Origin of the sequence: Streptomyces sp. NPDC001292, assembly GCF_042896465.1 — a bacterium.
GTDB lineage: Bacteria > Actinomycetota > Actinomycetes > Streptomycetales > Streptomycetaceae > Streptomyces.
Genome location: NZ_JBIAXG010000025.1, coordinates 1 through 57153, shown reverse-complemented (window position 1 = coordinate 57153; position 57153 = coordinate 1). Strand labels below are relative to the sequence as shown.

Below are 57153 nucleotides of genomic sequence, written 5' to 3'. Positions count from 1 at the left end.
CTCGCGCGGGAGGCGGATGGCCTCCGCCTGGTCTGGAGTGAGCGTTCCGCCATCGAAAACGAACCGGATCTCTCCGGGGAAAGGCGTGCTGTGCTGGCTGTCCGGGTGGTGCGGGGAGAGGGAGTGGACGGCGAGCACGCCCGACAGGGGCAGGCTCGTCAGGCCCAGTTCCTCGGTGATCTCGCGCCGGCAGGCGACGTGCGGGTGTTCGCCGGGTTCGACGACTCCTCCGGGCAGCAGCCACCGGTCGTCCTCGCGGTAGGTGGGGTGAACGAGCAGGACGCGGCCGACTTGGTCAGTGACGAGCGCGGCGGCGCCGACCCACACCGTGTGCCGGGGGACGGCGTGCTGCCCTGCGGACAGGGCGGCACGCGGTGCGACGTCATCCGAACGTGAGACGGGAGTGGTCACTTGGCGGTGCCTTCCTTATCGGTGGGGCGGGCATGGCTTCGGCACGGGTCGGGAGCGGTGATCAGGAGGTACCGCCGTTCATCCGGCGCTGCAGCTCCCTCGGACGGTGAGCAGTGCAGCGGGGCCGGGAACGATCGGCCAGTCCACGGTGATGCGGGTGTGCTTCTTGGCGAATACGTGCATTTCGTGGTCTCTGGTCGGCGGGGCGCAACTGGCGGCCGGTCGGGCGGTGATGCGGGGGCAGAGGGCGCCGCGGTGGTTGTGCTGCCAGTGCCGGACCTGCTCGGCCATCTCCTGTGCAGCAAGGTGTCCTCGGGTGCCGTGGCCATGGACAACGAACTCGTACAGGCCCTTGCCATCGTCTCCGTCGCCGATGCGCTCGGTGGCCAGTCGCGCGAGGGAGTTGCCGCGGACGATCGCGGCGCCGGGCCAGTGCTTGGGCGGCGGGTTCAGGCCCCCGTTGTCGCCGTCGGAGTCGGCCGAGAGGCGGCAAAAGCCCGGCAGGGCGCCGGCGAGGTAGAGGGTGAGGGCGTCGAAGGGTTCCTGGCCGCCTACGGTGACGTGGGTGTGCGTCACGGTCGGCTCGCAGGTGAGGGCTGGGGCGAGTTCGTCGACGGGCAACGGGGTGCCGTCTTCCCAGGACAGGTGGACGCCGGTGCCTGGGACGGTGCGGCGATTCCTGTGCCAGGCGCCGTCGCCCTGCATGGCGACAAAGCCGCAGACGATGAGCGGCTCGTCGCTGTGCAAGGCCCCGTCGCGCTTGGTGAAGCTGATGGCCCAGCGGTACCCGTGCAGACGCACCGGTGCGACGAGACGGCCGCCCTCGGCCAGGGCGTCGATCCAGGGCAGATCCCAGGTGTCGACGGTGACCACGATGGCGTCGAATCCGCCGTCCGGCACCACCTCGGCAGGCAGGTGCTCGGCGTCCGCGGTGACCACGCGGATGCGGCCGTATCCGGTCTGGGTCAGGAAGCGGGTGGCCCGGTCGGTGACGGCTGGGTCGATGTCGAGGGTGGTGACGTGGCCGGTCGGGCCGGCGAGTTCGGCGATGAGAGCAGCGTTGTAGCCGCCGGAGCCGATCTCCAAAGCGTGGTGGCCGGGCTGGATGCGGGCGGCTTCGAGCATGTCGGCCTGCAGCCAGGGCGCGGAGATGGAGCTGATGACGGTGCCGTCGTCGCTGTGGCGGGTGGCGATGATCTCGTTGGCGTACGCAGCATGGAGGGGCCTTTCGGGGGCGAAGGCGTGCCGGGGCACGGTGCGCAGGGCGCGGTCGACCGCGGGGGTGCGGATGTGCCCGGCGGCGGCGAGTTCGTCGGCCAGTTGGTGGCGCAGAGCGGTGGCTTCGTCGAGGTCCGTGGTGGGGCGTGTGGTCACGGCGCGCCTTTCGGTCGTGCGGGTCATACCTGGTCCGAGACGGTGGGCGTTGCAGGGTTCGGGATGGTCGCGGTCGGGGCGTACTGGGCGGCCTGGGCGTCGAACATGGCGGCGTACCGACCGCGGGCGGCGATGAGTTCGTCGTGGGTGCCGTGTTCGGCGAGGTGTCCGTTGTTGAGGACGTAGATGTGGTCGGCGTGGCGGACGCCGGACATGCGGTGGGTGACCAGGACGACGGCTCGGTTCGGTGCGGCGAGGCGGCGGATGCGGTCGAAGGCTTCGATTTCGGCTTCGGGGTCGAGGGCGGAGGTCGGTTCGTCGACGATGAGGACGCCGTCTGCCTGTGATGTTGAACTGCGCCAGTGCGTGCGGGCCAGACCGACTTTCTGCCATTCGCCGCCGGACAGTTCGATGGCGCCGCGGAACATGCGGGCCAGCAGACTGCGCAGGCCGTCGGGGAGTTTGGCGATGACGGGGCCGGCAACGGCGTAGTCGACCGAGGGCTTGAGGTCCTGGTCTGTAGCGGGGTGGTCGGGGCGGCCGAGGCGGATGTTCATCGCGGCGGTCACGGGCCAGCGCTGGAAGTCCTGGGTGAGCAGGGAGACGCGCTCGAAGACCTGGGAGCGGTCGAGACCGGTGAGGTCCGCGTCGCCCCAGCGCAGGGTGCCGGCCTCGGGAAGCAGCATGCCCGAGAGGATCTTCATCAGGGTGCTCTTGCCGGAGCCGTTCTCACCCACCACGGCGGTGACCGATCCCATAGGCAGGGTCAGTGACACGTTGTCCAGGGCGGCGGTGTCCCGGTCGGGGTAGCGGTAGGTGACCTGGTCCAGAACGATTTCCCTGACGCGTTCCGGTACGGGCGCACCGTCGGTGGGCAGCGTCCGCTGGGCGGCCTGGGTGAGGAAGCGGCCGTGGTCGCGGACGTAGAGGCTCTCCTCGTGGAGCTGGTTGATGTTCATGACCAGCGCGCCCAGGCTCGCCGAGCCGGTGCGTACCGCGATGACGGCGGTCCCGGCGACGGCGAGGCTCATGTGCCCGGCCATGATCAGCCAGAACATGGCCCCGTAGGTCGCCGCCATCGCCAGACCGGACAGCGCGGAGGCGACCCACTCGGTGAGGGCTTTGTTGGAGGCGAGGCGTTCCTGTTCGGCCTCGGCGCTCTCGGCCATCTGCTCGTAGCGGCTCAGGAGGAAGTCGCCGACGGCGTGGAGGCGCACTTCCTGGGCGGCGGTGCGTTCGGTGAGCAGGTTGCCGATCAGGCGGCTGGCCCGCACGTGCTCGATCCAGCTCATCACCGACACGTATCGTTCCTGGGCCACGCGCATGGCGCCCCAGCCGCGAGGGGCGGCGATGAGGATCAGCATGGGCAGCAGCACGGGGTGGAGTACGGCGAGGACGCCGGCGGTGGTGATCAGCGAGATGAGGCCGTTCAGCGCGGCTACGCAGGCGCTGATCATGCGGCGGGCCGAACCCGGGCCATGCTGGGCGATGTCCACGAGCCGCCGGAAATCGGGATCGTCGATGGCCTCCAGTTCGACGCTGGCTGCGGCGGCCAGGTACTGCGTGGTCGCGATCCGCTCGACCTTCGGCTCCAGCCGCCCTGCGCGGGAGGTGGACCAGGCGGACAGGGCGGAGTTGATGACGCCGATAGCGGCAGCGGCCAACAGGCCGGGTAACAGGGCGTGCAGCCGCTCGGCAGCGCTGCCGTTGCCGGCGAGCAGAGCGTGCATGACGGCGTTGACGGCGAGCAGGCCGGCGGCTGCGGCGATGCCTTGGCCGATCTCGCTGACCCCGACCGAGAGCAGAGCACGCCGGTCGGCCTGCCACGCCATGCGCAGCGTTGCGCCGACGAGTGTGGGCATGGAGCGCAGCGCGGACATCATGGTCAGGTCCAAGGTCGCGTGCTCGTGCTGGGACCAGCCCATGTCGTAGCGCAGGGGGCCTCCGAACAGCTCGTGTTCGGCGTCGGAGACCTGCGGATCGGCCATCGTGACCGGGCCGAAGAATCTCTTCACCGAGCGCCTCCCGCAGGCCAGTTGATGGCCCGGTAGGACGGGCCGTGGGTGAGCATGTGGAAGATGGTGGCGGTGTAGGGGTGACAGTCCGGCGACGGTCGTTCCATCGGCACCCAGAAGAGCCCTTCGTGCTTGTGTGGCTCGGCGTTGTACGGCTCACCCGTCCACGACTGCGCCACGAACACGGCGGTGATCCGGTCCAGGCCACCGTCGGTGTCGTGGTGGTGGATCAGCCCGCAGAACTCCTGCTGCTCAGCAGTGATAAGGACCCCCACCTCCTCCATGGCCTCGCGTCGCGCAGCATGGTCGAGTGGTTCACCGACTTCCAGGTGACCGCCCACGACAGTGAGCTGTCCCGGTGCGAGGGCGGCGTCCAGTGCGCGGCGTACGCACAGGGCGGCGCCGTTCGTACGGAGCAGGACCTGTGCCACGTCGGCGATCAGCTGGTGAGGCGAGTCGCTCACGGGCGGCCCTCCTGTACCAGGCGTTCTACGGTGTGCCGACCATTCCGGGCCGACCTGCAGGTCGACGATGACGGAGTCCGGCACCTCGCGCTGCTCGGCCTCATCGCAGAGGCCCCGACCCAAGGACCACCCCTGTCAAATGCCGCTCTCCGATCCGTCCGATTTAACGCCCCCATCTGCTCGGCACTTGGCGCCCTAAGCGTATGGAACACATCGGAGCGAGGGCATTGCGCCGCTCCTCCGCGACGCTGTGCCTCTGCGTCTGTGCGACCGCGTTGGCCGCCGAGGACTTGCTGCATCGTATGGGATCGAGTGATCCTCGCGCGCATGGCGACGCACCTGGAGCCCCACCCAAGCACATGATCCGAGCTGTCGCTGCTCCCGAGCGTGTCGTTGCACGCGATCTGGATCGGCTAATTGACAAGGGACTCGGGGTGTCCGTGACGGACGGCGCGGCCTCGTTCTCCGATCGCGCCAGCTGGCCCCTGCGTTTCGTCCGTTAGCAATCGTCCGTGAGTTCCGCTGCGGGGGCGCAACATAGACCACGATCGCCGGTTGGCCAAACCGGCGATCGTGACGACCATTGAGGTGTTCTCAGCGGCTGTGCTTGGCGGTGGAGCCGTTCGGACACCATGGCCCTTCATGTCGGCGCCCAGTAGTCCCCGTAACTGACAGCGTTTACCAATCAGCTGTGGCGGAGTGGGTGCAAGTCGAGCACTGCCGCTTGGGGCCCGACATATCTGGAACATCCGAGGAAACATCAATGGCTCGTCCACCTGCGCTCAAGCTCGCCGAGGTCCTAGCGGAAATCAGGATGAGCCCATCGGCTTTCTACCGCCTGCGCGCTCGCGGTCAGGCACCCCGAATGATCAAGCTGCCCAATGGTGAACTGCGCTGCCGCCGCGCCGATCTGGATGCGTGGTGGGATGCGTGTGAAAGGGATACGCCTGGATGGCGATGAGTTATAACGTCCGCTTTTGGGAGATACGTGAGCGCCCCGACCGGCGCAAGCCTTTCCAGATTCGGTGGACGGTTAACGGGCGAGAGAAGTCTGAGTCCTTCATCGCGTTCGCGCTTGCTGACAGCCGGCGTGCGAAGCTGATGACAGCTGCGCGCGAGGGTGAGCCGTTTGATCGAGCACACAGGTCTGCCGGCATCCGAGTTGCGGGCCATCAAGCAGCGCACTACGTGGTACGACCTGGTGCACGAAGACATCGAGCAAAGATGGGAGCGCACGCCAGGGAACACCCGCCGCACCCTGGCTGATGCCTTCGCTACGGTCACGCCCGCCCTGGTACGCCCCGGCGCAGCGTATTCCGATCCGCAGGTACTGCGGCGTGCCCTGTACTCGTGGGATTCAACAAGAAAGCCTGGGAGTGCGAGCCCACCGAGGAGTGGCTCCACGCGCTGGACTGGATGAAGCGCAACTCGCTGCCGGTCAGCGCCCTCGCGGAAGCCGACGTTCTGAGGCGGGCCCTCGATGCGATGTGCCGCAAGCTGGACGGCAAGGCGGCTGCGGCTAAAACAGCCCGACGCAAGAGGGCTGCGTTCAACGAAGCTCTCAACACTGCGGTGGAAAAGGGGTACTTCGCAGAGAACCCCCTCAAGGGGCTCCGGTGGCAAGCGCCAGCAGTCAATGAGGAGGTGGATCCGGCCGCCGTTCCCAATCCGGCCCAGGTGCTTCGGCTGCTCGAGGCCGTTGCTCGCCAGCGGGGGCGGGGTCCTCATCTTGAAGCATTCTTCGGTTGCATGTACTTCGCGGCTATGCGGCCAGCTGAGGTCATCCACCTTCGGATCGATCAATGCCACTTGCCAAAGACGGGATGGGGGATGCTGAACCTCTCGGGCGGAGTCGTCACGTCTGGCAAGGAGTGGACCGACGACGGTGACGTGCACGAGGTGCACTCGCTCAAGCGTCGCGCGGCAAGCGCGACGCGGCCTGTTCCCATCCCGCCGCAGTTCGTACGCATGCTGCGTGCCCATGTGAATCGGTTCGACGTGGCACCTGACGGTCGACTTTTCCGGAACCAGGCCGGCAACTACGTGGACGCTGCCGCCTACGGCATCACATGGGCGCGGGCCCGGGAATACGCCCTGACCCGTACTGAGCGCACTTCTCGCCTGGCCAAGCGGCCTTACGATCTCCGTCACGCCGGGATCTCGTTCTGGCTCTACTCCGGAGTGGACCCGGCCGAGTGCGCCCGCCGCGCCGGCCAGAGCATCGAGGTTCTCTTTCGCCACTACGCCAAGTTCCTTGACGGCCTTCGAGAGCAGGCGAACCGTCTCATCGAGCAGTCCATGAACGAGTGGCAGCGCGTCAGTCAAGGTGACGTACCCGAGGGCTGAACCGGGGGTTTGGTCCGTGACTGGTCCGGAAGCACTGGTCAGGAGGGGTGCAGTCGTGGGAGGAATTGGGAGTTAGCGCGCAAGCCGGGGCCGGTCGACAGCGGTTTGCGCGAAGGGCGCCTGACGGGTGAAAACCCAGGTCAGGCGCCTTTTCGCAGGTGCCTAGAAGAAGCCCAGCTTCTTCGGCGAGTACGACACCAGAAGATTCTTCGTCTGCTGGTAGTGGTCCAGCATCATCTTGTGGGTCTCGCGCCCGATTCCCGACTGCTTGTAGCCGCCGAAGGCGGAGTGCGCGGGGTAGGCGTGGTAGCAGTTGGTCCAGACGCGGCCCGCCTGGATGGCGCGGCCCGCACGGTAGGCGGTGCCGGTGTCCCGGGTCCACACGCCCGCGCCCAGGCCGTACAGCGTGTCGTTGGCGATCTTGATGGCGTCGTCGAAGTCGTCGAAGGACGTCACCGAGACCACCGGGCCGAAGATCTCCTCCTGGAAGATCCGCATCCGGTTGTCGCCCTCGAAGATGGTCGGCTGGACGTAGTAGCCGCCCTTCAACTCGCCGTCGTGCTCGATGCGTTCGCCGCCGGTCAGGACGCGCGCGCCCTCCTGACGGCCGATGTCCAGGTAGGAGAGGATCTTCTCCAGCTGGTCGTTGGATGCCTGGGCGCCGATCATGGTGTCGGTGTCGAGGGGGTGTCCCGTCGTGATGAGCTTGGTACGGGCGACCGCCGCCTCGACGAACTCCGTGTAGTGACCGCGCTGGATCAGCGCCCGGGACGGGCAGGTGCACACCTCGCCCTGGTTGAGCGCGAACATCGTGAAGCCCTCGAGCGCCTTGTCGCGGAAGTCGTCGTCCGCCGCCGAGACGTCGTCGAAGAAGATGTTCGGTGACTTCCCGCCGAGCTCCAGCGTGACCGGCTTGATGTTCTCGGCGGCGTACTGCATGATCAGCCGCCCCGTCGTCGTCTCGCCCGTGAACGCCACCTTCGCCACCCGCGGGCTGGAGGCGAGCGGCTTGCCCGCCTCCACACCGAAGCCGTTGACGATGTTCAGCACCCCGGGCGGGAGCAGGTCGGAGACCAGGCTCATCCAGTAGTGGATGGAGGCCGGGGTCTGTTCGGCGGGCTTGAGCACCACCGCGTTGCCCGCGGCGAGCGCGGGTGCCAGCTTCCAGGCCGCCATGAGGATCGGGAAGTTCCAGGGGATGATCTGCGCGACCACCCCGAGCGGCTCGTGGAAGTGGTATGCCACCGTGTCGTGGTCGATCTCGCCGAGCGAGCCCTCCTGCGCCCTGATCGCGCCCGCGAAGTAGCGGAAGTGGTCGATGGCCAGCGGGATGTCGGCCGCCAGCGTCTCGCGGACCGGCTTGCCGTTCTCCCAGCTCTCGGCGACCGCCAGGGACTCGAGGTTGGCCTCCATGCGGTCGGCGATCTTCAGCAGGATGTCGGAGCGTTCGGTCACGGACGTGCGGCCCCAGCCCGGGGCGGCCGCGTGCGCCGCGTCCAGCGCCCGCTCGACGTCCTCCGCCGTCCCGCGCGCCACCTCCGTGAACGGCTGCCCGTTCACCGGCGAGGGGTCCTCGAAGTACTGTCCGCGGGCCGGCGGCACGTACTCGCCGCCGATGAAGTGGTCGTAGCGCGCCTGGTAGGAGACGATCGCGCCCTCGGTGCCGGGCGCCGCGTAACGGGTCATCCTGGTCTGCCTCCCTCAGCAGCGCTGCCCGCCGTTGGGCAGCTCTCGGCGCGAGGCTAGACACGCCGACGTTGCAAGGACGTTGCGGCGCGGACCACCGATGGGCGGTGCCGGGCTCGGAACCGTCAGCGGTGTGCCGGACGGGACCAGCCGGGCGGGGCCGCCAGCTCCGCCTCGAGCGCGGCGAGCCGGGCCCGGGCAGTCGCGGTCGGCCGCACGGCGACGAGGGCCCGCCACACGTCCAGGTCGTCCTCGCCCCACGGCGCGTGCGCCCAGTCGGCCAGCAGGTCGGGGTCGCGACGGGTGATCAGCGCGCTCCGCATTCCGTCGGCGAGCCGCTGCCGCAGCCGCACCACCGCGGGAGCCTGCGAGCCGGGCAGCAGCGGACCGGAGTACGCCGCGGCGGCCGCCGCGACCGCTCCTGTCTCCAGCCGGTGCTGGACGGCCGCCACGTCCGAGCCGACCGGAACGGTCAGCCGGTAGGGGCGCGAGGCGAGCAGACCCGGACCGAGCATCCTGCGCAGCCGGGCCAGTTCGGCCCGCAGCGTCACCGGCGTCACCGACCCGTCCTCGTACAGCGCGCACAGCAGCTCGTCCCCGGTCAGACCCTCCGGGTGACCGGCCAGCAGCACTGTGATCTCGCTGTGCCGACGGCTCAGCCGGAGACCGCGACCGCTGACCACCAGGCGGGCCTCGTCCCGGCCGAGCGCGGTCAGCTCGGCCGTGTCGGGGTCAGGCCGCCGCGGGGCGAGCAGCGCCAGCTCGGACTCGGCGGCCCGCGCCACCGCCCGCACGAAACCGAGGCTGTGCGGATGGGCGAGCCCGTCCCCACCGGTGATGTCCACCGCGCCGAGCACTTGTCCCGTGCGCGGATCGTGCACCGGGGCCGCGGCGCACGTCCATGGCTGGACGCGCCGGATGAAGTGCTCGGCCGCGAACGCCTGCACCGGGCGGTCCAGGGCGACCGCCGTGCCCGGCGCGTTCGTCCCGACGGCGGACTCCGACCAGCGCGCGCCCGGCACGAAGTTCATCCGGTCCGCCTTGCGCCGCGTCCCCGGATGCCCCTCCACCCACAGCAGCCTGCCGTGCGCGTCGCACACCGCGAGCAGATGCTCCCCGTCGGCGGCGAACGTGCCCAGCAGCTCCCGGAACAGTGGCATCAACGGCGCCAGCGGATGCTCCGCCCGGTAGGTGCCGAGATCACTGTCGGCGAGTTCCACGCTCGCGGTGAAGTCCGGCCCGACACCGGCCCGTGCGGAACGCCGCCACGAGTCGGCCACCACCGGACGCACCGGGCGCGGCACCGTGCCCACCGCGGTGAACGTCTCGTGCGCCCGGCGCAGGGCCCGAACACGCTCGGCAGGGTCGGCTCCCGGCTCCAGGGCCACCCACGGATCGGTCAATGCGGCCTCCCCGGACGGCGATGCGGCTGCGGACATCGTCACTCCCGGTGGGCGCCCGGACAACCTCTGCGCCCGGGCTCGCCGTCAGGCGAAGTTCACCAGTCTGATGTAACGCACCCAGTCCCAGTTGAGCCCGGGATCGGTATGGTCCGTGCCCGGTACTTCATAGTGCCCGATGATGTGGGCGCGGTCCTTGGGGATGCGGTACTTGTCGCAGATCGCCGCGGTGAGCCTGGCCGACTGCTCGTACATCGCGTTGGTGAAGTAGGCGGGCTTGTCCACCCAGCCCTCGTGCTCGATGCCGATGCTGCGGGTGTTGTAGACCCAGTTCCCGGCGTGCCAGGCGACGTCCGACTCGCGGACGCACTGGGCGACGTGTCCGTCGGCGGACCGGACGACATAGTGTGCGGACACCTCCTTCTTCGGGTTCTGGAAGATCGCCAGGGTGCTGGCGTACGTCTCCTGGGTGACGTGGATGACCACCCGGTCCACCGAGTAGCTCGTGGGCCGGCTGGACGCCGTGTAGTTGGAGCTGCTCGCCGACTGCCACTCGGCCTCCGGGTAGTCGACTGCCTGGGGTCGCGCGCCGGCCCGCGTGGCGGGAAGTAAGGCATAGGGGACGGCGGCCAGGGCGGCACCCTTGAGCAGGTGTCGTCGGCTGGGAAGAGTTCGTGCCCGGTCCATGGGCGGTGGCCTTTCTGTGGGGGAGTGGTTGTGCGAGTGTGCGTGGGAAGGTGGGCGGGAGGCCGGTGGGTGGGGAGGCCGTGTGGTCCGCGGTGAGTCTCGCTCACCGACGGCCGCTTCTTGTGGAGCTTGGCCACCCACGCGGAGTCGGTGTCACACGGATCGGCCAACGGGGACTCGTCGGTCCGGGTGGCCGACTGGCCGGCGTCCGGCTTGCCGAACCGCGGTCGCGTGCTGGTCACTTCACCAGGAAACGAGCCGGGGTATCCGAGATGCGTCCACCGGCCGGCGCGCCGAGCCGGTGGACAGGACGTGCGTGTCCGGGACAGCTGGTGTTTCCCCCGTCATGTGAACCCTTTCGTCCACCAGAGATCCGGCGTCGACCCGACTCGACGGCGGCAACTCGCGTGAATCACGGTAGGGCGCTCGCGGGTTGGGCAGAAGAGGCCGGCGAGGTTCGGTGGACTCCCGGGGAATTGTGGAAAACTCCGCCACTCGATCGGGTGAAGTGGGCCTGAGGTCAGGCGCGTTCGGCCACAGCCGCAGGGTCGTCGAGGACGGCCCGCACCACCGCGTGCGCGGCACCCAGCAGCGGCCCCTCGGGGCCCAGCCGGGACACCGACACCGGACAGGCGGGCCCAGCGGTCCGGCTCGCCAACTCGGCCTCCAGGGAGGGCAGGAGCCAGGGTGCGAGTGCGGCCAGGGCGCCGCCCAGCACGACGCTCCGGGGGTCGAGCAGATTGACGGCCCCGGTCAGCGCGACGCCCAGCGCCCTGCCAGCGTCGCGCAGGGCCCGCCGCACGTCCTCGTCGCCCGCGGCGGCGCGGGTGGCCAACAGCCCGACCCGGCCTTCGCCCGGCTCCAGACCGGCCGCCCGCGCCACGGCTTCCTCCCCCGCGTACTGCTCCAGGCAGCCACGCCCGCCACACGGGCACGCGGGCCCTTCCGGCTCGACCGGCACATGCCCCAGCTCGCCCGCGAAACCGCGTGTTCCGCGCAGCAGCCGCCCGTCGACCACCACGGCGGCACCGATGCCGATCTCCGCCGACACGTGCAGGAAGTCACGTGGCGTGTCCTCGCCGAGCCAGAGTTCCGCGAGCCCGCCGAAGTTGGCCTCGTTGTCCACCGTCAGGGGCAGGCCGGGTTGCAGCAGGGCGCCGAGGTCGGTGTCGTTCCAGTCGAGGTTGGGAGCTCGTACGACCGTTCGGCCGTCCCGTGCGATCAGGCCGGGCACCGCGACCGCGAGCCCCGCGGGCCACAGGTCCTGCCGCTCGGCCTCGGCGACGACCTGGCGTATCAGCGCGGTGAGTTCGCTCGTCACCGGTTCGGGGGAGCGGCCCCGGTTCGTTCCGTGGCGTACCGCCCGTGCCCGCACCTGGCCGCGCAGGTCGACCACGCAGGCCGCCAGATGGTCGACCCCGACCTCCGCGCCGACCCCCGCGGGGCCGTGCCCGCTGACGGCCAGGGCCGAACCGGGGCGGCCCACCCGGCCGGGCCGCTCGGGTCCCAGCTCCTCCAGCAGTCCGGTCCGGACGAGTTCGTCGACCAGGGTCGACACCGAGGCACGGGTCAGTCCGATGCGTGAGGCGACCGCCGCCCGCGACAGCGGCCCCTCGGCGCGGACGGTGTGCATGACCCGGGCGAGGTTGCGGCGGCGCATGCCCTGCTGGGTGTCGGGCAGCGCGCGCCCCGGACCGGCCGGGTAGGCCTCGTGCAGCGGTGCGGTCATGCCTCCGTCGTCCTCGGTCGGTGTCCGCCGGCGATCTGCGCCGAACGGTGCGGTGCGAACGAACGGCCGTCCGCAGGTGTCCGTCAGGGGGTCCGCGTCCCGCGCTCCAGCAACGGTGCCGCATCGGAGAGTACCCCGGAGATCCTGTTCAAGGTCGTCTCGTCGCGCTCCACCGCCTCCAGCACCGGGCCGTCGGCCGTCCGCCAGCGGCGGGCGACCGCGGCCGGGTCCTCGCCGGTGAGCAGCCCCGCGGCCTGGGCGGCGGCGCCCAGCGCGACCAGCTCTCGGGCCTCGGGGATCTGCACCGGCCGCCCGGACAGGCGCCGTACGGTCTGCTGCCAGGCCGTGCCCCGGGCACCGCCGCCGATCAGCAGCAGCGGGGTGGTGCGGTCGGCGTCCTGGTCGAGCACCAGGTCCAGCGCGCCGAGCAGGGCGTGCACGGCGCCGTCGTAGGCGGCCTGCAGCAGTTGTCCGGCCGTGGTGTCGTGGCGCAGCCCGTGCAGCAGTCCGGAGGCGTTCGGCAGGTTCGGGGTCCGTTCGCCGTCCAGGTAGGGGAGCAGGGTGACGGACGTGCCGGGCTCCACGGCCTCGCGGTCCAGGCCCAGGAGGGCGGCGACGCGGTCGACGGCGAGCGTGCAGTTGAGGGTGCAGGCCAGCGGCAGCCAGGCACCGCGCGCGTCGGCGAAACCCGCCACCGTTCCCGACGGGTCGGCGGACCGGTGGCGGGACACCGCGTACACCGTGCCGGAGGTGCCTAGGCTCAGCACCGGTGTTCCGGGCCGCAGCCCGAGGCCCAGCGCGGCGGCGGCGTTGTCACCGGTGCCGGGCGCCACCAGCGTGCCCTTGGAGAACGGCAGGTCGCGGCTGTCGCGCACGGTCCCCGCGACCTCGCCCGGGCGCACCACCCGGGGGAGCAGCGCCGGATCGAGTCCCACATGGGCGAGGATCTCCTCGTCGTACGCCTCGGTCGTGGACGCCCACCAGCCCGTACCCGAGGCGTCTCCCCGGTCGGTCGTGCCCTCGCCGGTCAGATGCTGGGTGAGGTAGTCGTGCGGGAGGCGCACCGCCGCCGTCGACCGCGCGGCCTCCGGTTCGTGCTCGGCCAGCCAGGCCCACTTCGTGACCGTGAAGGAGGCTCCGGGCACGCTGCCCGTACGCTCCGCCCATGCCTTCGGACCGCCCAGTTCCTCGACGAGACGGTGGGCCTGCGGGGCCGAGCGCACGTCGTTCCACAGCAGGGCCGGCCGCACCGGGACGCCTTGGGCGTCCAGGGTCACGAGTCCGTGCTGCTGGCCGGCGATCGACACGGCGGCGGCCTCGTGGGCCGCCTCCCCGCACTGGTGGAGCGCCGCGCACAGGGAGTCCCACCACTCACGTGGGTCGCTCTCGCGGCCGTCACCGGACGAGACGGTGTGCGGCGCCTGCCCGCTCGCCACGACCTGCCCGGTGGCCGCGTCGACGACGAGCACCTTGGTGGACTGCGTGGACGAGTCCACACCGACGACGAGCGGACCCTCGGCTGCTGACATCGGCTCTCCCTCTTTCCGCGGCTCGCGGGATCTGACCCGCAGTTCTCATGGTGCACACGGCCCGGCGACGCGGGCACCGTCCCGGTCGGGACCCTTGTTCCCTTCCCAGGGATGCGTCGGCATACTAATTTGTAAATCGCCATGACGAAATAGTCGCAAGCGAGCAAGGAGCCGCGGCATGAGCTACCAGCCCACCCCCGAGGACAGGTTCACCTTCGGCTTGTGGACCGTCGGCTGGCAGGGACGGGACCCGTTCGGCGACGCCACGCGCCGCGCCCTCGACCCGGTCGAGACGGTGCAGCGCCTGGCCGAACTCGGCGCACACGGCGTGACCTTCCACGACGACGACCTGATCCCCTTCGGGGCCTCCGACACCGAGCGCGAGTCGCACATCAAGCGCTTCCGGCAGGCGCTCGACGCGACCGGCATGACCGTGCCGATGGCCACCACGAACCTCTTCACCCACCCCGTCTTCAAGGACGGCGCGTTCACGGCCAACGACCGCGACGTGCGCCGCTACGCGCTGCGCAAGACGATCCGCAACATCGACCTGGCCGTCGAACTGGGCGCGAGGACGTACGTGGCCTGGGGCGGCCGGGAGGGCGCCGAGTCCGGGGCCGCCAAGGACGTGCGGGCCGCGCTGGACCGTATGAAGGAGGCCTTCGACCTCCTCGGCGAGTACGTCACCTCCCAGGGCTACGACATCCGCTTCGCCATCGAACCCAAGCCGAACGAGCCGCGCGGCGACATCCTGCTGCCCACCGTCGGCCACGCGCTCGCGTTCATCGAGCGCCTGGAGCGCCCGGAGCTGTACGGCGTCAACCCCGAGGTCGGCCACGAGCAGATGGCCGGGCTCAACTTCCCGCACGGCATCGCCCAGGCGCTGTGGGCGGGCAAGCTCTTCCACATCGACCTCAACGGCCAGTCCGGCATCAAGTACGACCAGGACCTGCGCTTCGGCGCCGGTGACCTGCGCGCCGCGTTCTGGCTGGTCGACCTGCTGGAAGGCGCCGGCTACGAGGGCCCGCGCCACTTCGACTTCAAGCCGCCGCGGACCGAGGACCTGGACGGCGTGTGGGCGTCGGCCGCCGGCTGCATGCGCAACTACCTCATCCTCAAGGAGCGTTCGGCCGCCTTCCGGGCCGACCCGGAGGTCCAGGAGGCCCTGCGCGCCGCCCGACTCGACCAGCTGGCGCAGCCCACGGCGGCGGACGGCCTGGACGCGCTGCTCGCGGACCGCTCGGCATTCGAGGACTTCGACGTCGAGGCGGCCGCCGCTCGGGGGATGGCCTTCGAGCGGCTCGACCAGCTCGCGATGGACCATCTGCTGGGGGCACGCGGCTGACACGGAGATGTCCGACCCCGGGCACACACGCGTGTGTGCCCGGGAAGGTCCGCACGCGCGCGTGCGTGCGGCGTCGGAGCTCCGGGCGGTACGCCGTCCGTCCACCCGTGACCGGTGCCCGCGCGGAACCGAGGAACCATGCGGTCCATGGCGTGGGTTCGTACCGACTTCCGCGCGGGGCCCGTGAGTTGTCCGGACGGCGGCGACGATGGGCGCCATGGCCACCCCCTCCGTACCGCCTCGGCCGCCCGCACCGCCGAGGCGCAGGAGTCCGCTCTTCCTCCTCACCGTGCTGGCCGCCGCCGGTGCGGTCGGCTTGGTGCTGGTGCTCGCCTCCTCGGGGAGCGACTCACGGGACGGGCGTCCGCCCGCCGGCAGCAGCCCGCGCACGAGCCCGCCACCCGCCACGAGCCCCTCACCCACTCCGTCCCTGAGCTTTCCCATCGAGCTGCCGACCCGGCTTCCCAGCTCCCTGCCATCCGGCTTCCCGAGCGGTCTGCCGAGCGAAATCCCCAGTGATCTCCAGTCGCTGCTTCCCTGACCGGACGGTGGCGGCCCGCCGCCACGGCCGGCCGGACCTGGCTGCCGTACGGGGAGCGGAACGGACAGGGCCGCCGGTACGCAGATCACCCGTCTCGGCTACTCCTCCCAGCCCTCGGCACGGGCCGTCACCGCCAGCGCAGTCGCCGGGTCCTGGTCGGGTGACCCGGCGGGCACCCAGTGGCCCTGCTGCTTCCGGTAGGGCCACCAACGGCCGTCCCCTCCGAGGCGGATCTGGCGGTCCTCGGCGTCGACGGTCCAGCGGTTGCCCTCGGCCCTCAGCGACGGCCTTTCGTCCTCATCCCAGGCCGACTCCAGAGCGGCACGCGCGCGTGCGTGGGTCTCGCCGTCCGGAGCCCACTCCTCCTCGAGCACGGACAGGCCCGCAGCGCCTCCCAGCCGAAAGGCGAGCACGGCGTGTGCCAGCTCGTTTCTGCTGCGGCCCGAGCCCTCGGCCAGCCGGTCCAGCACGGCGCTGTCGGTTGCGCCCGCAGCCAGGCGTACGGCGTCCTGGGCGACGGTCGGCTCCAGGGCCGGCGAATGCAGCGCGGTCCCGTCCGTCAGCGTCTCGCCGAGCCACTGGTGCGCCGCCACCGCCGTCCGCCCGGCCAGGATCTCCAGCGCGGCGGGGTCGACCCCCGGCGCCGGCTGGGCCCCGGTGTCCAGGGCGGGCGGCAGGCCCGGTTCCGCGGGCAGCTCCGGCAGGGGCGGCAGCGCAGGCAGCGCGTACCCCAGCGCGTACGCCTCCGCGGCGTCCATGCCGTCCGGCGCCGACGGCCCGTCGTCGTCCGCGGTGTCACGGACCTGGAGCTCGGCGGACAGGACGCGCTCAGCGCGGCCGCGCATCAGCAGCAGTACGAAAGGGTCCTGGTCCAGCAGCCGCGCCACCACGTGGCACAGCGCCGCGGTGTGCCCGCAGTGGTCCCAGGCGCCGCAGTCGCACTCGGGCTCCAGATCTCCGATCCCGGGCAGCAGTTCGATCCCAGCGGCCGCGGCGTCCTCGGCGAGACACGGCGGCAGGTCGTGGTCCAGCAGCGCCGCCAGGTACCCGGACCGTTCGACGACGACATCCAGGAACCGGGCCCAGTCGTCGTCGGGCAGTTCCTCCAGCAGAACGTCCGCGCGGTGCGCCGTACGATCGCGGTCGTGCACCACCGCGGTGACGCGACCCGGGCGCACCGAGACCGCGCCCACCGCGCCCGCGCGGGCGAGCCGACGGCCGGTCTTCACCTGCTCGCCGTCCAGGGCCGTGTCCTCGAGCGCCTTCAGCCAGGCCTGGCCCCACCACGTGCGGGCGAAACCCCGCCCCCGCGCGGGCGGCAGCGCGGCGAACGTGCGCTCCTGGTCGGCACGGTGCCCCGTCATCGTGATCCTCCTCGCAGCTCCACCAGGTCGGCAAGCTCCGCGTCCGTCAGTTCGGTGAGCGCGGTCTCGCCCGTCCCCAGCACCGCGTCGGCCAGGTCCCGCTTGCGGTGCAGCAGGTCGGCGATGCGGTCCTCGATCGTTCCCTCGGCGATGAGCCGGTGCACCTGCACGGGCCGGTTCTGCCCGATGCGGTACGCCCGGTCCGTGGCCTGCGCCTCGACGGCGGGGTTCCACCAGCGGTCGTAGTGCACGACGTGCTCCGCGTGCGTGAGGTTCAGTCCGGTGCCCGCCGCCTTCAACGACAGCAGGAACACGGGTACTTCGCCGGCCTGGAAACGTCGGACCATGGCCTCCCGCTCGGCGATGGGTGTGCCGCCGTGCAGGAACTGCGACCGCACACCGCGTGCGGCCAGGTGCCGCTCGATGAGGCGCGCCATCCGCACGTACTGGGTGAACACCAGGACGCTCGCCCCCTCGGAGAGGATGGTGCCGAGCAGTTCGTCCAGCAGCTCCAGTTTCCCGGACCGGCCGGCGATCCTCGGCCGGTCCTCCTTGAGGAACTGGGCCGGATGGTTGCAGATCTGCTTCAGACCGGTCAGCAGCTTCACGATCAGCCCGCGGCGCGCCATGTCGTCGGCGTCGGAGATCGCCGCGAGCGTCTCGCGCACCAGCGCCTCGTACAGGCACGTCTGTTCCACGGTGAGCGACACCGCGCGGTCGGTCTCGGTCTTCGGCGGCAGCTCGGGCACGATCCCCGGGTCGGACTTGCGGCGCCGCAGCAGGAACGGGCCGACGAGCCGGGCGAGCCGCTCGGCGGCGGCCGGGTCCCGGCCGCCCTCGATGGCCGCCGCGTAGCGGGTACGGAAGGTGCCGAGCCGGCCCAGCAGTCCGGGCGTCGCCCAGTCGAGGATCGCCCACAGTTCGGACAGGTTGTTTTCCACTGGCGTGCCGGTGAGCGCCACGCGCGCGCGTGCGCCGATGGAGCGCAGCCGCCGAGCCGTCGCCGAGTAGGGGTTCTTCACGTGCTGGGCCTCGTCCGCCACGACCATGCCCCACGCCACCCCGGCCAGACGCGGCGCGTCCAGGCGCATGGTGCCGTACGTGGTGAGGACGAACTCGCCGTCGCCCAGGGCCTCCAGATCACGTCCGGAGCCGTGGAAGCGCCGCACGGGCGTGCCGGGCGCGAACCTCTCGATCTCCCGCTGCCAGTTGCCCATCAGCGATGCCGGGCACACCACGAGGGTCGGTCCGGCGGACTCCGGGTCGCTCTGGCGGTGCAGATGCAGCGCGATCAGCGTGACCGTCTTGCCGAGCCCCATGTCGTCGGCCAGACAGCAGCCCAGTCCCAGGGACGTCATCCGGACCAGCCAGTCGAGCCCGCGCAGTTGGTAGTCGCGCAGGCGGGCGGCGAGCGGGGCCGGCTGCCCGACCGGTTCCCGGGCCTCCGGGCCCGCCAGCCGGTCCCGCAGGGTCGTCAGCCATCCCGTGGTCTGGACCTCGACCTGGCGACCGTCGACCTCCACCGAGCCGGTCAGGGCGGCGCCCAGCGCTTCCACCGGGCTGATCTTCCGGTCCTGCCGGTCCCGAGCGCGGCGCAGCTCTGCGGGGTCGACGAGGACCCACTGGTCGCGCAGCCGTACGAGGGGCCGGTTGGCCTCCGCCAGGCGGTCCAGCTCCTCTCGTGTGAGCCGTTGGCCATCCAGTGCGAACCACCAGTCGAAGGCGAGCAGGGCGTCGGCGGACAGGGCTGTTCGGGGATCCGGCAGTGTGCCGCCGGTGCTGCCGGAGCCGCCGTCCTCGTCCGCCGGTCCGACCGTGACACCGGAGACCAGTCCGCGGGATGGCTGGGCGGGCCAGTGCACGTCAACCCCGGCCGCGGCCAGGGTCCGGGCGCCCTCGCCGAGGAGTTCGGCGACCTCCTCGGCGGCGAGTTCGACGGCGTCCGGCACGGAGGCCGACAGCAACGGCGTCAGCGCCGGCCACGAACGGGCCGCGCGGCGCAGGGTGAGCAGGACGTCCGTCCGCACCCCGGGGCCGAACGACCCGCCCGTGCCGCCCGATCCGGCCCACACCTCGGCTGCGTCGGCGACCTGCTCGGGATCGCTGACGCCGTGCACCTGAAGCACCGCGCGGAACCGTGGCTCGGCGCCGTGCCGCCCGGCTGACTCGAGCCCGGGCACCTCGACGCGCAGCGAGATCCTCGCGCCCGCGTCGTGGCCCGCGGCGACGTCGGCGGTCCACGCCCGAAGCTCCGGAACGTGCCGTGGTTCCCTGGCGGCGTAGGCAGGACCGCCCGTGAGGAGGGGCGCGGCGGGAGAGCGGGGCAGTGTGTCGGCCATCGCGTCCAGGAAGCCCCGCAGTAGCCGCTCGGGGTCGGGCAGGCGCAGCCGCTCGGTGCCGTCGAGGGGGACGGCGTGGGCCTCCGGCGGCATCGAGGCGGCCAGCGCTCGGACGTGCTCGGCGTCCAAGCCGCGCAGCGGGGCCGCGCGCCAGGCGTCGTGGTCCCCGGCGGACAGGCAGGGCAGCAGCAGACCTCGTGCCACGAGGTGCAGGCCCAGGACGGATGCCGCGCCCCAGAACACGGTGGCGCGGTGTCCGTGCCCGGTGACACGCGCGTGCGTGAGGACCGGCAGGGCCGCACGCACGGGAAGCAGGACGGCCGGCACGGTCACCGCCTCAACGTCACCGCCTTCGGGAAGTACGACCGTCATCTCCCTGACGGGTGCTGGGACCGCGGCCGGGGGAGTACGGCCGTCGGGGAGCCAGAAGGCGACCCGGCCGGCGCGGGCGGGGTCAGCGGGCACGAACACTGCACAGCAGTGGGCCAGTTCGGAGATCTCGGTCGGTGATGCCGCGGGAGTTCTCTGCACAGCCAAGCCGATTCCTCAAATTTGACTAGTTGGAGTTGGGTCGCCGAGGGTACAGCACATCGGCGGCCCACCGGGAACGATCCGTGCGGTGGCGTGGGCCACCGCACGGACGCGGGGTTCAAGGGCGTAGTGGACCGGGGTGTCGCGCGAGGCCGAGGAGAGTCAGCCCGGCGCGACCAGTAGGGGTGCGCCTCAGGGACGTCTCGGGGTCGCGGTCCGGAACCGCCGGGAGCGCGGGCCCGTTCTCACGACAGAGAGCGGCAGTGGCCGCGAAGGAGGCGACAGATGTCGAAGAACGCGAAGATCGCCGCAGGAGGAGTGGCGGTCGGACTCATCCTGCTGATCTGGCTGCCCTGGTGGGCCGCCGTCCTGATAGTGCTCGGAGTCCCGGCCGCCGCGTACCTCGCCCTGGACCCCTCGCAGCGACGCCGGCTGCGCCGCGTCACCCGCAAGGAGCTCGGCCGCTGAAGCGCTACCGCCCTCGCGTGTTCCCGCCCAGGGCGCAGGAGTCGACCACATCGCCGCTCGCGGGCCTGCCGACGGTCCGGTCCGCGGGCGGCCGGACTCCGTGCTCCACCCAGGCCACCAGCGTGTCGAACGCCGACCGGTAGCAGGGCAGGATCGGCCGCAGCCGGTCGGGATGGGCGTCGTACAGCCCGTCGACGTGCGTGCCGCCCTGGATGGTGTAGTAGCGGTGCAGCCGGCCCCGTCCGCTCGCGTCGACCATGCGCGTGTACACGTCCGAGTCCGCCGCACGGGGCAGCAGCGCGTCCAGATCGCCGTGCAGCGTGATCATGGGTTTGCCGATCCGCCCGGTCAGGGCCACGCGGGCCACGGCGCGGTGCACGGAGGCGGGACGGGCGGCGTAGTCGTACACCGCGTCCGAGGCGCACGGCGCCAGGATCTGCTCCGGCGTGGTCCCGGCGGACGGCCCGGGGCAGGCAGGGTCGTAGGCCGGGTCGAACGCGGCTCGGTAGGTCTTCTGCGTCACGCCCCAGTACGCCTGCTCGTGGTACGGCCACAGGAACTCCGAGCCCCGTGCGAAGCCCACCGCGTACAGGTCCGCGTCACCGGCCGAGCCCAGGGTCCGGGCGACCGCCGTCGGCAGTGAGGTGAGCAGGTTCGGGCCGTCGGCCGTCCACAGCGCCCCCTCCCAGTCCACGCCGCCGTCGTACAGCTCCGGATGGTGCTCGAGCTGCCAGCGCGTGAGGTAGCCGCCGTTGGAGATGCCGGTCATGTAAGTACGGCGTGGCGCGTGGCCGTAGCGCTGGGCGACCGCGCGCCTGGCCGCCCGCGTGAGCTGGGTGGTGCGTGCGTTCCACTCGGCGACCGCGTCGCCGGGCCGGCTGCCGTCGCGGTAGAAGTCGACTCCGCTGTTCCCCTTGTCGGTCGCGGCGTAGGCGAAGCCCTGGGCCAGGACCCGGTCCGAGATCGCCTTGTCCGTCGCGTACTGCTTGCGGGTGCCGGGGGCCCCGGTGACCACGAGGCCGCCGTTCCAGCGGTCCGGCAGTCTGATCACGAACTGGGCGTCGTGGTTCCAGCCGTGCGTGGTGTTGAAGCGGGAGGAGTCCGGGAAGTAGCCGTCGATCTGTGTACCGGGCACCCCGGACGGTGTGCGCGTCGCCCGGGCCGTGAGCCCCGCCTGGTCGTTCGGATCGGTGTGCGGGGTACCGGCCAGCCCGGTGGTGGTCAGATCGGGCAGACAGGCGGTCTGCTGGAAGGCCGCGCCCGGTACCCGCACGCGCTCCTGGTGCGCACAGTGCCCGCCGGTGCCAGTGCCAGTGCCGGTGCCGGTGTTGGTGTCGGAGGCGGCCGCGCCGGGAGCGGGCGACGTAACGGCCGCCGCCATCAGAGCGGCGGCGACGAGCGGAATTCCTCGGGACAGACGCATGACGGCCTCCAGCGGCACGACGGACGGCGGGTACAGCACGGGCGGATGAAGCGCCCAGGGCTGCCCCATCGTGCGGACCGGTCACCCCGTCATCCATGGGTCGGCACCACATTGAGCGGGGGCTCGTCATGGGGAGGCAAGACATGCTCCGGGAGCAAGCGCCTTCTGAGCACACGAGCTCAGCCTCTGAGCACACGAGCTCAGAGGGGGCGTACCGCCAGCTTGTCGAGGGCTGCCAGCAGGCCCGGCAGCTCCGGTCCCCGGCCGATGGGCAGGACTTCGCCGGGCTCGTCGTCGAGGAGTACGAAGGCGATGTCGTCGGTGCGGGCCACCATCGACCAGCCGGGACCGTCGGCCCGCAGGGTGCGCGCGTCGCCGGGCGCGAAGGACGACCGGACCCGGCCCAGCGGCGGCGGCGCGTCCACGTACGCGCGTGCCTCCGCCAGGACGCGGCGGATGCCGCTGTGGTTCGGGGAAGCCGCGCCACCCGTCCCGTCCGGCGGCTCGCCGCTTCCCTCGGTCGACGTGCTCGACGGATCGTCATCGTTCCCGGCCTGGGCCCCCGCCCTGTCTGCCGGAGTGAGGAAGTCCGCGTCGTCGATCTGTTCTCGCCACACCGCCCACTGCAACGCGATCTCGTCGGCGCCCAGACGGCGCTGGGCCGGTCCCCAGATGCTGGTGTCGGGCGGGGACAGCGCGGGCCCGCCCGAGCAGTCCGGGGCCGGGTCGTGCGGCGCGGGCACGCCCGGAGCCGCCACGGCGAGGGCCAGGGGCCAGCCCGGCAGGGCGGCGACGACGCTGCGCTCGTCGGGCGACAGGTCGTACTCCATGCCGCAGTCCCAGGACGCGATGGCCACGGCGACCAGCGACACGTCGTCGACGACGACCGTCCACCGTGCCCCGTCGCCGTCCTGACCGAGCACCAGGCCGTACCCGTCGGCGAGCGGTGCGAGGCCGAGCGCCGCGCAGGCCTCCGGGTAGTCGTCGCCCAGAACGCTCGGGAACTGTGCGGGCGTCAGCAGCACCGCCGTGAGCACATAGAGAGCGTCGTCCGCGGCGGCGACCTCCTCGTCAGTCCCGGCCATCCCAGCCTCCCCATCGGTTCGTCCAACGGCGCGCACCCTAGTGCGAGTGGAAGGCCGTTGTCACGACTGCCGTGCACACCCGGACCTGCGGTTCTCCACCCGGAGGCCGCGGGGCCCGTGAGGTCGGACGGCGGTCAGTCCTCGCGTACGGCCAGCGCCAGGAAGCGGGCGTCCTCGTCGACGTAGGACGTCATGCGCCATCCCGAACCGGAGAGCAGCGGCCGGAGGTTGGGTTCCGCGCGCAGGTCGTCCGGCGTGATCCGCCGGCCCTGGCGGGCGGCGAGCGCCGCACGGCCGATCGGATGGAAGAGCGCCAGGGTGCCACCGGGACGTACGACGCGCCGCAACTCGCGCAGGTTCTCGGCGGGATGAGGCAGGTGCGCGATGAGGCCCGCGGCGAACACGGCGTCGAACGACCCCGACACGAGTGGCAGCGCGCCGACATCGGCGAGCAGGAGCAGCCCCTCCTGGTCCCGCCCGGCCCGTACGGCGGCTTCCAGCATGGCCCACGTGAGATCGGCGCCCACGACGATGCCCGACGCGCCCACGGCCGCGCGCAGCGGCGGCAGGGCGCGCCCGGTGCCGCAGCCCGCGTCGAGGACGCGGTCGCCCTCGCGCAGCCCGAACTCGGCGACCGCGGCCGCATAGGCGGGACCGTCGTCCGGGAACCGGCTGTCCCAGTCGGCGGCGCGGGCGGTGAAGAACTCCTGGACGTGTGTGTGGTCGTCGCTCATCGGGATTCCTCCGTAAATAACCCGGACTTCAGGCCGGGGAGGAAACGGACTCCTGCGGCGCAGGGCAGGGAAAGCCCAATCGCCGCCAGGGCGCTTCGGTGTCTACCGGCCACCGGCCGACGCCTGTAGCTCACATGAGAGCTGATAGAATGTGAGGCATGGCGCGGCTGGTCAGGCGGGCGTTCAAGTACCGCTTCCACCCCGCGGATGAGCAGGCAGCGGAGCTGTCCCCCACGTTCGGTTGTGTCCGCCTCGTCTACAACAAGGCGCTTCAGGAGCGCACCCGCGCCTGGTACCGCGAGCAGCGCCGTATCTCCTATGTGCAGTCGTCCGCCGCGCTGACGCAGTGGAAGAAAACCGAGGGACTCGACTTCCTGGCCGAGGTGTCCTCCGTTCCGCTCCAGTAGGCGCTGCGTCACCTTCAGACGGCGTTCGCCAACTTCTTTGCCAAGCGGGCCAAGTACCCGCGCTACAAGAGTCGGAAGAAGTCCCGGGCATCGGCCGAGTACACGCGCAGCGCCTTCAAGTGGCTCGCGCGCGCCATCTCGGATGCGGCCTGGGCGGACCTCCGCATGATGCTGGAGTACAAGTGCGCCTGGTACGGGCGCGAACTCGTCGTGATCGACCGCTGGTTCCCGTCCAGCAAGCTGTGCGGGGCCTGCGGCATGGTCCGCGAGAAACTGCCGCTGAACGTCCGTGAGTGGACGTGCGAGTGCGGTGCCACCCATGATCGCGACGTGAACGCGGCACGCAACCTCCTGGCCGCCGGGCTGGCGGCGTCTGCCTGTGGAGACGGTGTAAGACCTCAACGGGAGTCCTCCCGGACGGGGCGGTCGTCGGTGAAGCAGGAAACCCAGCGGGCGACCGCTGGAATCCCCCGCCTTTAGGCGGGGGAGGAAGTCAAGTTCCGCATGATCCCTCATCACCGGGGCGGACGGGTACCCGGGAAGCAGATGCTCGTCCGGCTCGTGGAGTGCGCCGGGTGGGCGGACCGCCGGATCGCACCACCCGGCTCCTCGACTCCACGGGCTGAACGGAACCGGCCGGGTGCGGCCCGACGGGCGGGAGCCCGCCGGTGGTGCGTCAGTCCGCGAGATCCTTCACCGCCACCACCTTGTCGACCCTGACCCTGACCAGGAGCTCGCCCGGCACGCCGTTGCGGGCCCCGAACTCCTCAGCGCGCTTCTCGCCCATGTAACGGCCGCCGATGCGGGTGGCCCACTGCCGGAGTTCGTCGAGGTCCTCCGACAGCCGGGCGCGGCCCTGCAGCACCACGAACGTGAACGGCGGCCGTTCGTCGTCCACACACAGGGCGACCCGGTCGTCTCGAGCCAGGTTGCGCCCCTTCACGGTCTCCTTCCCGGTGTTGAACACCACGTCGTCGCCGTCGAGCAGGAACCAGATCGGCGCGACGTGGGGGCTCCCATCGGCCCGTACGGTCGACAGCTTGCCGGTGCGGGTGCCGTACGAGACGAACGTCCGCCATTCCTCGTCGGTCATCTTCTGTGCCATGACGTCCATCCTCCTTGCCGGGACAGCGGCGGTGGGGAAGGCTGGCGGCAGATCCTCCGGAACAAGGGGGGTAGAGATCACACGGGGAGACAGCATCATGGCGCAGAACCAGACACTGAGCTGGCTGCTCGACGATCTGACCCAACGCGTGGAACACGTACGCCACGCCTTGGTCCTGTCCACCGACGGGCTGGTGACGGGGACGAGCACGGGACTGCGACGCGAGGACGCGGAACATCTCGCGGCCGTCTCGTCCGGCCTGCACAGCCTGGCCAAGGGCTCGGGACGCCACTTCGGCGCGGGCAGGGTGCGCCAGACGATGGTCGAGTTCGACGACGCGGTGCTGTTCGTCACGGCCGCCGGCGCGGGCAGCTGCCTGTGCGTTCTCAGCGGAGCGGAGGCCGACATCGGTCAGATCGCCTACGAGATGACCCTGCTCGTCAACCGGGTCGGCGAGCACCTCGACGTGGACGCCCGCCGGCCTGAAGGGACGTCGTCGACAGACCTCTGACCTGCCCCTTCGTCACCTCTTGCGGAGTTATCCACAGGCTCGTGCCGCCGATTCCCGCCACCGGCTAACGTTTTTCGCAGGTGAGCGCGAACGGCGCGATCCCGACACTCCACGGGGGAGACGAGTATGTCCGGCAACACCGTCACACATGAGGTCACGTCAACCGCCCGGAGGGCCGCCACCACGGGCCGAGCGCCCTTCTCGCAGAGCCGGGCGGCCCGTGAACTGAAGCTCAAACGAAGCGAGTTCGACCTGGCCGTGCACCTCGGCCACATCCGCACCCGTCCCGCTGAGACAGGAGGCGGCCGGCATGTCGACCGCGCCGAGGTCGAACGACTGTGCGGGCAGAAGGACTTCCCGGAGGCGCTGCGGAAGCGGGTGGCGACCGTGGGGACCAGGGAGGGCTCGGCGATCATGGAGGTGACCGCCGCCCGGTTCACCCGCCTGGCGAGACTGGGCCTCCTGGTTCCGGTCACGTTCCACCTCAACCGCTACCGGGCCGTGGTCTGGCGGTACCTGGCCGACGAACTGGTGGAGTTCGCCGCCGACGCGAAGCACGCCCCGCTACTGAGCCGGCCCCTGCCGGAGGCACTGCGGGGCCAGCTGGACACCGGCTTGGACCTGCGCCCCCGCAACTGGCGCGGACGGCACCTGGGCTTCCTGCTGCGTCAGGCCGGGGACCCGTGGGAGCGCGCGGGCGTCGTGGCCTCGCTGCTCGACCCGGTCCAGATCTCCGAGATCGTCACGGACCCCTACGAGCGCTCCCATCTGAGCCGCTTCCGGCCGCTGCCACCCGTCCATGGCGCACCCGGCTCGCCGGCCGCCCACCTCACCGAGCGGATCACGACGGCGCAGGACCTCGACGAGATCGACCGGCTCCGCGCCGACCTGGCACGGGCGGTGCGGGAAGCACGAACCCACCGGCCCGCGCCCCGCCCGGCCTCGCGGCACCCTGACCCACACCCGCACCGGGACTCACACCGGCGCGGGGACTCACACCCGCACTCGGCACGGCGCCAGCGTCCGCCCGCGTCCAAGCACCGTGAACGGTCTCAGCCGTCCGAGATCTCCCGGCGGTCACGCGGCCTGCTGGGCAGGCTCTTTTGCAGAGCCGTCTGAGCCGCGCCCGCCGGCCCCGGACCGCCCGACGGAGCGTGTCCGCCTACACCGCGCGGAACAGACCTTCCTGGACGACCGACACGAGCAGGCGCCCCTGAAGGTCGTAGATGCGCCCGCGGGCCAGACCACGGCCGCCCGTCGCGATCGGCGACTCCTGGTCGTACAGGAACCACTCGTCCGCACCGAACGGCCGGTGGAACCACATGGCGTGGGCGGAGATGGAAGCCGCGAGTGCTCGGCGACCTGCATGTTTCTGGTGTAGAGAGCGCTTGGACTCATGCTCAGCACACCATGCGCACAATCGTGCGATGGGTGGTAGCCAGCCCATCTGACAAGTTGCTGTAGGCATGCTGAGCGAATACCGCAGGTTTCCTGCGCGGAGGGGCGCCAGCAGGTTCTTCGTCTGCTGGTGGTACGGCACTTGCGCGGCTCTGACCTGTGTCGATGACGCAAGTTACTCCTGATGCGGCTTCGTTGGCCCGTCAATGGTCCGGATCTTGGCTTCTCTCATCCGCCAGTGAGGGCGAGAACTCCGGGCCAGGCCACAACCGATGGGGGACGGCGAGACACCTTCGCGTGCTTGGGGCCCTGTGGTGCGGCAGGAAGGACGGCGCTCAATGAGATGCGCCTCCGGCGCGTGCCGGTACCACATGGCACAGGTTGTAAGAAGCGTCTTGTGCGGTCCAAGAGGTCTAGCTCGGGCCCGTTTCCGCAGCTCAGGTCCTTGTGGTCCAGGTCGACGCTGTTGGTGAGACGCTTGTGATAGCAGGTGAGAGGTGAGGAACCCCCGTCGGTCGGCTCCGGCGGGGGTTTCTGCGTTCGGGGGTGGGCCTGATGCGTGGTGTTCGACGCGCTCTTGCTGTGCTCCGGCTCGCCGTGCTCGAGGTCTTTGCGTGATCGCGATTGGTCCGGTTCGCCTGTGACATGACGTCATGTCCTGTGGCCGGCCACTGAAGCAGCGCAGGCACGCAACACGCGGAGGGCACGGCGACATCAGTGGGCGTGATGCAGGGTGTGCGCGGCCCCGCCGAGTAGTTGTCGGCGGTTCGGCGCCGTGCGTCCATGCGCGGTTGCGGTCGCACATGTGCAGCACTTCCGGGTAACGGCTCGGGCCGGCCGCACCGGTTGTCGCCGGGCAGCCCCGCGACGACAACCGGGCCGGCGGGTCGTACCGGCCTCGTGGCTCATTGCCGAACCGTTGGCCCCTACGGGACGTGGCTCGCGCGTCCGGCCCGCCACCAGCCGGGTGCCACATCTTTCGGTGTTCCAACCCGCGGACGACAATTCACCTGCCGTCGATTTCAGAATCGTTCACCAGCCGAGCGCGTCGTCGTCCGCCGCGCATCCCAGCTTGGCGCGACCGGGCGCGCGTCGTGGCAGGTGAAGCCGAGTCGGGTCAGCGCCCGGCGCATCTCGGCCACCGTGAAGTCACGGCGGTTCTGCCTGGTGATCACTTCCCCGACCTGCACCACGGGGTAGACGCGGCGGTCGATGGTGACAGACACGCCGGTGACGGGTTCGGGCGGGACGCCGGTCATGGACTGTTCGACCTCGATCTTGGTTAGGTCGAAGGGGTACCGGGCGATGACACAGCGCATGGCTGCCTCCACGAAGTGGGGGAGAATGCCGGGGACGGTGACCGGGTGACGGCGGTCGGGCGGGATCGGTACGACGGTCAGGGCGTGAGAGCGAGCACGCCCAGGGCGTAGCCGTGTTCGTCGATCACGGGGGACACGTCCAGCGTCCGGACCCGCATGGCGGCCTCCGCCTCACCGAGTATCGATGTGGACGAGGTGAACGGTCCGCGGTCGAGTGGGATGTCCCGCAGCCGCGTCCGGTCGCTGTACCACGAGCCGCCGCGGTGTGCGGCGAGCTGGGCCCGGGTGACCAGTCCCGCGCACCGGCCGTCCTCGTCCCGGAGGAGCAGATGCGGGACACGCGCACTGATGAGCACGGACAGGGCCACGTCGACCGCCATGTGGTCGTCGACCTGCGGCCCGGGAGCATGCATGGCGTCACGGGCGGTCAGACCGGTGCCGTCGGCGCTGTCGAGCTGCTGTGTTCGGGGCGGAAACGTCGTCAAGGGCTTCTCCTCATCGTCGGGGCGGGCAGGAGGGCGACGGCTCGTCCCGACCGCAGGGAGCGCTTCCCCGGGCTTGAGCTATGGGTTGTTCCTCGGTGCAGGCCGACGGCCCCGGGCGGCAGCCCGGCCGCTTCCGCCACGGCCGGCCCCCTGGCCGCTCCTCCCACGGCCGGCGGCCCGGCTCCTGTGATGCCAGCGGACGGATCCCTTGCCCTCGGATCGTCCTTCGACCGGTGCGGCGAGGACGACGGCAACGCCGGAGGGGGCCCGGGCGCCGGTGATGCGCTGAAGCTCGGCCTCGCCCGGGCGGATCCGGGCGGTGCGCGGAGCGATTCCGGCGTCGCCCATCAGACGGTCCACTGCTCGCCGCTGGTGCGGCAGCACGAGGGTGACGACGGTGCCGGACTCGCCGGCGCGTGCGGTACGGCCGCCGCGGTGGAGGTAGTCCTTGTGGTCGCCGGGAGGGTCGACGTTCACGACGAGGTCGAGGCCCGTGACGTGGATTCCGCGGGCGGCGACGTTGGTGGCCACCAGGGCGGTGACGTGGCCGTTCTTGAACTGGGCAAGCGTCCGGTTGCGCTGTGACTGGGACTTGCCGCCGTGCAGGGCCGAGGCTCGTACTCCGACGGACAGCAGGTGCTTAGTGAGCCGGTCCACCGCGTGCTTGGTGTCCAGGAACATGAGCACGCGTCCGTCGCGGGCGGCGATCTCGGTCGCGGCGGTGTCCTTGTCGGCGTCGCGCACGTGCAGCAGGTGGTGCTCCATGGTGGTGACGGCTCCCGCGGACGGGTCGACCGAGTGCACCACGGGGTCGTGGAGGTAGCGGCGTACCAGGAGGTCGATGTTGCGGTCCAGCGTGGCCGAGAACAGCAACCGCTGGCCGCTCGCGGGAACTTGGTCGAGCAGCGCGGTCACCTGCGGCATGAAACCCATGTCGGCCATCTGGTCGGCTTCGTCCAGTACGGTGACGGCGACCCGGTCCAGTCGGCAGGCCCGCCGCTCGATGAGGTCCTTGAGGCGGCCGGGTGTCGCCACGACGACCTCGGCGCCGTCGCGCAGCGCACTCGCCTGGCGGCCTATCGACGTGCCGCCCACCACGGTGGCGAGCCGCAGCCGTAGGGAGCGGGCGTAGGGGGTGAGCGCGTCGGTGACCTGCTGGGCCAGTTCCCGGGTGGGGACGAGGACGAGGGCGAGCGGCTGCCGGGGCTGGGCCCGCTGTCCGTCCAGACGGGCCAGTACCGGTAGGCCGAAGGCGAGTGTCTTGCCCGAGCCCGTGCGACCCCGGCCCAGGACGTGCCGGCCGGTCAGTGCGTTCGGCAGTGTGGCCGCCTGGATCGGGAAGGGCACGGTCACGCCCTCGGTGCCGAGCGCGGCCAACAGCCTTGCGGGCATGTCTAGTTCGGTGAACGTTTCGACCGCCGGCAGCGGCTCGGTGAGGGTGACCGGCAGGGCGAACTCCTGTCGGCGCGGGGCGGAGCGTGCGCCCTGGCCAGTCTTTCGTCCGGTACCCGGACGGGGACCCTGGCGGCCCGTCCCCTGCGTACGGAAGCGGCTGCCGGAAGCGGTGCCGGTGTGACGGGGGGTGCGGTTCATGGAAGAACCTTCCTCGATGCGGCGTATCGAGGAATTCCGTCCAGCGGTGATGACCGCACGAGGATTCGCAAGAATGAGCCGAAGAAAAAGAGCCGGGCCTCGTGGCGCTGGAGCGGGGACGGCCGGCGGTCCGGAAAATCCGGAAAACGGGAAAATCAATGAGCTGGGGCCCGTGCCCCAAGAGCACGGGCCCCAGCCACATGATGCGCGAACCACTGGCTCGCGACGATTCGCGTCTGCGTCAGGCGGGAACGATGTTCTCCGCCTGCGGGCCCTTCTGGCCCTGCGTGACGTCGAAGCTAACCTTCTGGCCTTCCTGAAGCTCGCGGAAGCCTCCGTTGCTGATGATGTTCGAGTAGTGGGCGAACACGTCAGCGCCGCCGCCCTCCTGCTCGATGAAGCCGAAGCCCTTTTCCGCGTTGAACCACTTCACGGTGCCAGATGCCATATTGAATCTCCCTTGGGGGGCAGTGCCGGACTCCGCACTTTGCGGAGCCGAGTCGCCGCGATGATCACCCCTCCGGAAAGATCCGGAAAGCTCTGCAAAGAAAAAATCTCTGGCAACCAAAACTGCAACTACTCTCACGTTAACACAGGCCGGATGGAGACGGTCATACGTTTTCGGGAGCGTCCGGTAATTATCCTCCCGCGTCGGGTGTATTTCTGTAGTGGCGGGACTAGGTATCTGCGCCGTGCTCGTCCAGCTTCCGGCGTATTTCCCGGTTCAGACGCCGGGCGTCGTCGAGCCGGTCCTCAAGGGAGACGATGCGGCACGCGGGCTCGACGAGGGTGCCCTGGTCAACAAGCTCACGGGCGCGGGCGGCGATGCGCAACTGGCAGCGGGAATAACGGCGGTGGCCGCCTTCCGAACGCCGCACCCGGACGACCTGGTCGCGGACGAGCATGCGGGCCGGTGCTCCGGTCCACACCGTGCCGTTCACCCGGACACTGAGGATTCGGCCCCAGCCCCGGGGCAGGCCGGAGAGGAACTGCGGGAGTTCTGCCGGGAGATCGGAGGTGCGCGGCCACCACGCCCCGTCGATACGGCGCGGCAGGGCGCTCTCGGGCGCCAGGTACAGGCGGAGGAGGGGCGGGGCCGGTGGTGGAGGCCGTAGGCGGTCGCTCGTCATGAAGGCGTCCTGTCGAGTGGTTCGGCGCGGTACGTCGTCCTCTGCCGGGACGGTGTTCCTCGGCGGCAGGGAGTTCCTCGGCGGCAGGGAACGCGTCGGCTCGGCTCGCTGGTGCGGTCACGCGGGTCGTCGGGGCGGATCCGCTGCGCCGGGGTCGGCCGTTCGTCCCTCCCAGGCGTCCTGCGCGCTGGCGTACGCGGGGAAACGGTCAAGGAGACCGGTGCAGCGGAAGACCAGGTCCGTCGCGTGGTTGCCGTAGACGATGCGCAGCCAGCCGCTCCGGGCGCGGCAGTCGTACCAGGCATCGCACAGTGGCGTCAGGATGCTGCAGTCGGTGAAGGTTGCCTCGCTCAGGTCCACGATGAGGAGGAGCCGTCCGGGCCGGGCCGCGCGGGCTTCGGCCAGGGCGCGGGCCAGTGACGCCACGGTCTGCCTGTCCAGTTCGCCGTGTGCGCGGACAATGCGGCATTCCTCGAAGAGTGCGGGCGCTCCACCTTGCGTGGCCAACGGCTCGCGGAGGGATGGGGGGCAAGGCGGGATGGCAGTGCCGGCCGTGGGCGCCCCAGGGCCGGCGTGCCTCATTCCGCCTCCCCCGTCGTGCCCCCGAGGCGGTCGGTCTCGGCGAGGGCCAGCATGCGCGCGGCGGTCAGTGGGTTCTCGGGGTCGGCCGCGGCGGCCAGCAGCCGGGCGGCTGTTCCGGCTGGCTCATCCGGCGGGACGACCAGGAGCACCCAGCGTCCCACGGAGCCGCAGTCCAGGGAGATGACGTGTGTCTCGTCTCCGGGGCCGGCCGGCTCCACGGCGATCACCCGGCCGGGCGCCATGACGGTGCGCGGGGTGTCGGGCCATTCGGCGGGGTCCACGGTGACCCGTACCGTCGTGTCCGGGTCCGGCTCCAACGAGCCGACAAGCGAGGGAAGTTCGAGCTCCAGCGCATCGCAGTGCGGCCACCAGGCCCCGTCCAGCGGGCCGTGGCTGACGTCCGGGGTGAGGGCCAGGCGAGGCGTGGGCATGCGGTACGTGTGCGCGTCGGCCGAGAGGCCTTCGGCCGGTGTTCCGTCGGATTCCATCGTGCGGTCCCGTCCCGGGAGCCGTCGGACGACTGCCCGTTTCGTCACTCGCCGGGAACGGCACCGCCGGTCGCGCTGCGCGAAAAGCTCTCGGTGCGGTCAGGTTACCTCTGGACGACGAGAAGAGGGCGGGTCAGTCGTCCGGCTGTGCCTCCTCTGGCTTCACCGGTCCTCCTGTTCCTCCTGTTCCTCCTGTTCCTCCTCCAGTTCCTCCATCAGACGGATGCCCTCGTGCGTCAGCGAGACGGTGGCGGGGGTGTGGTGTGATGTCCAGTCCACGCTGATCAGGCCCTCGTCGGTCAGATAGGCGCAGGCGGCGGAGAGGTCCTCGTCGGGCAGGGCCAGCTCGGCGCGCAGCGCCGATCCATTGACCTCGGGGCGGTTGCGCTCGACGGCCCCGTACAGGGATCGCAGGACCGCCTTCCGGTTGTTCTTGCGTTCGCGGAGTTTCGTCATGGCTGTCGTTCTCCGGTTTGACGGCCGCGTGGGGACGGAGGCGACGGCGGATCCTCGGGCCGCTCGGATCCGGGTCACACCTCGTCGGCGTGTGTCTGTGTCTGCTCTGTCGAGGTGCTGGTCGTGAGCCAGGACTGTACGGGTTCCGCCGCTTGAGCGGTGTCGAGGGTGATGTGGAGCCGGGTCCCTCCTGCGCGGCCCGCGGGATAGCTGCGCTGCTCGGTCGAGGCGAAGCAGCGCCGGAGCACTTCGGCGACGCGCCGGGCGACCTCGGGCGTCGCGGCCACGATGCGGACCTCGGCGTGGCCTTCGGAGGGAAAGGGCTCGTGCTTCATACGGACCTCCTGGCAGGTGAGGGTGCAACCACGACTGAGGTCGCTGCCCGACGCCCGTCGACGGTGCGGGCTGCGGCGCGTCACCACGGCCACCCCCTTTGAAGGGTATGCCGGGCAAGGGAATGTGCGTGCCACGACCGACCCCTCGCGGAAGACCGGTGCTCTCCCGGAACGGGCTGTCGCAGTCGTCGGCCGCCGCCGCGCCACCGTGGCGGGCCCGGCCGGGAGTACGGTGGAGACACCGAGGGCATGCCGCGCACCGGCTCCGACACCGGTGCCGCTCTTGGCGATCGGCGACGCCGGGTCGGCCCTGGTCCGCGCCCGGGGCAGGGTTCGACCCATGAGCGCGCACATGCTCCTCCCGACGACCTCGAACCTCCCCGTGCCCCGGTCGGCACCGAGCAGGTCGCGCACGCGCACGTCGGGCCGACCGAAGCGGAAGTGGGGATCCTCGCCCCGCGAGGGAGAACGTCTCCGTCCGCTGACGCGCGGCCAGGTCCAGGACCGCCTGCAGGAGCTGGGCGACCTGTACGCGGAGGTCTCCGGCGGTGGCCCCTGGGCGTGGAACGAGGCGCGTGCCGCCTTCCTGCGACACCTCGCGGCCGACGCACGACGACCGGGGTTCTCGTTGCTGATCGCGGAGACCACGGTCCTGACCGGATACGCCTACGGCTTTCCCGTGGGCGGCGCCGGTCCCTGGTGGGCGGGCTTCGACGGGCACGTTCGGGGGAGCCTGCTTCGCCGCGTCGCCCCTGGGCGGCTCTTCGTCGTCTCCGGAATCGTAGTCGCGTCCCGCGTGCGCCGGGAGTACCAGGACCGCGCCTGGAACCTCGCCCGGCGCCTGCAGCGGCGACTGCTCGCCGACCACGGCGCCGCGCTTGGAGTCACGTTGGTGGAAGCCCGGGACGCCGGGATGATTGAGACGTTGAGGTCGTGGGGGTGGCGGAGCGCCGGAGGCGACACTCACACGGCCGGACCGCCCGGCTCGTGCCGCGTGCTGGTGCTGTCTGCGGGGGCGTGAGCAGCGCCGTCATCGATCACGGCCCGCCCAGGTCAGCGCACGGGCAGGCGCAGGGCAAGGAGGGCTATGTCGTCGGTGCTGCCGGGTGGCATCCGGGAGGACAGCTGGTCGCACAGGGTGTGCAGCGGTTCGTGCGCGAGGGCGAGGACATGGCGGCGCAGCCGGCCGAGCCCGGTGTCCAGGTCGCTGCCGGGGATCTCGATCAGGCCGTCGGTGTAGAGCAGGAGCGTGGACCCCGGCGGCAGGGCGTGGGCGGCGCTCGGACGATGACTGCCGACGCCCAGGCGGGCTCCGAGGAGGAGTCCCTGACCGGCTTCGAGGTACTGCGCGTTCCCGTCGGGGGTCAGCAGCAGGGGCGGCGGGTGCCCGGCACTGGTCCAGCGCAGCGTCCAGGGGCCGGTGTCCGGGCCTTCCACCCGGGCGAGGACGAGGGTGGCCATCGGCACGGTCGTGATGGCGTGCATGGCGTCGTCGAGGCGGTCCACGACGGCCCCCGTCGGACCGGTGCGGTCCCAGGCGAGGGAGCGCAGGATGCCGTGCAACTGCGCCATGCCGGCCGCGGCGGTCAGATCGTGGCCCACGACGTCGCCGATGACCAGGGCGAGCGTGCCGTCCCTCAGTGTGAACGCGTCGTACCAGTCGCCACCGACCTGCGAGCCGACCGGAGCGGGCTGGTACCGGGCGGCCAGCTGGATCCGGCCGTGCCGGGGCAGCGGGGGGAGGAGGTTGCGCTGCATGGCCTCGGCGACGGCACGCTGGCGGCCGAACCGGCGGGCGTTGTCGATGACCGGACCGACCCGGCGGCCGATCTCGCTCACCACGTCCAGGTCGCCGGTGTCGAAGGGACGTGCCGGGTCGGTGCGCACCAAGGTCAGGGCACCGGTGACCCGCCGTCCGGCGCCCAGCGGCACCGTGATGGCGGATGCCGCACCGGTCGCTGAGAGGAAGGCGCTGTGAACGGCGGCCAGGGGGGTGTCGGGCGGTGCGCCCATGTCGGCCCGGTGCTGCAGGGCGGGATCGCCTCCGTTCAGCACCTGGACCAGGGGCGAGTGGGCCGCCTCCCCGGCCGGGGGCGGAAGTTGACCGCGCCAGTCCTCCTGTCCGGCGTCACGGCCCTCGGGACCGGTCACCGCCACCCGGTGCACCTGACGGGAGCCGACCCGGAGGTCCACCGCCGCCCAGTCGGCCAGGCGGGGAACCAGGAGCCGGCCCAACCGGGCGAGGGCCTCGTCCACCTCCAGGGTCTGGCCGAGCACGTCGGTGATCTCCGCGACGAGTGTCAACCGCTCGGTGAGTCCCTCCAGAGCGCTCGTACGGGCGGCTCGTTCCGCCTGTTCGGTGCGTTCCGTCTGCTCCCCGCGTTCCGCACGTTCCGCACGTTCCGCACGTTCCGCGTGTTCCCGGCGGGCACCGCGGTCCGCTGCGGTCTCGACGATGAGCACGACCATGCCCTGGGAGACGCCGTCCTGCGTCAGGGGAGTGGCCGACCAGGCGATCGGTACCAGCCGTCCGTCATCCCGCAGACACCTGTCGTTGTCCCCGCGCGCCGGACGCCCCTTGGCGAGGGCCCGCAGCAACGGGCAGCGCTCTCGTGCGATCCGGGCGCCTCCCGGGTCCCGATGGCACAGGTCATGCAGGTCCTGCCCGTACATCGCCGCTGTCGGGCGCCCCAGCAGCCGCTCGGCGGCCGGGTTGACCGCGACGATCCGCCCGGCCGGGTCGATCACCGTCACCGCCGTGCCCAGCTGCTCGACGACCCGATGCCACAGCCCCGGTTCCGCCGGCGACAGCCGCCGCTCCCGCTCTCCGCCGGGCCTCACGTCCTCCACCACGTCGCGCACCCCCTCACGGGACACTCCGCCGCGGGGGCCCGGTCCCCGGTTCACCGGAACTCCGGTGAACCGATGGTCCTGTGGGAACCCGGCCGCACGACTGTCACGACGATCCGCTCGGCGATCGGCGCGTGCCGCTACGCCGACGGATCGCTGGGGCGGTCCCGACCACTGCCGGTCTCGACCAGGATCTGCCCGGCCCGCCGGAGATTGCCGGTACGGACCGCATCGGCCATCGCGGCCCTCGCCGCGGGCAGGGTCGTGCGGCATCACGAGCAGCGAGAAGAGATCGCGGTCGCCACGGGTCACGAGGGCGGTGTCGTCCCCCACGACGGAGGAGTCGATGCGCACGACGCGTCCGTCGACAGTCATCCGGGTCGGCAGCTCGTCCCAGGCGTCCCGGTCCAGGCCGACGCGGGCGACAGGTCCGAGCCGGTCGGTCAGCGCGGAGATCAGGCTGGGCAGCTCGGCGCCCGGGTTCCTGGAGCGGGGCCACCACGCCCCGTCGAAAACGCCCTCACGGTCGTGGGTGGTCGTGAGCCGCAGGAGTGCCGTTCCGGGGCGCAGGGATTCGTACGCACCGTCCGCCAGGAGTCCTGCCGGGGGAGGGGGCTCGGAGACGGCCATGGAACTCACCTGCCTTTCGGTGCCGGCAGGCCGCCGACCGCCGGTGGCAGTGAGGGGGACGGTTACCGCCGAGGGCATGAAGACTCCTCGTGGTCCTCGCTACCACGCTACTCCCCGCCTGCCCGGTCGCCGCGTACCTTCCGTACGACCGCCTCGTCTCCACACGCACACCTCCGGCGGCTGTGCTGTTCCTGCCCGGGAACGGCGGGAGACAGGGCGTGCCCGAACTCGGCTTCGCACTGGAACGCCGGGCTGACGAAGACGCCGCCCATCGCGGTGGCCAGCCGAACGCTCCCGGCCCGCTGCCTGACCCGAGCCGCCCTGATCGGCACGGGAGAGGCCCTGCCACCGCACTGGCCTATCTGCGCCGACGGCACTCACGCTCACCGATGTCACGTCGGCCCACGGTCGCTTCCTGGAGATCCTTCACCCCTGATTGGCGGCCATGCCTTACCCACACGCCCGGACAGGCTGTCCCGGAGGCCCAGCAGTATGAAGGTCCTGGGGTGGGCCCGCGATGGGCGAATGTGCGCTGCAGCCGCTGACTGGGTGCTGCGGCTCAATGAGCCGTACCGACGTGATCGCGGCGTCTCATCACTATGTTGCGCCATCGTGCCCGGCTTTGTCAGTCCCCGTCGATCCATCGTGCTCGTACGGTGTTCGGGGGAGTGCGAGGTCGCCCCGGAGGGGGACTCCCGGATGAAAGGGCACTCGGTCAGGCGTAGAGCCATACGATGCGCTGCAGCAGGCGTTCGAAGTCACGGTGGGTGGGGCCGCCGGTGTCCTCGAAGGTGTCCAGCAGGATCACGGGTAGCGCGCTCTTGTCGGCCATGAGTTGGGCCAGGTCCCAGGCGAGAAGATGCGGGTGGAAGCTGAGGGCTTCCAGATCGGGCTCTGCCTCCAGGAGGTCGGCCGGACGGGAGCAGTCGGCGAGGGCACGGACAGTCGGCGAGGGCACGGACGGACTGGCGCCGCTCGCGCAACGCCTTGATGAGCGCTCCGGCTCCCTGTCTGAGCGCGCTGCCGACGGTACCGGACAGGAGCAGGGCGGGGCCTGGACGAGTGGTTCCCGAGAGCGGTGCAGGAACGCGTGCCCGAGCAGCCGACCCCTCCGAACGAAGGCACCCCCCGGTGCGAAATACTCTCCCGATGAGTTCACGCACTTCCCCGATCAGTCAGCCGATCACCATACGGAGGGCCGTCGCGCGGGATGCCAAACGGCTCACACGTCTCGTGCGTGGCTCAGGCGCCTACGAGGGTAAGTACGCAGCCGCAGTCGCGGGCTACCGGGTCGGGCCCGATTACATCGAGGCCCACCGCGCCTTTGTGGCCGTCGGCGCCGACGAGCATGGAGGCCGGGTCCTCGGGTTCTACTCGCTCGTCCTCGCTCCACCGGAGCTCGACCTGCTGTTCGTCGCCGACGAAGCGCAAGGACGGGGTATTGGACGACTGCTCGTCGCGCACATGCAATCCGAGGCCCGTGCCGCCGGGCTCGACCGTGTCATGGTCGTGTCGCACGTTCCCGCCGAGGGCTTCTACCGCCGCGTCGGTGCAGTACGGATCGGGACCGCCCTCGCGAACCCGCCCGCCGTCCTGTGGGACCGTCCGGAATTCGAGTTTCGCATTCCTTCGGAATGACGCGGTGTGCCGGTTGGCGGGGCACCGGCTTCGCCTGCATGGCGCGCTCCGTGTGTGCCGTCGTCTCTGCCCTGGCGAGGGGATCGCCTGCGCCGGCGGCCTCTCCCTCACCCGAGGCCGACGATCTGGAAGAGGCGTGCGACGGAGGCACTGGGTGCTGCACGTCGTAGCCGGCCCCCGGCGCTTCGCGCGATTCGGTGGGTGATGAGGAGAGTGTTGACGCCGCTGGAGCCCACGATCGTGACGCCGTCGAGGTCCAGCACCGTCCGGTACGAGGCGGCGCCGTGAGCAGCTGCGGCATCGAGAAGCTGAGGGGCACTGTCCCGGTCGATTTCGCCGCAGACCCCGCCACGCTGAAGCCCTCGAAGCAGGCGCGCGTGATCGACAATCGGTTGCCTTCTGGCGGCCCGTCGATGCCTTCCACGCTCTCCTCAACGACCGTCACCGACGTCGGCATCCTTGCGCTTCCGGACGGAAAGCCGCCTGCGCGTGGTGCTGGTAATGCACCGCGATGGAGATGACGATCGCCTTGGCCGATGACGGAGCCAGCATCGCCGAAGCCCGCCATCGAGCCGCCGCTTTCCCCACCCGCGGCCACCCGGCTGGGGTCTCTGAGCGGATCGTGGGCCTGACCCAGCTGGTGATCAGCGAGCTGGTCACCAATCAAGTACGTGCCCGGCCCCGTCCTTATGCAGCTGTGCTTGGTCGGCGGGGAGGTAAGGGGCACGGTTTGGGACACTGATCCCCTGCTGCTGGCAGCCTGGCGAGCAGACCTGCAACGGGTAGGTCGGCACTGTCTGGAGAACGTGAGGCCATCGCACAGGAACTCACCGTCGATCGGGAAGCGGTCGGCAAACGCATCACGGCCCGGATCCTCCTGGATGTCTGAGCCCGTCCCCGGCGCCAGCCGAAGGGCACTCTGAACTTGGCTCGTGCGCGGCCACGTCTCGCAGGATCTCCAGTCGGAGAGCGGTCCTGATCTGGGCCTCGGCGCGGGGTTGTGGCGGTGGACGTACGCGGCTTGGGACGCCGTTCAGCGTGGGCGAGCACCGGGCCGGTCCCACCGAGGACTGCTGTACGGGAAGCGGGGACAGCCATTCGAGTGAGCACTCTTCCTGATGTACCTGCGGTAGAAGCAGACGCACACTCCGTGGAGAAAAACTGTCATGGCAACAGTAGACATTGGCTCGTCGCAAGGTTACTATTTCCGTCGTACCCAGGAAGTCGAAGAGGGCACGGCAGACACGAACTGCCGCGCATGCAGGTCAAGCAGGACACGGCCCCAGGAGGGCCGTGAGCAGTACCCGCGGTACCCAGCAGTACAACCGAGTAATCGAAAGTAAGGAGCAGAACGCCATCCAGGATCGCCCGGGCGAGGAAGCAGTCCGCCCGGGTACCGCAGGCCCCGGATTGGAAGGTGGTCCCCGGTCACGCATCCGCGATCCCCGCAGTCCCGCCCTTCCAGGCGGAACCTGCGGACGAAGAAGGTCGGCGCAGTGCGCCGGTAGATGGTGTTGAAAGCTCGGGGCTCGGGTGCCGGCACGGCACCCGAGCCCCCCGACGCGTCCCCGGAAGAAGAGGTCTATGCCCCCTGCCAGTTCCCGTCCCGTCACCCCTCTCGATGACGACGACTACCCCGCCTACACCATGGGCCGGGCCGCCGAGATGCTCGGCACCACCCCCGCCTTCCTCCGCGCCCTCGGTGAACACCGCTTGATCACCCCGCTGCGCTCCGATGGCGGCCATCGCCGCTACTCCCGCTACCAGCTGCGCATCGCTGCCCGCGCCCGCGAACTCGTCGACCAGGGCACTGCCATAGAGGCCGCCTGCCGCATCGTCATCCTCGAAGACCAGCTCGGAGAGGCGCAGCGCATCAACGAGCAACTGCGCGCCGAGGGCGGCAAGCCTCAGCCGAAGACATCAACCTGATCAGAACGCCCGAACCCGAGGCGACCGATGCACTGCCGACGGACGAGGCCGCTGAGGGACCGCACCGCCGTTCCGCAGCTCAGACGGGCTCAACGCGTCAACCGGACTCCACGGAAGAGAGAACCGTGAGCGGGCGTGATGCACGTAGTGGGCGACGAGGGGGCGAACCCGGGGAAGAAGGAGCGGCAACCGAGAGGAGGTTGCCATGGGTGGCGGGGATCTGGAACTGGGGCAGCTTCTGGCCGCCGCTGAGGCGGCCCCGCCCCGGAAGTCCGTCGGGCGGAGCCGCGGCCGGAGCGGGGACCGTGCTGCCGGGCTATGGCTCAGGCGTCGATGATGACGGGGATGATGAGGGGCTTGCGGCGGTGGGTGCGGAACGCCCAGTTCGCCACGGCGCGGGCGAGGAGTTGTTCGAGTTGGCGCGCGTCCCCGACGCCTTCCTCGGCTGCGGTGGCCAGGGTCTTCTCGATGACGGGGATGACCGGCTCGAAGGTGGCGTCGTCGTGGACGAAGCCCCGGGCCAGGAAGTCGGGGGCCTCGGCGAGGGCGCCGGTGTCCGCGTCGACGATCGCCACCACCGTGACCACGCCTTCGGCGGCGAGGGTGAGGCGGTCCTTGAGGGACGCTTCGGTGGCGCCTCCGACTTCCATGCCGTCCACGTAGACGTTGCCGGCGGGGACCTTGCCGGTGATGGATGCGCGTCCGTCGACCAGGTCGACGACGACGCCGTCCTCGGCGATGACGACCCGGTCGGGGTCGACACCGGTACGGATGGCGAGGTCGGCGTTGGCCCGCAGGTGGCGCCATTCGCCGTGCACGGGCATGACGTTGCGGGGTTTGACGATGTTGTAGCAGTAGACGAGTTCGCCGGCGCTGGCGTGCCCGGAGACGTGCACCTTGGCGTTGCCCTTGTGGACCACGTGGGCGCCCCACCGGGTGAGTCCGTTGATCACCCGGTAGATGGCGTTCTCGTTGCCAGGGATGAGGGAGCTGGCGAGCAGGACGGTGTCGCCCTTGCCGATGCGGATCATGTGGTCGCGGTTGGCCATCCGTGACAGCGCGGCCATCGGTTCGCCCTGGGAGCCGGTGCACACCAGAGTGATCTTGTGATCCGGAAGCTTCTCCAGCTCCTTCGTGCTCACGACCAGACCGGAGGGGACCTTCAAATAGCCCAGGCCACGGGCGATGCCCATGTTGCGGACCATCGACCGGCCGACGAAGGCGACCTTGCGGCCGTGCTGGTGGGCGGCGTCCAGGACCTGCTGGATGCGGTGCACGTGGCTGGCGAAGCTGGAGACGATGACCCGGCGCGGCGCGGTGCGCATCACCTGCTCGATCGCCGGGTTCAGCTCTCGCTCGGAGGTGGTGAAGCCGGGTACTTCGGCGTTGGTGGAGTCGGTGAGGAACAGGTCCACGCCCTCCTCGCCGAGGCGGGCGAAGGCGCGCAGATCGGGCTCGTCGCCAGGACCAACCGACGTAGTGGGCGCCCACTCAGCGACGGTCATCTGCCCATCAGAGCTGAGTCAGGAACAGCGGGTCGCTCTGTGAACAGGGCCACCTGCCGCTTTCGACCCAGCGCATCAGACCAAGCTAAGTCATCTGACAGGCGCGCCGCGCCTGCCCGCCGCGCGAACATCAGGGCATGGGGAGACCGACGTCGTTCACGTCCTGAGCAGAGGGAAGAGCCGATGTTCAAGCGCATTCTCGTGGCGGTCGATGCGAGTCCGGCCCGCTTCGCCACCGTACGGATGGCCGGTGAGCTGGCTCGGCTCACCAGCGCCGAGGTCGTCGTCGTGCACGTCGTGCCCTCCGCTGTCCGCTGGGACACGGTCGTGCAGTTGGAGGAGGGCGGCGACGGCCAGGAGGTCATCGACGAAGCGGTCGCGGCGTTGCGGGAGGCCGAGGTGAAGGCGTCCGGCGACCTTCGGTTCGGCATGACCTTCGAGGTTCCGGGCCTCATCGCCGACGCGGCCAGGGACGTGGGCGCGGATCTCCTGATGATCAGCCCCCAGCACCGAGGCGCGGTGGCCGCGTTCTTCGACCCCAGAGTCAGTGACGCGGTGGCCCATGCGAGTCGAATCGCCGTGCTCTTCACGCCCGACGGCGAGCGACAGCCGGCGCCCGGCGGGTGATTCGCTCCCTTCCGTCACCGAAACCAGGGTTCGCCAGGGTGCCGACCAGTGACTGTCACGGGGGCGGACGGGGCCGTGCTCCGGCAAGCTGCCCCTACGAGGGCTGTGCCCGGCCTGCCTGCCGTCCGGGTTTCCGGCGTCCGGGGCCGACCGCGTAGCTTGTGCGCACGCATGGCGCGGTCACGGCCCGGACACGGAGGCGAGTCAAGAGCGATGAGTGGCAGCGGACCATGGAGCGGGCGCTCGCAGATCGTCGGGCGCATCGAGGACGTACAGCGGGTCTGGGACTTCCTCGACGACGCGTCGGGGCGCGGTCGTGGTCTGCACATCGTCGGCGAGGCCGGGGTGGGGAAGACGACGCTGCTGGACGCCGTGGCCGAGGTGGCGACCGAGGCCGGGATGCGGGTCCTGCGAGCCGCCGGCGTCGAGTTCGAGGCGGACGTTCCCTTCGCCGGACTCCACCAGGTCTTGTCGCCGCTGCTTGACGATATCGAGCAGCTCCGGCCCGAGTACCGTACGGCACTTGAGGTCACCCTCGGATTCTGTTCGGGGGAGACCCCGGATCGGCTGGTCCTCGTCAACGCCATCATGGCTCTGCTGCGCGAAGGCTCCGCAGAAGCCCCGCTGCTCCTGATCGTCGACGACCTTCCCTGGCTGGACCGCGCGAGCGCGGTGGCCCTCGGATTCGTCTCCCGCCGCCTGGCCGGCAGCCGGGTGTGCTTCCTGGGAGCGTCCCGCACCGGCTCGGAGTGCGTTTTCGACCACGGAGGGCTGGACGAGTTCGAACTGGCGCCGCTGGACGACGACTCCGCGCACCTGCTCCTCGCGGCGAAGTACCCGCGGATCGCCGCCCGGGTCCGGGCCAGGGTCGTCGCTGAGGCCCGCGGGAACCCTCTGGCCCTGCTGGAGCTGCCCACCGAACTGACCGGTGCACAGCAGTCCGCGACCCAGGACCTGCCGAACGTACTGCCACTGAGCGAGCGGCTGAGGGCTCTTTTCGTAGCCCGGATCAACGCGCTGCCCGTCGCCGGCCGTCACGTGCTGCTCCTGGCTGCCCTGGACGGGACCGGCGACCCGACGGTGCTGCGCCGTGCCGCCGGAGCGGATCCGTCCGCCTTGACCGCGCTCGGAGCGGCCGAGCGCGAACGGCTGGTGCTCATCGATCCCGTCGACCGACGTCTGACGTTCCGTCATCCGCTGATCAGGGCCGCGGCCGTGGCGGCGTCGACGCTCGGCGAGCGGCACGCCGCGCACGTTGCCCTGGCCGAGGCGCTGAAGGACCAACCGGAGCGGACGGCCTGGCATTTGGCCGAGGCCGCGATGCAACCGGACGAGAAGGTGGCAGGTCTGCTCCAGGAGGCGGGGCATTCGGCTCTGCGTCGTGGCGACGCGGTCCGCGCCGTCGCCGCCCTGACCCGCGCGGCGGATCTGAGCCCGGCTGCGCCCGACCGCGCCCGCCGCCTGGCGCAGGCGGCCTACATCGGCGCCGAGTCGACCGGCGACGTCACCAACGCCTCCGCACTGCTGCACCAGATGCAGGGCGACAACTCCCTCGGCGACGGCGCGCTGTACGCGGCGGCGGCAGCGGTGTACGTCCTCACCAACACGGACGCCGACCTCGGTGTCGCGTACCGGCTGCTCACCGCAGCGATCGAGGAGGCGGGCCCCGAATACGACGCCGACGACGCCGCGCTGATCGACGCGCTGCACACCCTCCAACTCCTGTGCTGGTGGATCGGCCGTGAGGAACTGTGGCAGCCGTTCATCGACACGGTGGACAAGCTGCGGCCCGCGCCCCCTCCGGTGCTGGCGCTCTCCGCGCTGGCCTTCCCCGACCCGGCGCGTACCGGCGTCGCGGCGTTGGCCGTCCTGGACGAGGCACGCAGCGTGCTGCGCGGCACGGTGGATCACACCTTGGTGGTGCGCGGCGCCACGGGCAGCGTCTACCTCGACCGGGTCGGTGAACTGAGGGACCGTCTGTGGGAGGTCGTGCGGTCCAGCCGCGAGGGTGGTGGCACCGTCCGCCGGCACATCGCGGCGCTGATGCACCTGTGCATGGAGGACTACCTCACCGGCGCTTGGGACGAGGCACAACAGCTGGTCGACGAAGGAAGGCTGCTCAGCGAGGCCGGCTACCCCTTCTTCACCTGGTACCTCGAGTTCGTCCAGGCGCTGCTGCACGGTGTGCGCGGCGAGACCGAAGCCGGTGAGGCGCTCGCCGAGCGCATGCTGCGCTGGTCGACGCGGCGCGGTGTGGGCGCCGCCGCGGTGCTCGCCCACCAGGCTCGGACCGTGGTGTGCCTGGGCCGCGGCGACTACGAGGCCGCCTACCGTCATGCCACGGCCCTCACGCCGGCAGGCGCGCTGGCCCCGTACACCGCGCACGCGCTCTGGGGCGTGTACGACCTCGTCGAGGCAGCGGTACGTACAGGCCGGGCCGACCAGGCATCGGCGCACCTGCGGGCCATGAGCGAGCTCGGGATCGGCCGGTTGTCCGACCGGTACGCCATGCTGGTCGAAGGCGCGGCAGGACTGTGCGCCGCGGACGACGAGGCGATCGACCGGTTCCGGCGCGCGCTCGCCGTGCCCGGGGCGGAGCACTGGGCCTTCGATTCGGCCCGCATCCGGCTGGCGCTCGGCGAGCGTTTGCGGCGTACCAATGAGAAGAACAGCGCGCGCGAGCAGTTGACGGCCGCGCTGCAGGTGTTCTCCCGGTTGGGGGCACAGCCGTGGGCCGAGCGGGCACGCAGGGAGCTGCGCGCTGCCGGGCAGCCCACCCGGCGGGCAGACAGGACCAGGTTGACGTCGCAGGAGCTCGAGATCTCACGTCTCGCGGCGTCCGGACTCACCAACAAGCAGATCGGCGAGCGCCTGTTCCTCTCGCCCCGCACGGTCAGCGCTCACCTCTACCAGGTCTTCCCGAAGCTCGGAATCACTTCGCGGGCGAGTCTGCGTGATGCGCTCAACACGCTGGAGGAGCTCAACGCCCTGGAGGAGAAGCCTGAGCCCCTGCGCTAAGTCGGTCGGATGACCGTCAGCCGTTACGGCCGGCGGATCAGAGTAGCTTGACCGATGGCGACCGCATGCCCGGCCGAGCAGCCTGGGCGCACCACGGCCACACGGCCGTGTCACGTCCAGCACCTCGCATGGAAGGCGGAGACCTCATGGCGGAGACCTCCGACGCACCGCCCTCACCTGTGATCCACCAGTCGTCGCCGCGCGCCAAGACAGAGATGGCGGGCGCGCACGGGCCGTGCGGAGAAGCGCAGTTCGGCCGGACGTCCGCCTGACGGCGGTCGGACGAACACCTCTCTCGCGATCATTGCCGCTGGAGCGGCCGCACAGACATGGCCCATGACGGGATCGGTCTGACCTCGGGGGTCCACGACGGAACGGGCCGGCACGCCCACATCTCACGCGCTACAGGCCGAAGTCGGCCTACGCGCCGGGCTGCCCCCGTACTCGTACTCCGCCGGCCGGAGCGGAACGTCCTGGGCGTTGTGAACTTCCCACAGGAGATCTCCTCATGAGTCTGGCATTCGGGCAGCCTGGGCCCATCGACGGTCTGGTCGGCCGGTCCGACGAGCGAGCGCGACTCGGCCGACTGGTGTGCGCCCTCCGCAGCGGGGTGGGCCAGGCGCTCGTTGTGCACGGGGCGCGCGGCGTCGGAAAGTCGGTGCTCCTCGACCGGCTCGTCGGCGAAGCCCATGGATGCCGCGTGCTCCGGGTGGCTGGGGCGCGGCCGGAGCGGGAGCTGGCGTTCGCGGGTCTGCATCAGCTGTGCGCGCCGTTGATGTCCGGGGCCGCGTCTCTGCCCGTGCCGCAGCGAGACGCGCTGCGGGCCGCCTTCGGGCTGGGCGGAGCCGATCGGCCCCAGCCGTTCCTGGTCGGGCTCGCCGTGATGACCCTGTTGACCCGCTCGGCGCAGGAGGAACCGCTGCTGTGCGTCGTGGACGACCACCAGTGGCTGGACCAGCCCTCGACGCAGGTGCTGGGGTTCGTGGCTCGCCGTCTGGCGACGTGCCCGGTGGGTGTGGTGTTCGGCTCTCGTGAGGCACCGAGGGAGCTCGTCGGGCTGCCGCAAATGCATCTGCGCGGACTACGGGCGCCGGATGCCCGGCAGTTGTTGGACTCGGTGCTCACCGGGCCGCTGGACAGCCGGGTACGTGAGCTGATCGTGGCCGAGAGCGGGGGAAATCCCCTCGCGATGCTCGACTGGGTGAGCGGTGCGTCCTGGGCCCGGCTGGCGGGCGGGTTCGGACTGCCGGACGCGGTGCCGCTCTCGGCTCCCGGCGCCGAGGGATTCGATCGCGAGCTCGGTTCCCTGCCGTCCGACACACAGCGCCTCCTGCTTCTCGCAGCCGCGGAGCCGTCCGGCGACGCGGCGCTGGTGTGGCGGGCCGCCCAACTCCTCGGCGTGCGTCTGCACGCACTCGCCCCGGCGGTCGAGGCGGGCCTGATGGACATGTCCACCAGAGTGTGCTTCCGGCATCCGCTGCTGCGATCGGCCGCCTACCGGGCCGCTTCGGTGGCGGAGCGGCAGCGGGCCCATCGGGCTCTCGCGGAGGCCACCGATCCGACCGCCGACGCCGATCGCCGGGCCTGGCACCGCTCCCAGGCCACCGTCGGTCCGGATGAGGATGTCGCGCGGGCCCTGGAGGCGTCCGCCGACCGTGCCCTGGCCCGCGGTGGTCCCGCGGCCGCCGCCGCGTTCCTGCAGCGCGCGGTGATGCTGAGCGACGATCCGCTACGCCGTACCGAGAGGATCCTGGCGGCGGCGCGGCGAAGCCTCCAGGCCGGTGCGTACGACACCACGCTCGACCTTCTCGCGGCGGCCGAGGCGTCCGCATTGGATGAGCGACAGGGAGCTCGGGTGGATCTGCTGCGTGGCCACGTGGGTCTCGCGTCCGCCGTCGACAGTCAAGCACCTGCCTTGCTACTCAAGGCGGCGCGGCAACTCGGAACGCTCGACACAGACCTCGCGTGCGAGGCCTACCTGACGGCCTGGAGGGCCGCCGTGACCTCCGGGAGGCGTGCCGCCGGCACCGACATCGGTGAGATCTCCCTGGCCGCGCGGGCGCTCCGGCCGTCGGAGCGCAACACCAGCGCCGCCAGCATGATGCTCCACGCCTGCAGCCTGCTGGGGTCCGGTGGATTGGAAGAGGCGGCACCCGCACTGCGAGGAGTCGTCGCCCACTTCACCGGCTCGGCGATCGACGCCGCGGAGGAACTCGAGCTGGGCTGGTTCGCGCAGGCGGCGGCTGTGGCTCTGTGGGACTTCGACGCGTGGCACGCCGTCCTGACCCGCCAAGTCCAGCTGGCACGTGAGGCAGGGGCCCTCGACAGGCTTCCGGCGTTGACTGCGTGTCTCGGCGTGTCCGTGGCCTGGAGAGGGGACTTCGCCACGGCTCTGAGGCTAGGTGCGGAATGCGACGCGGTCTGCGCGGAGACCGGAGTCACCATCGCGCCCTACGTCGCGACCAGGGTCGCCGCTCTGCGCGGTGACGAGGACGAGGCGCTGCCGCTCATGGCCCCCGCCTCGTCCGAGTACGAGGTGCGAGGCCAGGGCCTCGCCGCTTCGTTCGCCCACTGGAACGGCGCGACCCTGTGCAATGCCCTCGGTCGTTACGGCCAGGCTCTGGCCCTGGCCGATGCGGCCGCGCGGGAGATGCCCGGTCTGTTCGTGTCGCTCTGGGCACGGATCGAACTCGTCGAGGCGGCCGCGCGGGCCGGACAGCCGGACCCGGCACGCGAGTCGTACGAAGAGCTGCGGCGATCCACCCACGCCGGCGGAACCGCCTTCGCGTTGGGGATCGAGGCCCGCTCGCGGGCACTGGTGTCGACGGGGGCCGACGCCGAGGCGGCGTACCGCGAGGCGATCTCCTGTCTGAGGCACACGTGCCTTCGGCCCGAACTCGCCCGCGCCCACCTTCTCTACGGCGAATGGCTGCGTCGTGAGAACCGGCGGGGTGACGCCCGCGGTCAGCTGCGCACCGCGCACGACATGTTCTTCGAGCTCGGCGCGAACGCCTTTGCCGAGCGTGCCCGCCGCGAGCTGCTCGCAACGGGTGAACGTTTGCGGCGCCCGGGGTCCGGCGCCGGTGTCGCGCTGACGGCGCAGGAGACACTCATTGCCCGGCTGGCCGCGGACCGGTGCACGAACCCCGAGATCGGCGCGCAGCTCTTTCTCAGCGCGCGCACGGTCGAATGGCACCTGCGCAAGGTGTTCACGAAGCTGGACATCGCCTCGCGGCGGGAGCTGTCGGCAGCCCTTTCACGGCTGGACTGATGCAGGGTATGACTTTGAGATCTCACCCACCGGCTGCTCCGCCTGCCTCAGGTCACCGGTTGGTCGGAGCCGTGTTCTGGTCCAGGGCGGAGCTGAGTTCCCGCCGGGACGAGACGCCGAGCTTGCCGTAGACCTTGCGCAGGTGCCATTCGACGGTGCGGGCGCTGAGGAACAGTTGGGCGCCGATCTCCGGATGGGTGCGGCCCTCACAGGCGAGGCGTGCGATGAGGTTCTCCTGGGCGGTGAGGACGCTGGTGCTCGGCGCCGTGTTCTTGCGGACCCTCTCGCCGGTCGCCAGCAGTTCGTGGCGGGCGCGCTCCGCGAAGGCGTTCGCGCCGATCTCGGACAGCAGGTCGTACGCGGTGGGCAGCTGGGTACGCGCGTCTCCGCGCCGGTTCTCCCGGCGCAGCCACTCGCCGTAGAGCAGGTGGGCGCGGGCGAGCTCCGGACGGAGCCTGGTGCGCGTCAGGAGGGCGATGGCCTTCTCGTACAGTGCCTCGGCTGTCGCCCCCGTACTGAGCAGGGCCTGGGAGCGAGCTGCCACCCCGAGTCCGAAATCGGTGCCCCCGGCCTGCGCCGACTCGCTGAGCAGCTCCCACGCGGCCTCGGCCCTCTTCGGGTCTCCGTATCTGGTCGCGGCCTCGATCAGCTCGGGCAGTGCCCACAGCGACACGTACAGCCCGGGAGCGCCGCAACTCGCCTGCTCGGCGGCCGTGAGCGCTTCGTCGTAGCGCCCGTGGCTGTTGTGCAGGATCGCGGCCGCCCAATGGGCGTAGGCCACAGCGATGCCTTGTCCGGTGGCTGTGGCTTCGGCGGCAGTGGCCTCGATCAGTGGCAGGGCCGCCGCCTGATCACCACGGAGGCTCGCGAGCATCAGAGAGGTGAACGGTGCCGCCTGAGTACCGGTCGCCTCGCACACCGCCTCGGATTCGGTGACCAGCGCCGCCGCCGCGGCGAAGTCGCCGGCCCAGACCGTCGCGGTGCCGAGCGCCGCCAGCATCACCGGGTAGGAGTCAAGCACACCGGATGTGCGCATGATGCCGACTTGGCGCTCCAGCATGGCGCGCCAGGCGTCCATGTCCCACAGGGCGCTGCTGGCGGCCTGCGCGAACCATCCCCACCGCAGATCCTCCGCCGGGGCGATACCTGAATCCCTGAAGATGTCCGTCACGTGCCGCAATTGCGGAGCCGCGGCCGCCAGGCCTCCGGTGACGAGCAGAGTGAGTGAGTCGAGGACGAGCTCCGCTCTCTCCGGCCGCGCCGAACTCGGCAGTCGTTGGGCGGAGGCGGACACCTCGGCCAGCCCGGCGCCGGTGGCCAGGTCGCCTGCGAAGAGTGCCGACATCCATGCGGTCAGGTAGGTGTCGCGCGCCAGGCCGAGATCGAGTGCCTCAAGCCGCTCAGCGGCCTTCAGCAGCAGTGGCGGAGCCTCGCTCCCGAGGCCATGGGCGAAGGCGACATGCCCGCGGAGCAGGTCGATGCGCGCGCTCTGCAGTTCGGTCAGCGGAGCGGCCTCGGCCGACATCAGGAGTTCGAGGGCTGGTTCGTAGGCGCCGGCCCGCAGGTTCGTCTCAGCGGCCGCCAGAACGCGCTCCACGCGCCGGACGGGATCGAGGGAGAGGCGGACCGATCGCTCCAGGAACGCGGCAGCCGCGGCGGGGCCGCCGCGCGCCCGTGCCCGCCCGGCCGATCGCTCCAGCGCCGCGGCGATCTCCTCGTCGGGGGTGTCGCTCGCCTGGGACCGGTGCCAGACCTGACGGTCCGGATCGGTCTCCGCGTCCGTCGCCTCCGCGAGTGCGAGATGCGCGGCCTCGCGGTCCGCCGGCGATCCGGCCCGGTACGCCGCAGACCTGAGCAGTGGGTGGCGGAAGCGCACGCGTGTGCCGAACTCCGCGAGGTCGGCGTCGATGGCGGGCGTCGCCGCCCACCGCGGGATGCCGAGACGGGCCGCGGCGCGCCACACGAGCGCCGAGTCGCCTGACGGATCGGCCGCGGCCAGCCGCAGGAGCGACTGGGTCTGCTCGGGCATCGTGCGCAGGCGTCGGTGGAAGCTCTCCTCGATGCGACTGGACAGGGGCACGGCAGCGGGCAGTCCGAACCCGCCCGCCAGTTGCGCGGGGGTCAGGTCCCGCGGCAGCTCCAGCAGAGCGAGCGGATTACCGTCGGCCTCGGCCAGGATCTGATCGCGGACCTGCGGGTCCATGGGCCCCATGAGTGTGGAGTCGAACAGCGCGCGTGCGTCCGCCTCCGGCAGCCCGGTGATCCGCATCTCCGGCAGACCGGTGAGATCCTCCCCGGGCACCCTTGTGCCGAAGACGAGGGCGATCGGGTCCGCCGCCAGGCGCCGCGCCACGAACCCGAGTGCCTGCGCCGACGCGCGGTCGAGCCACTGTTGGTCGTCGATCACGATGAGCAGAGGCTGCTCCTCGGCCACGGAGGAGAGGAGGCCCAGGACGGCCAGCGCCACCAGGAACCTGTCCGGAGCCGACCCTTCTTCCAGCCCGAACGCCACGCGCAGAGCATCGCGCTGCGGTGCGGGGAGGTCCTCCGTCCGGTCCAGGAACGGTGCGCAGAGCTGATGCAGCCCGGCAAAGGCGAGCTCCATCTCCGACTGCAACCCCACCACCCGCAGCACATGACAGCCGGTGGCCTGGCCAGCGAGGAAATCCAGCAGCGCTGTCTTTCCCACGCCCGGGTCACCGCACAGTACGAGTGCGCGGCTCTCGGCGGCCCGCAGGGCGGTGACGATCTGGGTGAGCGCGACCCGCTCCGCCCTCCGGTCGACAAGGGCGTTCGTGGGACGACCCATCTCATGCTCCCAAAGCGGCCTGATCATGCCACGGGCAGGAACCGCCGACAATCCCCGGCGCCGCGCAGGTCGCCGGGGGTGAGCCCATGCCGTTTCAAGCCTCCGGAGTCAGCTGTGCGAGGTGGGTCAGCTCGCGTCGCGACCGGATGCCGAGCTTGCCGAAGACCTTGCGCAGGTGCCATTCGACGGTGCGGGCGCTGAGGAACAGCTGGGTGCCGATCTCGGCATTGGTGTGGCCCTCACGGGCGAGTCTGGCGATCAGAGCCTCCTGCGCGGTGAGGCTGGTGGTCGTCCGGGGACCGCGGGTGCGCACATGCTCGCCCGTCGCCAGCAGCTCCCACCGGGCCCGCGCCGCGAAGGCGTCCGCGCCCACCGCGCTCAACTGGCCTTCGGCCGTACGCAGATGCGTACGCGCGTCGGAGCGGCGGCCCTCGCGGCGTAGCCATTCGCCGTACAGAAGATGCGCACGGCCTAGATCCGGCCGGAACCCCGTACGGGAGAGCCGTTCGATAGCTTCCACGTACAGCTGCTCGGCGGCCTGGCCATCATGGAGCAGCGCGCGCGATCGCGCCTCGATGCCCAGACCCACGTCGGTGCCACCCGCGGTCGTCGACGCGGCGAGTGTGTCCATGTGGCCTGCCGCGAGATCCGGCCTCCCGGTGCGCACCGCCGCTTCGACCAGCTCCGGCAGAGCCCACAGCGCCACGACCGAGTCTGGCGAACTCTCGGCAGAGCGGGTGGCAGCTTCCAGCGCCTCCTCGTAGCGGCTGTGGCCGTTGTGGAGGATCGCCGCCGCCCAGTGCGCGTAGGTCACCGCGACGCCCTGACCAGTTGCCGGGGCGCTGGCGACGGCTGCTTCGATCATGGGCACGGCGCGGTCCGATTCGCCCCGGAGCGCGGCGAGGAGCAGGGGAGCGAAGGACTGGGCGGGGGCGCCGGTGGCTTCGCAGACCGCGTCGGACTCGGCCATCAGGACGGAGGCGTCGGCGACATCCCCGGCCCACAGCGTGACGGTGGCCAGCGTCGCCAGCACGATCGGCAAGAGGTCGAAGGCGCCGGCTCGGCGCATCACGACGCTGACCTGCTGCAGGATCGAGCGCCAGGCATGGTGATCCCACCGGCCGACGGCAGCCGCGTATGCGAACCAGCCCCAGCGCAGGACCTCCTCGTCGCTCAGGTCCGTGTCGGTGAAGATCCCCGTGGCTCTTCGCAGGGCTTCCTTCGCGGCCTCCGGTCCCTCAGCGATCACCAGAGAGAGTGCGTCGAGTACGCGTTCTGCCGGGTCCGGGCACTCGGACGCGGGCAGCTCGCGCGCGGCTTCCGACACGTCCCGCAGGCTGCCCCCGGTTGCGAGGCCCCCGGCGAACATCGCGGCGAACCACGCGTTCAGGTATGTCTCACGCGCCAGATCGAGGTCGAGCGGCCTGAGTCGTCCGGCAGCCTTCAGCAGCAGGGGCGGTGCCTCGCTGCCCAGCCCGGAGGAGAAGGCGACCCGTGCCCGCAGGAGGTCCGCCCGGGCGCTCTGCGCGTCGTCCAGCGGTTCGGTCTCCGCCGCGTGGAGCAGGTCCAGCGCCCTGTCGTACGCGCCCGCCTGCAGGTTCGCCTGTGCGGCCGCCAGCGTGCGGTCGGTACGGCGTGCGGGATCCGCGGTGAGCAGCACGGAGCGCTCCAGGAACGCCGCGGCGGCCGCGGGTCCGCCGCGTGCCCGCGCCCGACTCGCGCACCGCTCGAGGTCGGCCGCGGCGGCTTCGTCCGGGCCGGACGCGGCCTGCGATCGGTGCCAGGCCCGCCGGTCGGGATCGGCCTGCTGGTCCGTCGCGTCGGCCAGAGCCCGGTGCACCCTTTGCCGTTCCTGTGCCGACGACGAGCGGTAGACCGCCGAGCGCAGCAGGGGATGCCGGAACGAGACCCGGGTGGTGAACCGGGCCAGCTGCGACTCCACCGCGGGCGCGGCGGCCGCGTGGGCCGGCACACCGAGCCGTTCGGCGGCCCGGTGGACGAGGGCGGCGTCACCGGACGGGTCGGCCGCTGCGATGAGCAGCAGCAGGCGCGTGTCTGCCGGAAGAGCGTCGAACTGGCGCAGGAAACTGTCCTCGATGCGGCTCCACAGCGGCACGGCTCCCGGCAGCCCGAACCCGCCCGCCAGGTCCGCCCGCTTCAGTCCGCGTGACAGCTCCATCAGCGCCAGGGGATTTCCGGCGGTCTCAGTCACCAGCTGCTCGCGTACGCGTTCGTCGATCGGCTCGGTCAGCAGGGAGTCCAGCAGGGTCCGGGCCCCGCTGTCCGACAGACCGGACACGCTTAGCTCGGGCAGTGACCGCAGCTCCTCGGACGGTGTCCGTGTCGCGAACACCAGACCGACCGGTTCGGCGGCCAGCCGCCGGGCGACGAACCCCAGGGCCTGGGCCGAGGCCCGGTCCAGCCAGTGATGGTCGTCGACCACACAGATCAGGGGCCTGTCCGAGGCGACCTCGGACAGCAGGCTCAGGACGCCCATCCCCACCAGGAACCGGTCGGGCGGCGCCCCCTCGCTCAATCCGAGTGCCACGCGCAGAGCCGCGGCCTGCGGCGCCGGCAGGCGGTCCATCCGGTCCAGAAGGGGCGCGCACAGCTGGTGGAGTCCTGCGAAGACCAGCTCCATCTCCGACTGCACACCGGCCAGACGGAGGACCCGGCAGTCGGACGCCTCAGCGATCAGGTGGTCCAGCAGAGACGTCTTCCCGACACCCGGCGCACCGCGCAGCACCAGAGTCCGGCTCCGGCCTCCGCGCACGGCGTCGATGAGCTGAACGAGCCGGTCACACTCGCTCCGGCGCTCGATCAGTCCGGCCCCGGGCGCACCATCTCGTACGGGCAATTGCGTCCTCCCCAGCGGATCCGAGATCCGGGCACGATGCCGCCGGAACGGAGCGAAATTCTATGACGCCAAGCCTCAGAACGGCCTGCCGCACAGCCAATTGACCTGGACAGACAGCCGTCAGTGTCGAAGGAAGTCCAGCAGGATCCGGTTGACCTCGTCGGCATGCGTCCACAGGAGTCCGTGGGGTGCGCCGGGGACCTCGTGGTACGCGGCCTGCGGCAGCAATTCGTGCAGGGGGCGACTCGTGGCGTCCGGCGGGAGAAGTCGGTCATGCGCGCCGTGCACGATCAGCAACGGGAGGTCCAGAGAGGCGAGGTCGGCGCGGAAGTCGGTGATCCAGGTCGGGATCACCGCCACGGCTGCCCTGGACGACGAGGAGGTGGCGATGTCCACGAATCGGTCCGCCGCGTCGACCGCGATCCTGCTGCCCAGGTTCTCGTCGCTGTTGAAGTAGTCACCGCGGAGTGTGGTGAAGAACGCCCGGAGGTCTCGGCGGGCCAGGGAGATCAGCGCGTCGAACGCGGCCAGCTCGATGCCCTGCGGATTCTCGGCGGTGCGCAGCAGAGACGGGCCGAGCCCGGACAGGAACGCGGCCCTGCTCACCCGGGCGGATCCGTAGACGGACAGGTAGCGGGTGATGTCACCGGTTCCGGAGGAATGGCCCACCAAGGCCGAGTCGGTCAGGTCCAGTTCGGTCAGCAGGGCGTCCAGGTCGGCCGCGAGGATGTCGTAGTCGTAGCACGGTCCGTCGTGCGACGAGCGGCCGAACCCTCGGCGGTCGTATGCGATCACGCGATGGCCCGCGGCCAGCAGCGGAGACATCTGCCGGTGCCATCCGCGGCGGTCGAGCGGATAGCCATGCACCAGCACCACGGGTCGCCCCGCACCCTGGTCCTCGTAGAACAGCTCGACCGCGGTGCCGTCGTGGTCGACAGTGATGTGAGGCATGACCATTCCCAGGGCGTCGAGGCGCGCGGAGCTGGGGCGGATGCCTCCGGCTCCCGTCCAGCCTGATCGCGCGGACCTCCGGTCCGCATCGGTCATTTGACTGTGTTCATCCAGAACCGGGGCGGAGCAGGCCCGGCATCAGGAGTGGCAGTGGAGCCGGACGATGATGGTGTCGCCGGGGAGGTCCGCGAGGTAGGCCTCGCTGCCCTGCCGCGGGGTGGGCTTCGGAGGGTCGTGCGGGCAAGAGCTGGGATTGCAGGTGGCGTGGACGGCGTGGGTGCCGCCCTCCAGCCACCAACCGTCCAACGTGAGCACGTCCGTGTTCGGCGGGTGTGGCCCCGTGAATTCACGGATGTACTCCGCACGGGATCCTTCGTAGCCGATCACCGGGTGCTCTAGGGGATCAGCGGGGCCCACGAATCCCAGGTACCCCATGTCGAGGCTGACGGGGTGGTCGAGGTAGGCCCTGATCAGCGGCTGGGCCCGGTAGGCTCGCGTCTCTGGCCATGTGCGTCACGGTCGTCGGTACCTCACCCGTGGACAGGCCGACTCCGGAGTTGTCGAGCAGGATCACCTCACGGTGCCGGGCGAGGCTGTCGACCAGGGTCGGATCCCAGTTGTCGAGGTTGCCGCGGAAAACGCGCCCCGCCATTCCATCGGTGGGGCGCTCTGCGTGCCACGGTCGAGGTACTGGCGCCCGACGGCGAGATGCATCCGGTACAGGACGCGCGGTGGGCTCGATGCGGGACGGCCAGTGGCTGGTCGGCTACGGCGTCGCCGGCGTCTCCTACCACTGGTGGCAGGTGCGCTGTGAGGCGCGAGCGACCATCGGCCGCGACGGAACCGCGGTCGTGCGCAGCGCCGCCTGCGACATCGGCACCGGCACCCGTACCGTCATGACGCAGCTCACGGCCGAACTCCTGGGTCTCGACCTCGAACAGGTCCACTTCGACCTCGGTGACTCCAGCATGCCGTGGTCGCCGGCGGCCGGCGGGTCGGGCCTCACCACCTCACTCGGCGGGGCCGTGCATGTGGCTTGTGGAGCGCTGCTGCGGAAGTTCCTGGATCTTGCCGCGAGCGACGCCGACTCACCGCTGACGGGCTGCGGGATCGACGACGTCACGGACACTGCCGGACGCCTGCACCGCAAGGACGACCCGGGTGCGGGGGAGAGCTACGCCGAGATCCTGGCACGGCACGGCCTGGACGAACTGACGGCCGACGGGGAGGCGACGCCGCCCGATCCGACTCGGACCGGCACGGCGCTCACCCCGCCCTTCGCCGTGAAGTTCGCCGAGGTCAGGATCGACCCGAACCTGGGCATTCTCCGGATCGCCCGGCTGGTCACGGCCGTGGACGCCGGACGGATCCTCAACGAGAAGCTCGCCCGCAGCCAGATCATCGGCGGAACGGTCGGCGGCATAGGCCAGGCCATCTTCGAGGACACCGTCTTCGACCCCGGCACCGGGCGTGTGGCGAATGCGACGTTCGCCGACTACCTGATCCCCGTCAACGCTGACGTGCCGGACCTTGACGTGCTCTTCGTCGGACAGCCCGACCCGCAGACGCCGATCGGCACGAAGGGCGTCGGCGAGCTGGGGATCCCGGGCACGGCCGCTGCCATCGCCAACGCTGTCTTCCACGCCACGGGGCGGCGGGTCCGTTCCCTTCCGATCACCATTGAGCAGTTGTTCTAGTAGGGCTCCGTTAGGTCGTTGTGGATCTTGCTGTGTGGTGTCTGATCCGGGTTGTGGGCAGCGGCTGGCGGCAGGTGGTGCAGATGCCGGT

General features: G+C 70.9%; 46 protein-coding genes and 2 pseudogenes (1 of these 48 only partly in view). 15 read left to right on the top strand and 33 right to left on the bottom strand.

Features of this window, described 5'->3' with window-relative positions; translation table 11 throughout:
- From ACFY4A_RS24670 to ACFY4A_RS24655, 4 genes are all read right to left on the bottom strand, one after another.
- On the bottom strand, nt 1-411 hold the start of the coding sequence (locus tag ACFY4A_RS24670) for an NUDIX domain-containing protein (RefSeq protein WP_390831515.1). Its footprint begins 729 nt before the window's first position; only the first 411 of its 1140 coding nucleotides appear in the window; its start codon is at nt 409-411; the stop codon falls past the left edge of the window.
- 78 nt (nt 412-489) lie between these two features.
- Entirely contained in the window at nt 490-1785 is a 1296-nt protein-coding gene (gene fxlM / locus ACFY4A_RS24665; protein WP_390831514.1) for a methyltransferase, FxLD system, read from the bottom strand.
- A 23-nt stretch (nt 1786-1808) separates the two neighbouring features.
- Nucleotides 1809-3800, bottom strand: a complete 1992-nt coding sequence (locus ACFY4A_RS24660; protein WP_390831513.1) for an ABC transporter ATP-binding protein — start codon at nt 3798-3800, stop codon at nt 1809-1811.
- On the bottom strand, nt 3797-4264 hold the full coding sequence (locus ACFY4A_RS24655) for an NUDIX domain-containing protein (protein WP_055493687.1): 468 nt from the start codon (nt 4262-4264) through the stop codon (nt 3797-3799). The genes ACFY4A_RS24660 and ACFY4A_RS24655 overlap by 4 nt, the downstream gene beginning before the upstream one ends.
- A 763-nt stretch (nt 4265-5027) precedes the next feature.
- On the opposite strand from ACFY4A_RS24655, the gene ACFY4A_RS24650 reads away from it, so the two are divergent.
- Nucleotides 5028-5225, top strand: a complete 198-nt coding sequence (locus tag ACFY4A_RS24650) for an AlpA family transcriptional regulator (protein WP_073946053.1) — start codon at nt 5028-5030, stop codon at nt 5223-5225.
- 389 nt (nt 5226-5614) lie between these two features.
- Entirely contained in the window at nt 5615-6610 is a 996-nt protein-coding gene (locus ACFY4A_RS24645) for a tyrosine-type recombinase/integrase (protein WP_390831512.1), read from the top strand.
- 162 nt (nt 6611-6772) lie between these two features.
- Here ACFY4A_RS24645 and ACFY4A_RS24640 read toward each other — a convergent pair whose 3' ends face one another.
- The 5 genes from ACFY4A_RS24640 to xylB form a co-directional block, all read right to left on the bottom strand.
- A complete protein-coding gene (locus tag ACFY4A_RS24640; RefSeq protein WP_390831511.1) occupies nt 6773-8296 on the bottom strand; it encodes an aldehyde dehydrogenase family protein in 1524 nt (507 codons plus the stop codon).
- 125 nt (nt 8297-8421) lie between these two features.
- Complete coding sequence (locus ACFY4A_RS24635) at nt 8422-9735, bottom strand: GAF domain-containing protein (RefSeq protein ID WP_390831510.1); 1314 nt, start codon at nt 9733-9735, stop codon at nt 8422-8424.
- Between the two features lie 48 nt (nt 9736-9783).
- A complete protein-coding gene (locus ACFY4A_RS24630; protein WP_390831509.1) occupies nt 9784-10383 on the bottom strand; it encodes an N-acetylmuramoyl-L-alanine amidase in 600 nt (199 codons plus the stop codon).
- A 520-nt stretch (nt 10384-10903) separates the two neighbouring features.
- Nucleotides 10904-12112, bottom strand: coding sequence for an ROK family protein (locus tag ACFY4A_RS24625; protein ID WP_390831508.1), 1209 nt, complete (start codon nt 12110-12112; stop codon nt 10904-10906).
- Between the two features lie 83 nt (nt 12113-12195).
- Nucleotides 12196-13641, bottom strand: a complete 1446-nt coding sequence (xylB, locus tag ACFY4A_RS24620; protein WP_390831507.1) for a xylulokinase — start codon at nt 13639-13641, stop codon at nt 12196-12198.
- A 178-nt stretch (nt 13642-13819) separates the two neighbouring features.
- Between xylB and xylA the strand changes: the two genes are divergently transcribed.
- Complete coding sequence (gene xylA, locus ACFY4A_RS24615) at nt 13820-14986, top strand: xylose isomerase (RefSeq protein ID WP_390831506.1); 1167 nt, start codon at nt 13820-13822, stop codon at nt 14984-14986.
- Between the two features lie 217 nt (nt 14987-15203).
- Nucleotides 15204-15527: a hypothetical protein gene (locus ACFY4A_RS24610; RefSeq protein ID WP_390831505.1), complete on the top strand. Its 324-nt coding sequence runs from the start codon at nt 15204-15206 to the stop codon at nt 15525-15527.
- 98 nt (nt 15528-15625) lie between these two features.
- Here the strand turns inward: ACFY4A_RS24610 and ACFY4A_RS24605 are convergent, their stop codons facing one another.
- Both ACFY4A_RS24605 and ACFY4A_RS24600 read right to left on the bottom strand, forming a co-directional pair.
- The gene (locus ACFY4A_RS24605) at nt 15626-16891 is read right to left on the bottom strand and encodes an SWF or SNF family helicase (protein WP_390831504.1); all 1266 of its coding nucleotides are present in this window, start codon (nt 16889-16891) and stop codon (nt 15626-15628) included.
- Nucleotides 16888-19761, bottom strand: coding sequence for a DEAD/DEAH box helicase (locus ACFY4A_RS24600; protein WP_390831579.1), 2874 nt, complete (start codon nt 19759-19761; stop codon nt 16888-16890). Before ACFY4A_RS24600 ends, ACFY4A_RS24605 begins: the two co-directional genes overlap by 4 nt.
- A 285-nt stretch (nt 19762-20046) precedes the next feature.
- On the opposite strand from ACFY4A_RS24600, the gene ACFY4A_RS24595 reads away from it, so the two are divergent.
- A complete protein-coding gene (locus ACFY4A_RS24595; protein ID WP_141363527.1) occupies nt 20047-20229 on the top strand; it encodes a hypothetical protein in 183 nt (60 codons plus the stop codon).
- 4 nt (nt 20230-20233) lie between these two features.
- On the opposite strand, the gene ACFY4A_RS24590 is transcribed toward ACFY4A_RS24595, so the two are convergent.
- The 3 genes from ACFY4A_RS24590 to ACFY4A_RS24580 all read right to left on the bottom strand — a co-directional run bounded on the left by ACFY4A_RS24590 (nt 20234) and on the right by ACFY4A_RS24580 (nt 23471).
- The gene (locus tag ACFY4A_RS24590; protein WP_390831578.1) at nt 20234-21652 is read right to left on the bottom strand and encodes a tannase/feruloyl esterase family alpha/beta hydrolase; all 1419 of its coding nucleotides are present in this window, start codon (nt 21650-21652) and stop codon (nt 20234-20236) included.
- Nucleotides 21653-21852: 200 nt separating this feature from the next.
- Complete coding sequence (locus ACFY4A_RS24585; RefSeq protein WP_390831503.1) at nt 21853-22737, bottom strand: hypothetical protein; 885 nt, start codon at nt 22735-22737, stop codon at nt 21853-21855.
- Between the two features lie 134 nt (nt 22738-22871).
- Nucleotides 22872-23471, bottom strand: coding sequence for a class I SAM-dependent methyltransferase (locus tag ACFY4A_RS24580; protein WP_390831502.1), 600 nt, complete (start codon nt 23469-23471; stop codon nt 22872-22874).
- A 158-nt stretch (nt 23472-23629) separates the two neighbouring features.
- On the opposite strand from ACFY4A_RS24580, the pseudogene ACFY4A_RS24575 reads away from it, so the two are divergent.
- Nucleotides 23630-24358 (top strand): annotated as a pseudogene (locus ACFY4A_RS24575) (zinc ribbon domain-containing protein).
- A gap of 196 nt (nt 24359-24554) precedes the next feature.
- Here ACFY4A_RS24575 and ACFY4A_RS24570 read toward each other — a convergent pair.
- Nucleotides 24555-24983, bottom strand: a complete 429-nt coding sequence (locus ACFY4A_RS24570) for a PPOX class F420-dependent oxidoreductase (RefSeq protein ID WP_390831501.1) — start codon at nt 24981-24983, stop codon at nt 24555-24557.
- Nucleotides 24984-25080: 97 nt separating this feature from the next.
- On the opposite strand from ACFY4A_RS24570, the gene ACFY4A_RS24565 reads away from it, so the two are divergent.
- Both ACFY4A_RS24565 and ACFY4A_RS24560 read left to right on the top strand, forming a co-directional pair.
- A complete protein-coding gene (locus ACFY4A_RS24565) occupies nt 25081-25494 on the top strand; it encodes a roadblock/LC7 domain-containing protein (RefSeq protein ID WP_390831500.1) in 414 nt (137 codons plus the stop codon).
- Between the two features lie 126 nt (nt 25495-25620).
- Nucleotides 25621-26613: a DUF6397 family protein gene (locus ACFY4A_RS24560; protein ID WP_390831499.1), complete on the top strand. Its 993-nt coding sequence runs from the start codon at nt 25621-25623 to the stop codon at nt 26611-26613.
- Between the two features lie 43 nt (nt 26614-26656).
- Here the strand turns inward: ACFY4A_RS24560 and ACFY4A_RS24555 are convergent, their stop codons facing one another.
- The 10 genes from ACFY4A_RS24555 to ACFY4A_RS24510 form a co-directional block, all read right to left on the bottom strand.
- Nucleotides 26657-26941 (bottom strand): acyl-CoA thioesterase, encoded by a 285-nt coding sequence (locus ACFY4A_RS24555; RefSeq protein WP_390831577.1) that lies wholly within the window; start codon nt 26939-26941, stop codon nt 26657-26659.
- A gap of 973 nt (nt 26942-27914) precedes the next feature.
- Nucleotides 27915-28211 (bottom strand): SCO5918 family protein, encoded by a 297-nt coding sequence (locus ACFY4A_RS24550; protein WP_390831498.1) that lies wholly within the window; start codon nt 28209-28211, stop codon nt 27915-27917.
- A gap of 77 nt (nt 28212-28288) precedes the next feature.
- Nucleotides 28289-28624 (bottom strand): CBS domain-containing protein, encoded by a 336-nt coding sequence (locus ACFY4A_RS24545; protein WP_390831576.1) that lies wholly within the window; start codon nt 28622-28624, stop codon nt 28289-28291.
- A gap of 150 nt (nt 28625-28774) precedes the next feature.
- A complete protein-coding gene (locus ACFY4A_RS24540; RefSeq protein ID WP_390831497.1) occupies nt 28775-30289 on the bottom strand; it encodes a DEAD/DEAH box helicase in 1515 nt (504 codons plus the stop codon).
- A 241-nt stretch (nt 30290-30530) separates the two neighbouring features.
- The gene (locus ACFY4A_RS24535) at nt 30531-30737 is read right to left on the bottom strand and encodes a cold-shock protein (RefSeq protein ID WP_020943091.1); all 207 of its coding nucleotides are present in this window, start codon (nt 30735-30737) and stop codon (nt 30531-30533) included.
- Between the two features lie 229 nt (nt 30738-30966).
- Nucleotides 30967-31419, bottom strand: a complete 453-nt coding sequence (locus ACFY4A_RS24530) for a DUF5994 family protein (RefSeq protein ID WP_390831496.1) — start codon at nt 31417-31419, stop codon at nt 30967-30969.
- 117 nt (nt 31420-31536) lie between these two features.
- On the bottom strand, nt 31537-31926 hold the full coding sequence (locus ACFY4A_RS24525; RefSeq protein WP_390831495.1) for an STAS domain-containing protein: 390 nt from the start codon (nt 31924-31926) through the stop codon (nt 31537-31539).
- A 71-nt stretch (nt 31927-31997) separates the two neighbouring features.
- A complete protein-coding gene (locus tag ACFY4A_RS24520) occupies nt 31998-32432 on the bottom strand; it encodes a DUF5994 family protein (RefSeq protein WP_390831494.1) in 435 nt (144 codons plus the stop codon).
- 219 nt (nt 32433-32651) lie between these two features.
- The gene (locus ACFY4A_RS24515) at nt 32652-32945 is read right to left on the bottom strand and encodes a hypothetical protein (RefSeq protein WP_390831493.1); all 294 of its coding nucleotides are present in this window, start codon (nt 32943-32945) and stop codon (nt 32652-32654) included.
- 74 nt (nt 32946-33019) lie between these two features.
- Complete coding sequence (locus ACFY4A_RS24510) at nt 33020-33280, bottom strand: hypothetical protein (RefSeq protein ID WP_390831492.1); 261 nt, start codon at nt 33278-33280, stop codon at nt 33020-33022.
- 340 nt (nt 33281-33620) lie between these two features.
- Between ACFY4A_RS24510 and ACFY4A_RS24505 the strand changes: the two genes are divergently transcribed.
- Nucleotides 33621-34301 carry a hypothetical protein gene (locus tag ACFY4A_RS24505; protein WP_390831491.1) on the top strand — a complete coding sequence of 227 codons (681 nt, stop codon included), beginning with the start codon at nt 33621-33623 and terminating at the stop codon, nt 34299-34301.
- Between the two features lie 32 nt (nt 34302-34333).
- Here ACFY4A_RS24505 and ACFY4A_RS24500 read toward each other — a convergent pair whose 3' ends face one another.
- Both ACFY4A_RS24500 and ACFY4A_RS24495 read right to left on the bottom strand, forming a co-directional pair.
- Entirely contained in the window at nt 34334-36760 is a 2427-nt protein-coding gene (locus ACFY4A_RS24500) for a DUF5994 family protein (RefSeq protein ID WP_390831490.1), read from the bottom strand.
- Between the two features lie 715 nt (nt 36761-37475).
- Nucleotides 37476-37718 (bottom strand): hypothetical protein, encoded by a 243-nt coding sequence (locus ACFY4A_RS24495; RefSeq protein WP_390831489.1) that lies wholly within the window; start codon nt 37716-37718, stop codon nt 37476-37478.
- A 191-nt stretch (nt 37719-37909) separates the two neighbouring features.
- Here ACFY4A_RS24495 and ACFY4A_RS24490 point away from each other — a divergent pair, with 191 nt between their 5' ends.
- Nucleotides 37910-38398, top strand: a complete 489-nt coding sequence (locus ACFY4A_RS24490; protein WP_390831488.1) for a GNAT family N-acetyltransferase — start codon at nt 37910-37912, stop codon at nt 38396-38398.
- Nucleotides 38399-38505: 107 nt separating this feature from the next.
- Here ACFY4A_RS24490 and ACFY4A_RS24485 read toward each other — a convergent pair whose 3' ends face one another.
- Entirely contained in the window at nt 38506-38730 is a 225-nt protein-coding gene (locus ACFY4A_RS24485) for an STAS domain-containing protein (RefSeq protein WP_390831575.1), read from the bottom strand.
- Nucleotides 38731-39982: 1252 nt separating this feature from the next.
- Here ACFY4A_RS24485 and ACFY4A_RS24480 point away from each other — a divergent pair.
- On the top strand, nt 39983-40327 hold the full coding sequence (locus tag ACFY4A_RS24480) for a MerR family transcriptional regulator (RefSeq protein ID WP_390831487.1): 345 nt from the start codon (nt 39983-39985) through the stop codon (nt 40325-40327).
- A gap of 323 nt (nt 40328-40650) precedes the next feature.
- On the opposite strand, the pseudogene ACFY4A_RS24475 reads toward ACFY4A_RS24480, so the two are convergent.
- Nucleotides 40651-41778 (bottom strand): annotated as a pseudogene (locus tag ACFY4A_RS24475) (ribonuclease J); the annotation flags it as partial.
- Between the two features lie 237 nt (nt 41779-42015).
- On the opposite strand from ACFY4A_RS24475, the gene ACFY4A_RS24470 reads away from it, so the two are divergent.
- The 3 genes from ACFY4A_RS24470 (at nt 42016) to ACFY4A_RS24460 (ending at nt 48748) form a co-directional block, all read left to right on the top strand.
- On the top strand, nt 42016-42459 hold the full coding sequence (locus ACFY4A_RS24470; protein WP_390831486.1) for a universal stress protein: 444 nt from the start codon (nt 42016-42018) through the stop codon (nt 42457-42459).
- A gap of 213 nt (nt 42460-42672) precedes the next feature.
- Nucleotides 42673-45477, top strand: coding sequence for an AAA family ATPase (locus tag ACFY4A_RS24465; protein ID WP_390831485.1), 2805 nt, complete (start codon nt 42673-42675; stop codon nt 45475-45477).
- Nucleotides 45478-45985: 508 nt separating this feature from the next.
- The gene (locus ACFY4A_RS24460; RefSeq protein ID WP_390831484.1) at nt 45986-48748 is read left to right on the top strand and encodes an ATP-binding protein; all 2763 of its coding nucleotides are present in this window, start codon (nt 45986-45988) and stop codon (nt 48746-48748) included.
- Between the two features lie 52 nt (nt 48749-48800).
- On the opposite strand, the gene ACFY4A_RS24455 is transcribed toward ACFY4A_RS24460, so the two are convergent.
- The 4 genes from ACFY4A_RS24455 to ACFY4A_RS24440 form a co-directional block, all read right to left on the bottom strand.
- Nucleotides 48801-51557 (bottom strand): AAA family ATPase, encoded by a 2757-nt coding sequence (locus ACFY4A_RS24455; protein WP_390831483.1) that lies wholly within the window; start codon nt 51555-51557, stop codon nt 48801-48803.
- Between the two features lie 94 nt (nt 51558-51651).
- Nucleotides 51652-54414 (bottom strand): ATP-binding protein, encoded by a 2763-nt coding sequence (locus ACFY4A_RS24450; RefSeq protein WP_390831482.1) that lies wholly within the window; start codon nt 54412-54414, stop codon nt 51652-51654.
- Between the two features lie 120 nt (nt 54415-54534).
- The gene (locus tag ACFY4A_RS24445; RefSeq protein ID WP_390831481.1) at nt 54535-55365 is read right to left on the bottom strand and encodes an alpha/beta fold hydrolase; all 831 of its coding nucleotides are present in this window, start codon (nt 55363-55365) and stop codon (nt 54535-54537) included.
- A 138-nt stretch (nt 55366-55503) separates the two neighbouring features.
- Nucleotides 55504-55800 carry a hypothetical protein gene (locus tag ACFY4A_RS24440; RefSeq protein WP_390831480.1) on the bottom strand — a complete coding sequence of 99 codons (297 nt, stop codon included), beginning with the start codon at nt 55798-55800 and terminating at the stop codon, nt 55504-55506.
- 71 nt (nt 55801-55871) lie between these two features.
- Between ACFY4A_RS24440 and ACFY4A_RS24435 the strand changes: the two genes are divergently transcribed.
- On the top strand, nt 55872-57062 hold the full coding sequence (locus ACFY4A_RS24435; protein WP_390831479.1) for a xanthine dehydrogenase family protein molybdopterin-binding subunit: 1191 nt from the start codon (nt 55872-55874) through the stop codon (nt 57060-57062).
- Nucleotides 57063-57153 lie beyond the last annotated feature (91 nt).

Excerpts from the sequence above, each read along its gene's own strand:
- ACFY4A_RS24650 (WP_073946053.1), top strand. The coding sequence starts at position 5,028 with ATGGCTCGTCCACCTGCGCTCAAGCTCGCCGAGGTCCTAGCGGAAATC.
- ACFY4A_RS24640 (WP_390831511.1), bottom strand. The coding sequence starts at position 8,296 with ATGACCCGTTACGCGGCGCCCGGCACCGAGGGCGCGATCGTCTCCTAC.
- ACFY4A_RS24635 (WP_390831510.1), bottom strand. The coding sequence starts at position 9,735 with ATGTCCGCAGCCGCATCGCCGTCCGGGGAGGCCGCATTGACCGATCCG.
- ACFY4A_RS24630 (WP_390831509.1), bottom strand. The coding sequence starts at position 10,383 with ATGGACCGGGCACGAACTCTTCCCAGCCGACGACACCTGCTCAAGGGT.
- ACFY4A_RS24625 (WP_390831508.1), bottom strand. The coding sequence starts at position 12,112 with ATGACCGCACCGCTGCACGAGGCCTACCCGGCCGGTCCGGGGCGCGCG.
- xylB (WP_390831507.1), bottom strand. The coding sequence starts at position 13,641 with ATGTCAGCAGCCGAGGGTCCGCTCGTCGTCGGTGTGGACTCGTCCACG.
- xylA (WP_390831506.1), top strand. The coding sequence starts at position 13,820 with ATGAGCTACCAGCCCACCCCCGAGGACAGGTTCACCTTCGGCTTGTGG.
- ACFY4A_RS24610 (WP_390831505.1), top strand. The coding sequence starts at position 15,204 with ATGGCCACCCCCTCCGTACCGCCTCGGCCGCCCGCACCGCCGAGGCGC.
- ACFY4A_RS24605 (WP_390831504.1), bottom strand. The coding sequence starts at position 16,891 with ATGACGGGGCACCGTGCCGACCAGGAGCGCACGTTCGCCGCGCTGCCG.
- ACFY4A_RS24595 (WP_141363527.1), top strand. The coding sequence starts at position 20,047 with ATGTCGAAGAACGCGAAGATCGCCGCAGGAGGAGTGGCGGTCGGACTC.
- ACFY4A_RS24590 (WP_390831578.1), bottom strand. The coding sequence starts at position 21,652 with ATGCGTCTGTCCCGAGGAATTCCGCTCGTCGCCGCCGCTCTGATGGCG.
- ACFY4A_RS24585 (WP_390831503.1), bottom strand. The coding sequence starts at position 22,737 with ATGGCCGGGACTGACGAGGAGGTCGCCGCCGCGGACGACGCTCTCTAT.
- ACFY4A_RS24580 (WP_390831502.1), bottom strand. The coding sequence starts at position 23,471 with ATGAGCGACGACCACACACACGTCCAGGAGTTCTTCACCGCCCGCGCC.
- ACFY4A_RS24570 (WP_390831501.1), bottom strand. The coding sequence starts at position 24,983 with ATGGCACAGAAGATGACCGACGAGGAATGGCGGACGTTCGTCTCGTAC.
- ACFY4A_RS24565 (WP_390831500.1), top strand. The coding sequence starts at position 25,081 with ATGGCGCAGAACCAGACACTGAGCTGGCTGCTCGACGATCTGACCCAA.
- ACFY4A_RS24560 (WP_390831499.1), top strand. The coding sequence starts at position 25,621 with ATGTCCGGCAACACCGTCACACATGAGGTCACGTCAACCGCCCGGAGG.
- ACFY4A_RS24555 (WP_390831577.1), bottom strand. The coding sequence starts at position 26,941 with ATGGGCTGGCTACCACCCATCGCACGATTGTGCGCATGGTGTGCTGAG.
- ACFY4A_RS24550 (WP_390831498.1), bottom strand. The coding sequence starts at position 28,211 with ATGCGCTGTGTCATCGCCCGGTACCCCTTCGACCTAACCAAGATCGAG.
- ACFY4A_RS24545 (WP_390831576.1), bottom strand. The coding sequence starts at position 28,624 with ATGCATGCTCCCGGGCCGCAGGTCGACGACCACATGGCGGTCGACGTG.
- ACFY4A_RS24540 (WP_390831497.1), bottom strand. The coding sequence starts at position 30,289 with ATGAACCGCACCCCCCGTCACACCGGCACCGCTTCCGGCAGCCGCTTC.
- ACFY4A_RS24535 (WP_020943091.1), bottom strand. The coding sequence starts at position 30,737 with ATGGCATCTGGCACCGTGAAGTGGTTCAACGCGGAAAAGGGCTTCGGC.
- ACFY4A_RS24530 (WP_390831496.1), bottom strand. The coding sequence starts at position 31,419 with ATGACGAGCGACCGCCTACGGCCTCCACCACCGGCCCCGCCCCTCCTC.
- ACFY4A_RS24520 (WP_390831494.1), bottom strand. The coding sequence starts at position 32,432 with ATGCCCACGCCTCGCCTGGCCCTCACCCCGGACGTCAGCCACGGCCCG.
- ACFY4A_RS24515 (WP_390831493.1), bottom strand. The coding sequence starts at position 32,945 with ATGACGAAACTCCGCGAACGCAAGAACAACCGGAAGGCGGTCCTGCGA.
- ACFY4A_RS24510 (WP_390831492.1), bottom strand. The coding sequence starts at position 33,280 with ATGAAGCACGAGCCCTTTCCCTCCGAAGGCCACGCCGAGGTCCGCATC.
- ACFY4A_RS24505 (WP_390831491.1), top strand. The coding sequence starts at position 33,621 with ATGAGCGCGCACATGCTCCTCCCGACGACCTCGAACCTCCCCGTGCCC.
- ACFY4A_RS24500 (WP_390831490.1), bottom strand. The coding sequence starts at position 36,760 with ATGGCCGTCTCCGAGCCCCCTCCCCCGGCAGGACTCCTGGCGGACGGT.
- ACFY4A_RS24490 (WP_390831488.1), top strand. The coding sequence starts at position 37,910 with ATGAGTTCACGCACTTCCCCGATCAGTCAGCCGATCACCATACGGAGG.
- ACFY4A_RS24480 (WP_390831487.1), top strand. The coding sequence starts at position 39,983 with ATGCCCCCTGCCAGTTCCCGTCCCGTCACCCCTCTCGATGACGACGAC.
- ACFY4A_RS24470 (WP_390831486.1), top strand. The coding sequence starts at position 42,016 with ATGTTCAAGCGCATTCTCGTGGCGGTCGATGCGAGTCCGGCCCGCTTC.
- ACFY4A_RS24465 (WP_390831485.1), top strand. The coding sequence starts at position 42,673 with ATGAGTGGCAGCGGACCATGGAGCGGGCGCTCGCAGATCGTCGGGCGC.
- ACFY4A_RS24460 (WP_390831484.1), top strand. The coding sequence starts at position 45,986 with ATGAGTCTGGCATTCGGGCAGCCTGGGCCCATCGACGGTCTGGTCGGC.
- ACFY4A_RS24455 (WP_390831483.1), bottom strand. The coding sequence starts at position 51,557 with ATGGGTCGTCCCACGAACGCCCTTGTCGACCGGAGGGCGGAGCGGGTC.
- ACFY4A_RS24445 (WP_390831481.1), bottom strand. The coding sequence starts at position 55,365 with ATGCCTCACATCACTGTCGACCACGACGGCACCGCGGTCGAGCTGTTC.
- ACFY4A_RS24440 (WP_390831480.1), bottom strand. The coding sequence starts at position 55,800 with ATGGGGTACCTGGGATTCGTGGGCCCCGCTGATCCCCTAGAGCACCCG.
- ACFY4A_RS24435 (WP_390831479.1), top strand. The coding sequence starts at position 55,872 with ATGTGCGTCACGGTCGTCGGTACCTCACCCGTGGACAGGCCGACTCCG.